54 protein-coding genes (1 of these 54 cut by a window edge) are annotated in these 56215 nt (G+C 71.4%); 27 read left to right on the top strand and 27 right to left on the bottom strand.

The window, feature by feature from the left end; all coding sequences use genetic code 11:
* The 3 genes from CCN33_RS07895 to CCN33_RS07885 form a co-directional block, all read right to left on the bottom strand.
* On the bottom strand, window positions 1–387 hold the beginning of the coding sequence (locus CCN33_RS07895) for a sugar ABC transporter permease (RefSeq protein WP_086692615.1). Its footprint begins 534 nt before the window's first position; only the first 387 of its 921 coding nucleotides appear in the window; it begins with the start codon at window positions 385–387; its stop codon lies off the left edge, out of view.
* Window positions 388–406: 19 nt separating this feature from the next.
* Window positions 407–1411 (bottom strand): carbohydrate ABC transporter permease, encoded by a 1005-nt coding sequence (locus CCN33_RS07890; RefSeq protein WP_086692613.1) that lies wholly within the window; start codon window positions 1409–1411, stop codon window positions 407–409.
* Between the two features lie 104 nt (window positions 1412–1515).
* A complete protein-coding gene (locus CCN33_RS07885; protein WP_086692611.1) occupies window positions 1516–2790 on the bottom strand; it encodes an extracellular solute-binding protein in 1275 nt (424 codons plus the stop codon).
* A gap of 459 nt (window positions 2791–3249) precedes the next feature.
* Here CCN33_RS07885 and CCN33_RS07880 point away from each other — a divergent pair, with 459 nt between their 5' ends.
* Window positions 3250–4284 (top strand): LacI family DNA-binding transcriptional regulator, encoded by a 1035-nt coding sequence (locus CCN33_RS07880; protein WP_086692625.1) that lies wholly within the window; start codon window positions 3250–3252, stop codon window positions 4282–4284.
* 98 nt (window positions 4285–4382) lie between these two features.
* Window positions 4383–5240, top strand: coding sequence for a phosphatase PAP2 family protein (locus tag CCN33_RS07875; protein ID WP_086692609.1), 858 nt, complete (start codon window positions 4383–4385; stop codon window positions 5238–5240).
* On the opposite strand, the gene CCN33_RS07870 is transcribed toward CCN33_RS07875, so the two are convergent.
* The 3 genes from CCN33_RS07870 to CCN33_RS07860 form a co-directional block, all read right to left on the bottom strand.
* Window positions 5228–8221 (bottom strand): bifunctional [glutamine synthetase] adenylyltransferase/[glutamine synthetase]-adenylyl-L-tyrosine phosphorylase, encoded by a 2994-nt coding sequence (locus CCN33_RS07870; RefSeq protein ID WP_086692607.1) that lies wholly within the window; start codon window positions 8219–8221, stop codon window positions 5228–5230. The two genes, CCN33_RS07875 and CCN33_RS07870, sit on opposite strands and share 13 nt — an antisense overlap.
* Window positions 8222–8565: 344 nt before the next feature.
* Window positions 8566–9003, bottom strand: coding sequence for a PIN domain-containing protein (locus CCN33_RS07865; RefSeq protein ID WP_086692605.1), 438 nt, complete (start codon window positions 9001–9003; stop codon window positions 8566–8568).
* Window positions 9000–9269: a ribbon-helix-helix domain-containing protein gene (locus CCN33_RS07860; protein ID WP_086692623.1), complete on the bottom strand. Its 270-nt coding sequence runs from the start codon at window positions 9267–9269 to the stop codon at window positions 9000–9002. The genes CCN33_RS07865 and CCN33_RS07860 overlap by 4 nt, the downstream gene beginning before the upstream one ends.
* A 50-nt stretch (window positions 9270–9319) precedes the next feature.
* On the opposite strand from CCN33_RS07860, the gene CCN33_RS07855 reads away from it, so the two are divergent.
* The 4 genes from CCN33_RS07855 (at window position 9320) to CCN33_RS07845 (ending at window position 13057) form a co-directional block, all read left to right on the top strand.
* Window positions 9320–9745 (top strand): VOC family protein, encoded by a 426-nt coding sequence (locus CCN33_RS07855; RefSeq protein ID WP_086692603.1) that lies wholly within the window; start codon window positions 9320–9322, stop codon window positions 9743–9745.
* A 603-nt stretch (window positions 9746–10348) separates the two neighbouring features.
* On the top strand, window positions 10349–11608 hold the full coding sequence (locus CCN33_RS07850; protein WP_086692601.1) for a nucleotide sugar dehydrogenase: 1260 nt from the start codon (window positions 10349–10351) through the stop codon (window positions 11606–11608).
* Between the two features lie 26 nt (window positions 11609–11634).
* A complete protein-coding gene (locus CCN33_RS31905; protein WP_167387792.1) occupies window positions 11635–11793 on the top strand; it encodes a hypothetical protein in 159 nt (52 codons plus the stop codon).
* Window positions 11783–13057 (top strand): glycosyltransferase family 2 protein, encoded by a 1275-nt coding sequence (locus CCN33_RS07845; protein ID WP_086692599.1) that lies wholly within the window; start codon window positions 11783–11785, stop codon window positions 13055–13057. Before CCN33_RS31905 ends, CCN33_RS07845 begins: the two co-directional genes overlap by 11 nt.
* A 244-nt stretch (window positions 13058–13301) precedes the next feature.
* On the opposite strand, the gene CCN33_RS07840 is transcribed toward CCN33_RS07845, so the two are convergent.
* Window positions 13302–14663, bottom strand: coding sequence for a glutamine synthetase family protein (locus CCN33_RS07840; RefSeq protein ID WP_031179817.1), 1362 nt, complete (start codon window positions 14661–14663; stop codon window positions 13302–13304).
* Between the two features lie 263 nt (window positions 14664–14926).
* Between CCN33_RS07840 and CCN33_RS07835 the strand changes: the two genes are divergently transcribed.
* Window positions 14927–16090, top strand: a complete 1164-nt coding sequence (locus CCN33_RS07835) for a globin domain-containing protein (RefSeq protein WP_086692597.1) — start codon at window positions 14927–14929, stop codon at window positions 16088–16090.
* On the opposite strand, the gene CCN33_RS07830 is transcribed toward CCN33_RS07835, so the two are convergent.
* Window positions 16051–16527 carry an RrF2 family transcriptional regulator gene (locus CCN33_RS07830; protein WP_086692595.1) on the bottom strand — a complete coding sequence of 159 codons (477 nt, stop codon included), beginning with the start codon at window positions 16525–16527 and terminating at the stop codon, window positions 16051–16053. The two genes, CCN33_RS07835 and CCN33_RS07830, sit on opposite strands and share 40 nt — an antisense overlap.
* 126 nt (window positions 16528–16653) lie before the next feature.
* Here CCN33_RS07830 and CCN33_RS07825 point away from each other — a divergent pair, with 126 nt between their 5' ends.
* The 4 genes from CCN33_RS07825 (at window position 16654) to CCN33_RS07810 (ending at window position 21964) form a co-directional block, all read left to right on the top strand.
* Window positions 16654–17334, top strand: coding sequence for a DUF3105 domain-containing protein (locus CCN33_RS07825; protein WP_086692593.1), 681 nt, complete (start codon window positions 16654–16656; stop codon window positions 17332–17334).
* Window positions 17331–17963, top strand: a complete 633-nt coding sequence (locus CCN33_RS07820) for a DUF305 domain-containing protein (RefSeq protein ID WP_086692591.1) — start codon at window positions 17331–17333, stop codon at window positions 17961–17963. The genes CCN33_RS07825 and CCN33_RS07820 overlap by 4 nt, the downstream gene beginning before the upstream one ends.
* 198 nt (window positions 17964–18161) lie before the next feature.
* Window positions 18162–20126, top strand: coding sequence for a S53 family peptidase (locus CCN33_RS07815; RefSeq protein WP_086692589.1), 1965 nt, complete (start codon window positions 18162–18164; stop codon window positions 20124–20126).
* 83 nt (window positions 20127–20209) lie between these two features.
* Window positions 20210–21964 (top strand): NAD+ synthase, encoded by a 1755-nt coding sequence (locus CCN33_RS07810; protein WP_167387791.1) that lies wholly within the window; start codon window positions 20210–20212, stop codon window positions 21962–21964.
* Here the strand turns inward: CCN33_RS07810 and CCN33_RS07805 are convergent, their stop codons facing one another.
* Both CCN33_RS07805 and yczR read right to left on the bottom strand, forming a co-directional pair.
* Window positions 21965–22489: a putative immunity protein gene (locus CCN33_RS07805; protein WP_086692586.1), complete on the bottom strand. Its 525-nt coding sequence runs from the start codon at window positions 22487–22489 to the stop codon at window positions 21965–21967.
* A 98-nt stretch (window positions 22490–22587) separates the two neighbouring features.
* Window positions 22588–23979 (bottom strand): MocR-like transcription factor YczR, encoded by a 1392-nt coding sequence (yczR, locus tag CCN33_RS07800; RefSeq protein WP_086692584.1) that lies wholly within the window; start codon window positions 23977–23979, stop codon window positions 22588–22590.
* A gap of 60 nt (window positions 23980–24039) precedes the next feature.
* Between yczR and yczE the strand changes: the two genes are divergently transcribed.
* Window positions 24040–24750, top strand: coding sequence for a membrane protein YczE (yczE, locus tag CCN33_RS07795; RefSeq protein ID WP_244173722.1), 711 nt, complete (start codon window positions 24040–24042; stop codon window positions 24748–24750).
* Between the two features lie 16 nt (window positions 24751–24766).
* Entirely contained in the window at window positions 24767–25510 is a 744-nt protein-coding gene (locus tag CCN33_RS07790; RefSeq protein ID WP_086692582.1) for a metallophosphoesterase, read from the top strand.
* Window positions 25511–25658: 148 nt separating this feature from the next.
* Here the strand turns inward: CCN33_RS07790 and panB are convergent, their stop codons facing one another.
* Window positions 25659–26522, bottom strand: coding sequence for a 3-methyl-2-oxobutanoate hydroxymethyltransferase (panB, locus tag CCN33_RS07785; RefSeq protein WP_086692579.1), 864 nt, complete (start codon window positions 26520–26522; stop codon window positions 25659–25661).
* 190 nt (window positions 26523–26712) lie between these two features.
* On the opposite strand from panB, the gene CCN33_RS07780 reads away from it, so the two are divergent.
* The 4 genes from CCN33_RS07780 to CCN33_RS07765 all read left to right on the top strand — a co-directional run bounded on the left by CCN33_RS07780 (window position 26713) and on the right by CCN33_RS07765 (window position 31550).
* Window positions 26713–28296 carry an MFS transporter gene (locus CCN33_RS07780; RefSeq protein WP_208621679.1) on the top strand — a complete coding sequence of 528 codons (1584 nt, stop codon included), beginning with the start codon at window positions 26713–26715 and terminating at the stop codon, window positions 28294–28296.
* Window positions 28297–28366: 70 nt separating this feature from the next.
* Window positions 28367–28996: a TetR/AcrR family transcriptional regulator gene (locus CCN33_RS07775; protein WP_208621678.1), complete on the top strand. Its 630-nt coding sequence runs from the start codon at window positions 28367–28369 to the stop codon at window positions 28994–28996.
* Between the two features lie 187 nt (window positions 28997–29183).
* Window positions 29184–30236, top strand: a complete 1053-nt coding sequence (locus CCN33_RS07770) for an endonuclease/exonuclease/phosphatase family protein (RefSeq protein ID WP_086692575.1) — start codon at window positions 29184–29186, stop codon at window positions 30234–30236.
* Window positions 30237–30335: 99 nt separating this feature from the next.
* On the top strand, window positions 30336–31550 hold the full coding sequence (locus CCN33_RS07765; RefSeq protein WP_086692573.1) for an MFS transporter: 1215 nt from the start codon (window positions 30336–30338) through the stop codon (window positions 31548–31550).
* A 75-nt stretch (window positions 31551–31625) separates the two neighbouring features.
* Here the strand turns inward: CCN33_RS07765 and CCN33_RS07760 are convergent, their stop codons facing one another.
* The 6 genes from CCN33_RS07760 to CCN33_RS07735 form a co-directional block, all read right to left on the bottom strand.
* Window positions 31626–32789 carry a methyltransferase domain-containing protein gene (locus CCN33_RS07760; protein ID WP_086692571.1) on the bottom strand — a complete coding sequence of 388 codons (1164 nt, stop codon included), beginning with the start codon at window positions 32787–32789 and terminating at the stop codon, window positions 31626–31628.
* A gap of 221 nt (window positions 32790–33010) precedes the next feature.
* Complete coding sequence (locus CCN33_RS07755) at window positions 33011–33526, bottom strand: hypothetical protein (RefSeq protein ID WP_086692569.1); 516 nt, start codon at window positions 33524–33526, stop codon at window positions 33011–33013.
* Entirely contained in the window at window positions 33523–33735 is a 213-nt protein-coding gene (locus CCN33_RS07750; protein ID WP_086692567.1) for a hypothetical protein, read from the bottom strand. Before CCN33_RS07750 ends, CCN33_RS07755 begins: the two co-directional genes overlap by 4 nt.
* A 168-nt stretch (window positions 33736–33903) precedes the next feature.
* A complete protein-coding gene (locus CCN33_RS07745; RefSeq protein WP_086692565.1) occupies window positions 33904–35022 on the bottom strand; it encodes a helix-turn-helix domain-containing protein in 1119 nt (372 codons plus the stop codon).
* A 162-nt stretch (window positions 35023–35184) separates the two neighbouring features.
* On the bottom strand, window positions 35185–35820 hold the full coding sequence (locus CCN33_RS07740; protein WP_392226891.1) for an HAD family hydrolase: 636 nt from the start codon (window positions 35818–35820) through the stop codon (window positions 35185–35187).
* Window positions 35821–35886: 66 nt separating this feature from the next.
* Window positions 35887–36462, bottom strand: a complete 576-nt coding sequence (locus CCN33_RS07735; protein ID WP_244173721.1) for a YdeI/OmpD-associated family protein — start codon at window positions 36460–36462, stop codon at window positions 35887–35889.
* Window positions 36463–36639: 177 nt separating this feature from the next.
* Here CCN33_RS07735 and CCN33_RS07730 point away from each other — a divergent pair, with 177 nt between their 5' ends.
* Window positions 36640–37095, top strand: a complete 456-nt coding sequence (locus CCN33_RS07730; protein ID WP_086692559.1) for a GNAT family N-acetyltransferase — start codon at window positions 36640–36642, stop codon at window positions 37093–37095.
* A 19-nt stretch (window positions 37096–37114) separates the two neighbouring features.
* Here CCN33_RS07730 and CCN33_RS07725 read toward each other — a convergent pair whose 3' ends face one another.
* Entirely contained in the window at window positions 37115–37657 is a 543-nt protein-coding gene (locus tag CCN33_RS07725; RefSeq protein WP_086692617.1) for a GNAT family N-acetyltransferase, read from the bottom strand.
* A 122-nt stretch (window positions 37658–37779) separates the two neighbouring features.
* Here CCN33_RS07725 and CCN33_RS07720 point away from each other — a divergent pair, with 122 nt between their 5' ends.
* Window positions 37780–38805, top strand: a complete 1026-nt coding sequence (locus CCN33_RS07720; RefSeq protein WP_167387790.1) for an ATP-binding cassette domain-containing protein — start codon at window positions 37780–37782, stop codon at window positions 38803–38805.
* Window positions 38802–39623, top strand: coding sequence for an ABC transporter permease (locus CCN33_RS07715; RefSeq protein WP_086692556.1), 822 nt, complete (start codon window positions 38802–38804; stop codon window positions 39621–39623). Before CCN33_RS07720 ends, CCN33_RS07715 begins: the two co-directional genes overlap by 4 nt.
* Window positions 39624–39649: 26 nt before the next feature.
* Here CCN33_RS07715 and CCN33_RS07710 read toward each other — a convergent pair whose 3' ends face one another.
* Complete coding sequence (locus CCN33_RS07710; protein ID WP_086692554.1) at window positions 39650–42943, bottom strand: AfsR/SARP family transcriptional regulator; 3294 nt, start codon at window positions 42941–42943, stop codon at window positions 39650–39652.
* Between the two features lie 151 nt (window positions 42944–43094).
* Between CCN33_RS07710 and CCN33_RS07705 the strand changes: the two genes are divergently transcribed.
* Window positions 43095–43895 carry a site-2 protease family protein gene (locus tag CCN33_RS07705; protein WP_086692552.1) on the top strand — a complete coding sequence of 267 codons (801 nt, stop codon included), beginning with the start codon at window positions 43095–43097 and terminating at the stop codon, window positions 43893–43895.
* Here CCN33_RS07705 and CCN33_RS07700 read toward each other — a convergent pair.
* Both CCN33_RS07700 and npdG read right to left on the bottom strand, forming a co-directional pair.
* Window positions 43885–44079 (bottom strand): hypothetical protein, encoded by a 195-nt coding sequence (locus CCN33_RS07700; RefSeq protein ID WP_086692550.1) that lies wholly within the window; start codon window positions 44077–44079, stop codon window positions 43885–43887. The two genes, CCN33_RS07705 and CCN33_RS07700, sit on opposite strands and share 11 nt — an antisense overlap.
* 65 nt (window positions 44080–44144) lie before the next feature.
* A complete protein-coding gene (gene npdG / locus CCN33_RS07695) occupies window positions 44145–44882 on the bottom strand; it encodes an NADPH-dependent F420 reductase (protein ID WP_086692549.1) in 738 nt (245 codons plus the stop codon).
* 128 nt (window positions 44883–45010) lie between these two features.
* Here npdG and CCN33_RS07690 point away from each other — a divergent pair, with 128 nt between their 5' ends.
* Window positions 45011–45607 (top strand): hypothetical protein, encoded by a 597-nt coding sequence (locus CCN33_RS07690; RefSeq protein ID WP_086692546.1) that lies wholly within the window; start codon window positions 45011–45013, stop codon window positions 45605–45607.
* A 63-nt stretch (window positions 45608–45670) separates the two neighbouring features.
* Here CCN33_RS07690 and CCN33_RS07685 read toward each other — a convergent pair whose 3' ends face one another.
* A complete protein-coding gene (locus CCN33_RS07685; RefSeq protein ID WP_086692544.1) occupies window positions 45671–45901 on the bottom strand; it encodes a hypothetical protein in 231 nt (76 codons plus the stop codon).
* 58 nt (window positions 45902–45959) lie between these two features.
* Here CCN33_RS07685 and map point away from each other — a divergent pair, with 58 nt between their 5' ends.
* Window positions 45960–46817: a type I methionyl aminopeptidase gene (gene map, locus CCN33_RS07680; RefSeq protein ID WP_086692542.1), complete on the top strand. Its 858-nt coding sequence runs from the start codon at window positions 45960–45962 to the stop codon at window positions 46815–46817.
* 22 nt (window positions 46818–46839) lie between these two features.
* On the opposite strand, the gene CCN33_RS07675 is transcribed toward map, so the two are convergent.
* Window positions 46840–47529 (bottom strand): PhzF family phenazine biosynthesis protein, encoded by a 690-nt coding sequence (locus tag CCN33_RS07675; protein ID WP_086692541.1) that lies wholly within the window; start codon window positions 47527–47529, stop codon window positions 46840–46842.
* A 212-nt stretch (window positions 47530–47741) separates the two neighbouring features.
* Between CCN33_RS07675 and efeO the strand changes: the two genes are divergently transcribed.
* The 4 genes from efeO (at window position 47742) to CCN33_RS07655 (ending at window position 52038) form a co-directional block, all read left to right on the top strand.
* Window positions 47742–48878 carry an iron uptake system protein EfeO gene (gene efeO / locus CCN33_RS07670; protein WP_086692539.1) on the top strand — a complete coding sequence of 379 codons (1137 nt, stop codon included), beginning with the start codon at window positions 47742–47744 and terminating at the stop codon, window positions 48876–48878.
* 17 nt (window positions 48879–48895) lie between these two features.
* Window positions 48896–50149 (top strand): iron uptake transporter deferrochelatase/peroxidase subunit, encoded by a 1254-nt coding sequence (gene efeB / locus CCN33_RS07665; protein ID WP_086692536.1) that lies wholly within the window; start codon window positions 48896–48898, stop codon window positions 50147–50149.
* A gap of 3 nt (window positions 50150–50152) precedes the next feature.
* Window positions 50153–50995, top strand: coding sequence for an iron uptake transporter permease EfeU (gene efeU, locus CCN33_RS07660; protein ID WP_086692534.1), 843 nt, complete (start codon window positions 50153–50155; stop codon window positions 50993–50995).
* Window positions 50996–51072: 77 nt separating this feature from the next.
* Window positions 51073–52038 carry an SCO2278 family lipoprotein gene (locus CCN33_RS07655; RefSeq protein ID WP_086692532.1) on the top strand — a complete coding sequence of 322 codons (966 nt, stop codon included), beginning with the start codon at window positions 51073–51075 and terminating at the stop codon, window positions 52036–52038.
* A gap of 27 nt (window positions 52039–52065) precedes the next feature.
* On the opposite strand, the gene CCN33_RS07650 is transcribed toward CCN33_RS07655, so the two are convergent.
* The 4 genes from CCN33_RS07650 to CCN33_RS07635 form a co-directional block, all read right to left on the bottom strand.
* A complete protein-coding gene (locus CCN33_RS07650) occupies window positions 52066–52809 on the bottom strand; it encodes a bifunctional DNA primase/polymerase (protein WP_086692530.1) in 744 nt (247 codons plus the stop codon).
* Between the two features lie 237 nt (window positions 52810–53046).
* A complete protein-coding gene (locus CCN33_RS07645) occupies window positions 53047–54042 on the bottom strand; it encodes a small ribosomal subunit Rsm22 family protein (protein WP_086692528.1) in 996 nt (331 codons plus the stop codon).
* Window positions 54043–54088: 46 nt separating this feature from the next.
* Window positions 54089–55264 (bottom strand): serine hydrolase domain-containing protein, encoded by a 1176-nt coding sequence (locus CCN33_RS07640; protein ID WP_086692526.1) that lies wholly within the window; start codon window positions 55262–55264, stop codon window positions 54089–54091.
* The coding region (locus CCN33_RS07635) for a multidrug effflux MFS transporter (RefSeq protein WP_107483910.1) at window positions 55216–56215 on the bottom strand (1000 nt) is incomplete at its 5' end. The genes CCN33_RS07640 and CCN33_RS07635, both read right to left, overlap by 49 nt.

The raw sequence follows: 56215 nt of genomic DNA, 5'->3' as shown, positions 1-56215 counted from the left end.
GCGCATCCGGGAGACGGCGTAGCCGGTGGTGGCGGCGACGAAGACGCCGATGAAGGTGGTGCCGAGCGCCACGATCATCGTCGACTTGAACCAGTCGAAGAAGCCGGTGTGCTGGAGCACGAAGGCGTAGTTGGCGAACCCCGCCCGGCCGAAGATGCGGCCCGGGTGCAGGTAGTCGTCCTTCTCCGGGCCGAGGGACAGGAAGAAGAGCCAGGCCACCGGGACCAGCGCGATCAGGCTGGCCAGGACCAGGCCGCCGTGCAGCAGGACGGTGCCCAGGGGGCCGCGCTCGCCGCGCCGGCGGGTCGCGCGGGGCCGGGCGGCGGCCGGTGCGGCGGCGGTGAGCGGGCGTCCCGGCGCGGTCTCGGGGGGTGTCGTGGTGCTCATGGCGGCGGCTCCTGCGGCGTCAGACGGCGAGCTGGTCATTGCGCTTCAGCCAGCGGAAGTAGAAGGAGGTGAACACGGTCAGGATCGACAGCAGCAGTACGCCGTACGCGGCGGACTGGGCGAAGTCGCGCGGCTGCTGTCCGAAGCCGAGGAAGTAGGCCCACGTGACCAGGATCTGGGCGTCCGGGGCGCCGGTCGGGCCGAACAGCAGGAAGATGATGGCGAACTGGTTGAAGGTCCAGATCACGCCGAGCAGGACCACGGTGGAGCTGACCGAGCGCAGTCCGGGCAGGGTGACGTGCCGGAAGCGCTGCCAGGCGCTCGCGCCGTCCATCTCGGCTGCCTCGTAGAGCGAGGAGTCGATGGACTGGAGCCCGCCGAGGAGCGAGAGCATCATGAACGGCACCCCGCACCAGGTGTTGACCATGATGGCGGCGAACCGCTGCCAGAAGGTGTCCTCCAGCCACTGCGGCTGGGGCAGGTGCAGGGCGCCGAGGATCTGGTTGAGCACACCGGAGTCGGCCAGCATGATCCGCCAGGAGAAGACGGTGACGAAGGTGGGCACCGCCCAGGGCAGCACGAGCAGCAGCCGGTAGACGGTGCGGCCGCGCAGCTTCTGGTCGAGCATCATCGCGAGGCCGAGCCCGATGACGTAGTGCAGGGTGACGCAGGCGACGGTCCAGAACACGGTCCACAGGAAGTGCGACCAGAAGCGGTCGTAGGCCGTGGGGCCGAAGAGGATGTCCTGGTAGTTGTCGAGCCCGATGAACTTGTAGGTGGCGTCGATGTGGTTGACACCGATGGTGCGCGCCGAGTTGAGGCTGTTGGCGTCGGTCAGGGTCAGGTAGACGCCCCGCACCAGCGGGTAGCCCACGAGGATGCCGAGCACGACGACCACGGGCGCGATCATCGCGTACGCGTACCAGTACCTCTGGTAGCCGTTCTTCAGGCGCTGCCCGAGACCGGGCCGGGGCGGCCGCTCACCGCTGCGCCGGCCGGTCGCGCGGTCGATGGCGACTGTCATGGTGCGACACCTTCTACAAGTTCGGGGGCGGGCTGGTCACAGGCCGGTGGCCGCCGGGTTCCCTCCATCCCCCACGGCGGGGGGAACCCGGCGGCCACACGGGCTCACTTGCTGAAGTCGGGCACCAGCTTGGCGATGGCCAGCTCGGCGTTGCTCAGGCCCTTGTCCAGCGGCTCCTTGCCCCCGGCCACCTTGGGCAGCTCGGTGTCCAGCGGGCCCCACAGGGAGCTGTACTCCGGCAGCGCCGGGCGGGGCTGGGCGGCGGGGAGCACGCCCTGGTAGCCGGCGATGCCGGGGTCGGCCTTGACCTGGGAGGTGTAGGCGTCGCCGCGGGTCGGCAGCGTGGAGTTCTTCAGCGCGATGGTCTCCTGGGACTTGGCCGAGGTCATGAACTTCACGAACTTCAGGGCCGCGTCCTGGTGGGCCTTGTCCGAGCCGGCGTAGACCGAGAGGTTGTGGCCGCCGGTCGGGGCGCCCGCCTTGCCGGCCGAGCCGGCCGGGACGGTGGCGATGCCGAGGTTGGACTTGTCCTTGAAGGCCGAGCCCTTGTAGAAGTTCGTGATCTCCCAGGGGCCCTGGATGATCGAGGCGACCTTGCCGTTGACGAACGCGTCCTGGATGTGGGCGTAGGCGTCCGCGGTGGTGTCCGCCTTGTGCAGGCCCTTGCCGGAGAACGTGCTCTGCCAGGTGCCGTACGCCTTCTTCGCCGGGGCGGAGGCGACGGTGATCTTCTTGCCCGCGGCGTCGACGGTGTCGGTGCCCTCCCCGTAGAGGAAGCACTGGGCGTAGTACGCCTGGGTGGAGCCCCAGTAGCCGTCGACCTTCGCCTTGTCCTTGACCTTCGCGGCGTCGGCCTTCAGCTCGTCCCAGGTCTTGGGGGCCTCGGTGATGCCGGCCTTCTTGAACAGGGCCTTGTTGTAGACGAACGCGAGGGTGTCGGTGACCAGCGGCACGCCGTAGGTCTTGCCCTCGTACTGGGCCTGCTTGATCAGGTTGGGCTCGAACTTGTCCTGCTCGGCGAGGGCGTCGGTGCCGTCCAGCGGCAGGAAGAAGCCCTTCTTGGCGAAGGCCGGGGTCCAGCCGACCTCGGACCGCAGGATGTCCGGCGCGCCCTTGGAGCCGGCGGCGGTGTCGAACTTGTTCTGCGCCTGGTCGAAGGGCACGTTGACGTACTTGACCTTGATGTTCTTGTTGGCGGCCTGGAACTGCTCGACCAGGGCCTTGTACGTCGGCGCCTCATTGGTGGCGTTGGAGGTGTCCCACCAGGTGAGGGTCACCGGGCCGTCCGACTTGCTGTCGCTGTCGTCGCTCCCGCCGCACGCCGTCGCCGTGAGGGCGAGGGACGCCACGAGCGCGGAGGCCGCTATGCCACGCCGCATGAGTTCTCCTTGAGGGTGAAAAGCCCGAGATTGCAGGTGCGGCCCCGTCTGCCGCCACCCGCGTCGTGCCGACTGCGCCATTGCCGCGGCCGGGCGACTCGGAACGTAACAGCGTTGTAAGCGCCGCGAAAGACCTTGCAGAAAAAAAGTGCAAGAAGACGGCCGGGTTACCGTGTCGTGACCTGCCCCAGACCTTGTCGAAATACTGGTCTACCGCCGGTAGGCGGGTTGACGGACACTTGTGCAAGACTCTGCAAGCTCTTGCCGCGGGGGGCCGCCGCCGGGATCATCCCCTTGCGGCCGTGCGCCGGGCGGACCGTCCGGCGGGCACGAGCGACGACATACCCATGAGGGGCGAGGAGCGCGATGACGCGGCAATCCACGGCGGGCCGTTCGGCCGCCCGCGTACGGCGTCCCGCCGGTGCGCCGGGCGCGGTGCGGCCGGTACAGTCCACAGGCGTGACCACACGGCTTGCGGACATCGCTGCGCAGGCGGGGGTGAGCGAAGCGACCGTCAGCCGGGTCCTCAACGGGAAGCCGGGCGTCGTCGCCACCACCCGCCAGTCCGTCCTGGCCGCGCTGGACGTGCTCGGCTACGAGCGTCCGGTGCGGCTCCGCCAGCGCAGCGAGGGCCTGGTGGGCCTGATCATCCCCGAGCTGGAGAACCCGATCTTCCCGGCGCTGGCACAGGTCATCGGGCAGGCGCTGACCGGGCAGGGCTACACCCCGGTGCTGGCCACCCAGACCCCGGGCGGCTCCACCGAGGACGAGCTGACCGAGATGCTGGTGGACCGGGGGGTGGCCGGGATCATCTACGTCTCCGGGCTGCACGCCGACACCACCGCGGACATGCAGCGCTACGAGCGACTGCGCGCCCAGGGCGTGCCGTTCGTGCTGGTGGACGGGTTCTCGCCGAAGGTGCAGGCACCTTTCATCTCCCCCGACGACCGGGCGGCGACCTCGCTCGCGGTCACGCACCTGGTGTCGCTGGGCCACACCCGGATCGGTCTGGCGCTCGGCCCGAAGCGGTTCGTGCCCGTGCAGCGCAAGATCGAGGGCTTCGTCCGCGCGATGCAGGACCAGCTCGGGCTGGGCGCCGACCTGGTCGCCGAGGAGCTGGTGCAGCACTCGCTGTACACGCTGGAGGGCGGGCAGGCGGCGGCCGCCGCGCTCATCGGGCGACAGTGCACGGCCATCGTGTGCGCCAGCGACATGATGGCGCTCGGCGCGATACGGGCCGCCCGGCAGCTCGGCCTCGACGTGCCGCGCGACGTGTCGGTGGTCGGCTTCGACGACTCGCCGCTGATCGCGTTCACCGACCCGCCGCTGACCACCGTGCGCAAGCCCGTCCCGGCCATGGGCCAGGCCGCGGTGCGCACGCTGCTGGAGGAGATCGGCGGGACGCCCGCCCCGCACAGCGAGTTCGTCTTCATGCCGGAGCTGGTCGTGCGCGGCTCCACCGCCTCGGCTCCGGGCGAGCGTTCGCGGGGCTGAGCCCCCGCCCCGCCAGGCGTTTTCGCGCAGAACATGCGTGGTGGTACCGGCCTTGGGATGATCTGTCGAGCGTCCCTAGTCTGGCAGACTTGGTAGCTATGAGTGACTCGACCGTGACAGGACCGGGCGGCCACCGCGACGAGGTGGCCGTACCGCGGACCGTCACGGGCCGGGGCACCGGCGGGGCGCGGGCCCTGCGCGACCGGGTCCGCCGTCCCCGGCGCCCCCGGCTCTGGTTCGAGATCCTGCTGATCGGCGCGAGTTACTGGACGTACTCGCTCATCCGCAACGCCGTCCCGGAGCAGAGGCGCGAGGCGCTGCGCAACGCCGACGCGGTGTGGTGGCTGGAGCACCGGCTGGGCATCGCCGTCGAGGCGTCCGTCAACCACGCCGCCGACTCGGTGGGTTGGCTGATCATCGGCATGAACTACTACTACGCCACGCTGCACTTCGTGATCACCATCGGGGTGCTGGTCTGGCTCTACCGGTGGCATCCCGGCCGCTACGCCCCCGTCCGGCTGGTGCTGTTCGCCACCACGGGCGTGGCCCTCGCCGGGTACTACCTCTTCCCGCTCGCCCCGCCCCGGCTGATGCGCGGCGGCCACTTCATCGACACCGTGATGGTCCACCACACCTGGGGCTCCATGGCCTCCGGCGACCTCAAGCACATGTCCAACCAGTACGCCGCGATGCCGTCCATGCACATCGGGTGGTCGCTGTGGTGCGGGCTGACCGTGTTCGCGCTGGCCTCCGTGCCGTGGGCACGGGTGCTGGGGCTGGCGTACCCGGCGCTGACGCTGCTGGTCATCGTGTCCACGGCCAACCACTTCTGGCTGGACGCGGTCGGCGGGATGCTGTGCCTCGCCTTCGGGGTGGGGGTGGCCCGGCTCTGGTACGGGCGGTGGCCGCAGGTGCCCGGAGCCGTGCTCGGTGCCGGGGCGCGTCAGCCGGCGTAGAACAGCTCGTCCACGACCGACCGGGCCCGGCGGGCCGTACGGCGGTACGCGTCCAGCATGTCGCCGGCCCGGCCCTCGCCGTAGCCCAGGTAGCGGCCCACCGCGGCGAGCTCGCGGGGCTCGGTGGGGAAGGTGTCGCCCGCCCGCCCGCGGACCAGCATCACCGCGTTGCGGACCCGGCTGGCCAGCACCCACGCCTCGTCCAGCACGGCCGCGTCCTCCGCGCCGATCAGGCCGGCCTCGCGGGCCGCCGCCAGTGCCTCGCGCGTCCTCGGGGTGCGCAGGGCAGGCACCTCCCAGGCGTGGCGGAGCTGGAGCAGCTGGACCGTCCACTCCACGTCCGACAGACCGCCGGGGCCCAGCTTGGTGTGCAGCTTGGGGTCTGCGCCGCGCGGCAGCCGCTCGGACTCCATCCGGGCCTTCAGCCGGCGGATCTCACGCACCGCGTCCTCGTCCAGGCCGCGGGCGGGGTAGCGCAGCGGGTCGATCAGCGCCATGAAGCGGCGGCCCAGGTCCTCGTCGCCCGCCACCGGCTCCGCCCGCAGCAGCGCCTGCGACTCCCAGCCCAGCGACCACCTGCGGTAGTACGCCTCGTACGACTTCAGGGTGCGGACCAGCGGGCCGGACTTGCCCTCCGGGCGCAGGTCGGCGTCGATCAGCAGGGGCGGGTCGGCGCTGGGGAGCTGGAGCAGGCGGCGCATCTCGGCCACGACCTTGTTGGCGGCCTTCGCGGCCTCGTGCTCGTCCACGCCCTCTCTCGGTTCGTGCACGAACAGCACGTCCGCGTCGGAGCCATAGCCGAGTTCGTGGCCGCCGAATCTGCCCATGCCGATGATCGCGAACCTGGTCGGGAGGGTGTCGCCCCACGTCTCGCGGACGACCGCGCGGAGGGTGCCGGCGAGGGTGGCGGCGGTGAGGTCCGAGATCGCGCTGCCCGTGCGGTCCAGGAGGACGCCCTCGTCGGACTCCGCCGGGGTGGTCTCCGTGCCATAGGAGCCGACGATGTCCGCCGCTGCGGTGCGGAAGAGTTCCCGGCGCCTCACGCCTCGGGCGGCCGCTACGCCCTGTTCCGCGTTCTCCGCGCGGTTCACCGCCGCGGTGATCTCCTGTTCCAGCTGGGCCCTGCCCCGCGGTTCCAGGCCTCCCGCGTCTCCGTCGCCGAGGAGGGCCACGGCTTCGGGGGCCCTCAGGAGGAGGTCGGGGGCCAGGCGGCCCGCCGAGAGGACCCTCGCCAGGTTCTCCGCGGCCGCGCCCTCGTCCCGGAGGAGGCGGAGGTACCAGGGGGTCTTGCCCAGCGCGTCCGAGACCTTGCGGAAGTTCAGGAGGCCGGCGTCGGGGTCGGCCGAGTCCGCGAACCAGCCGAGGAGGACGGGGAGGAGGGTGCGCTGGATGGCCGCCTTGCGGGTCACACCGGAGGCCAGCGCTTCCAGGTGGCGGAGGGCCGCTGCGGGGTCCGCGTAGCCGAGCGCGACCAGGCGCTCTCTCGCCGCTTCCGCGCTCAGCCTTGTTTCGCCGGGGGCCAGTTGGGCCACCGCGTCCAGGAGGGGGCGGTAGAAGATCTTCTCGTGGAGGCGGCGGACCACTCCGGTGTGGCGCTTCCATTCGCGGCGCAGGCCCGCGACCGGGTCCGTACGCAGGCCCAGTGAGCGGCCCAGGCGGCGCAGGTCTTCCTCCGCCTCGGGGACCAGGTGGGTGCGGCGGAGCTGGAACAGCTGGATGCGGTGTTCCAGTTCACGGAGGAAGCGGTACGCCTCGTCGAGGCGGGCGGCGTCCTCCCGGCCCACGTAGCCGCCCTTCGCCAGGGCTTGCAGCGCCTTCAGGGTGGTGCCGCTGCGGAGAGCCTGGTCTGTGCGGCCGTGCACCAGCTGGAGCAGCTGGACGGCGAATTCCACGTCCCGCAGGCCGCCCGGGCCGAGCTTCAGCTCTCTGTCGATCTCCGACGGGGGAATGTTCTCCACCACCCTGCGGCGCATCTTCTGCACGTCGGAGACGAAGTTCTCCCGGTCGGCCGCTTGCCAGACCATCGGGGTCAGGGCGTCCGTGTACGCCTCGCCGAGTTCCTTGTCCCCCGCCACCGCGCGGGCCTTCAGGAGGGCCTGGAACTCCCAGGTCTTCGCCCAGCGTTGGTAGTAGGCGAGATGGCTGCTCAGGGTGCGGACGAGGGGGCCGTTGCGGCCCTCCGGGCGGAGGTTCGCGTCCACCGGCCAGATCGATCCCTCGACGGTGGTTTCCGAGCAGATGCGCATCATGTGGGAGGCGAGTCTCGTGGCCGCCTTCAGTGCCTTCGTCTCGTCCGTGCCCTGGGTGGGCTCCGCCACGAAGATCACGTCCACGTCGGAGACGTAGTTCAGTTCGTGGCCGCCGCACTTGCCCATGGCGATCACTGCCAGGCGGCAGGCCTGTGCGTCCTCGGGGGCCGCGGCCTGGGCCATGGCCAGGGCCGCGCGGAGGGTTGCCGTCGCCAGGTCCGCCAGTTCCGCCGCCGTCTGGGTCACGTCCGTGGTGCCGCAGACGTCCCTCGCGGCGATGGAGAGCAGGCAGCGGCGGTACGCCACTCTCAGTTCCACCGGGTCCATAGCTTCCGCGAGGCCGCGTTCGAACTCGGTTACTCCTGGGTGGAGGTCCCTTGGCTCGTAGGTGACCAGTTCCTGCCAGTCGTGGGGGTGGCGGCTCAGGTGGTCCGCGAGGGCCGCCGACGCGCCCAGTACGCCCAGGAGGCGGTCGCGGAGGGGCTTCGCCGCGATCAGGGTGTCCAGGAGTTCCCGGCGGTCCGTGGGGGCCGGCTGGGCCTCCAGCAGTCTCACCAGGCCGCGCAGGGCGAGGTCCGGGTCCGCTGTCGCGCCCAGCGCCTCCAGGAGGACCGGGTCCGCCTTCACCGGGGCCAGCTCGGGGCTGTCCAGCAGGCGTTCCGCTCCCGAGGGGTCCGTGAAGCCGTGCCGAAGCAGTCTGGTGAACGTACTGCTCCTGCGCCCCGGCGTCATCCGCGGCCTCCCCTCGGGATCGAGACGGTCCTGGCCAGAGCCTAACCGTGCCACCGGCCGGACCTCGTGTGGCATCGGCCTCGCGTCGCCCGGGGGCCCCACCCTGGCGTCGTGCGGCCTCGGTCCCGCGTCGACCGTGGCGTGCCCCCGCGTCGTGCCGCGTCGCCCGTGCTTCGCCCCCGCCTCGTCCGGGGTCGGGGCCGCGCCGGGGGGTGTCCGTCCTCGGTCCGGCGACTTCTGTTTCTTCGATTCGCTGCACTTGCCTCATCGCCGGCCGCTGCGGGCGGACACCCCCCGCCACGTCCCCTTGCCGCCGTTCGCGGGTGCGGTTTCGTGGGGTGTGCTCAGAGGTCGTCCGGCAGGACTCGGAAGTGTGTGTGCCTGCCGTTCAGGGGGCGTACGGTCCTGAAATCGCGCAGGTCTCTGGTGAGGATGGCGTCCGTCGCGTACTCGGCCGCCAAGGCCACGTTCATCGCGTCCACCAGGTCCAGGTCCAGTGACTGGTGGCGGGCTCGTACCGTCAGTGCTGCGTCCAGGGTTTCCGGGGTGGGGTTCGCCAGGATCAGGCGCATCTCGCTCACCCTGCTGGTGAGGCTGCGCAGGATCGAGTCCGCCGCTCCGCGACCCGCTCTGGCGGTGGCCACCTGGTGGACCTCGGTGAGGGCCATCGGGGTCGCCACCAGGAAGCCGCACTGGTCGGCCGCCTTCTTGGCCGCTGTATGGGCCGGGTCCGAGCGGTTGTAGAGGGCGAGGATGCCCGAGGTGTCGGCGATGGCGATCACGCAGCGGTGTTCCTGTTCCGGTGCTCGCGTGCCTCGTATCCCTCGGTCACCGCTCTGCCGATCTCGTCCCGGTCCATGGGCTCACCGAGGTCGAAGGTCTCCTCGTCCGCCACGAACGGCTCGTCCCAGACTCGGTGCGCCAGTGCGATGCGGTGAATGCCCTCGCGGATTATCTCCGCCTCCGAGAGGCCCAACCGGGCCGCAGCCTCCTTGATCAGCGCCAAGTCACTGTCGTCCGCGTAGACGTTCGTGCGTTTCAGGGCCATGGGGGCATGGTACAGCTCCTGTACCACAGGCTCCGGGAGAGAGGGCTTACATGGAAGACGACGTGAGCGGGGCGCTGGCGCGGGGGTCTGTGGCCACTCGGCTGCCTGCCCAGGATCTGGAGCGGGCTCGGCGGTTCTACTCCGAGAAACTGGGGCTGGAGCCCTTCGACGAGCGGCCCGGGGGGCTGCTCTACCGGTGCGGGGATTCGTCCTTCGTGGTGTTCCAGTCCACCGGGGCCTCACCCGGCACCTTTACCCAGATGGGCTTCCAGGTCGATGACCTCGACACCGTCGTCATCGAGCTGCGGGCGAAAGGCGTCGTCTTCGAGGATGTCGACTCCCCCGGCTTCCACACCCATGACGGCATCGCCGAGATCGAGGGCAACTACCCGAGCACGGGGGCGCGGGGTGAGCGGGGGGCCTGGTTCCGGGACAGCGAGGGGAACTTGCTGGGGGTCGGGGAGTTGGTGCGGTGAGGCGCTCCTCACCGGTCTTATCGTTGCCGAACGCAACCGTTTTTGTGGTGCGCGAGGTAGCAAGGTCCTGCTGACAACTGGGGGGTCACTGGGGTCGTTGCGCCTCTCGCTAATTGTGAAGATTTGTTGATCACTGCTTGGCTCTACGCAGCCTCGCAGGTCACGCACGCGCCGCACATCGCAGAGCCACTTGACGTGCACGTATGAACTGCGAGCCACATCAAAAGCGCCTCAGGACTGGGGACTTGACACCTCTCCCGCGTCGGCGTCTACGGCCTACCCCGAGATCTCGAATCAGTAAAACGGGCTTTCCATCTCGCATGGACTGTTGAACTCTTAAGGTCCACGAATGAGGGGGGTTCGTGAAGATCGCCGCACCTCTTTGACGCGTCCGGGCAGGGGGCCCGGTCTCTCATCGAGTCGGCGGTTCGGCGCCGTGAACGGCCGCTGCAATCCGAGGGGGTTTGCAGCAAAGGATTCACGGTGCGATGTGCAGTGCCCGACGCCGCGCCCGTCTGCTTCAGGAACAGACGGGCGTATTTCAGGGGCGCCGTTTTCCGGCCCGCCACGTCCGCGGGCCGGCTCAAGGGTGAGGAAATCGCCATGGACATCTGCGTTCTGGGACAGGGGTATGTCGGCCTGCCGCTGGCCCTGAGGGCCGCGGAGGCAGGTCATAGCGTCATCGGTTATGAGCCCGATCCGCGCCGGTGTGCTCAGCTCGCCGCCGGGTCGTCCTACATCGAGGACATCGACTCCGGCAGACTCGGGCGCCTGCTGCGTTCCGGTGCCTACAAGCCCACCAGCGACCCGACGGACCTCAAGGGCTTCGACGTCGCAGTGATCACCGTGCCGACTCCACTGACCGACCGCACTCCGGACCTGAGTTGTGTCCGCGACGCCGCCCGGGAACTCGCCCGGTGCCTGGAGGCGGGAGGGACCGTGGTACTGGAATCCACCACACACCCGGGCACCACACGCAACGTGCTGATTCCGCTGCTTGAGGAGGGTTCCGGCCTGGTCGCCGGGCAGGACTTCCACGTCGGCTTCAGCCCCGAGCGGATCGATCCGGGCAACGCGGTGTGGCGCCTGGAAAACACACCGAAGATCGTCGCCGGGCTTACCGAGGCGTGCCTGGAGCGCGTGAAGGCGTTCTACGACGCGGTCACCGAGGTGACTGTACCCGCGTCCGGGCTGGAGGAGGCCGAGCTGGCGAAGGTGTTCGAGAACACCTACCGCCACGTCAACATCGCCCTGGTCAACGAGCTCTCCCGAATCGCCCACACCCTCGGCGTGGACGTGTGGCACACGCTCGAGCTCGCGGCGTCCAAGCCGTTCGGCTTCACGAAGTTCCAGCCCGGGCCAGGTGTCGGCGGCCACTGCCTGCCCATCGACCCGGTCTATCTGAGCCACCATGTGAAGACGCAGCACGGCGAGTCGTTTCGCCTCATCGAGCTGGCCCAGGACATCAACGACAGCCAGCCCGAGTACGTGGTGCGCCGGCTCCAGGACGCCCTCGGCCGGCGCTTCTCCCGCAGCGTCCACGGAGCCCGGATCCTCGCCCTCGGCGTCGCGTACAAGCCCGGCACCGCCGACTCCCGCCAGTCTCCGGCGGTCGATGTGGTCGACCGGCTGCGGGCCATGGGCGCGCTCGTAACCGTGATCGACCCCTATCTGCCCGCCGACAGCGACCGGGACATCCCCTTCGCCGCCGCGCGCGCCGGTACGAGCGTCGCCGACTTCGACGCCGTCGTACTGCTGACCCCGCACGAGGAGTTCGACCTGATGCGGGTGGCCGACGAGGCGGCCTACGTCCTGGACACCCGTGGCGTCATGGCCAGCGCACCGCACATCGAACGCCTCTAGGACCCGAGAGAAGACAAGGCATCCACATGTATGACAAGGGCACCCTCGCCAGAACGGGCAGCGCCGTGGCGCTGTTCGGCGGAACAGCCGCCTTCCAGTGGACCATCGCCATGATCGTCGGCCTGGTCATCCTCGGCGCGGTGCTGTACCGCGTCGCCAACAGAGGGAACCGGTATGAGGCGTAGCAGGCTCGTCGCCTGCGTCCTGGGCGCGGTGGGGGTGGCTGTCTGGGCAGCCACCTACCACCTCGCCCTGGGCGAGAGCGACCGCAAGTTCTTGACGGCCTTGTACCTCTTCGACGCCGCGCTCATCGTCTTCTACATCTCGTCGCTGGAGGTGAATACGCAGTGGCGCAACCGGCGTCCGGCCAAGGGCCGCATCGTCGCCCTGGTTCCGGCCTATGAGGAGGAGCCCCAACTGCTGCGTGCCGCACTCGAGTCGCTGTTACGGCAGACCTGTCCCGTGGACGAGATCCATGTCATGGACGACGGCTCCTCGCAACATCCGGTTGAGCCTTTCGACCACCCCAGAATCCACTGGCACCACCAGGCCAACGGTGGGAAGCGTTATGCCCAGGCAGGCATTCTGAGCCGACTCAACTCTGCCGAATGGGACTTCGTCCTGACTGTCGACTCCGACTCGGTTCCGGCCGAGGACGCGGTCGAGCACCTGATGCGGGCCATGAGCAAGCCCAAGGTCATGGCCGCCACCGGGCTGATCCTCACGCGGAACTTCCGGGACAACTGGCTGACCCGGATCTCCGACGTCAACATCGGCACCAGCTGCCTGATGATCCGCTCCTCCCGCTCCGTCCTCGGTGCGGTGGAGACGACGTCCGGGGCGCTCGCTCTGTACCGCGCTCCCGTGGTCTTCGGCAACCTGGCCGACTACGTGAGGTCGGGCACCAACGGCGACGACCGCCGTCTGACCATGTACGCCCTGCTGCGCGGGGACGTGGTGGTCGTCAACGACGCGCTCGTGCACTCCGCCATGCCCGACACCGTGCGGGGCCTGTTCAAGCAGCGTCTGCGCTGGGGCAAGTCCTCCTGGCAGGCACTCCCCTTCGCCGCGATCAACCTCGAGTGGCGGAAGCTCCTGTTCCCGCTGCTCGCCGTCACCCAGTGGATCATGCTTCCGGTACTGCTGGTCATGACCCTGAGCGGCGTCTTCTTCCGCGCCCAGGGGCCCTACGTCTGGATCGCCTTCGGCTCCTACCTCGCCATCCGTTACGCCGAGACGGCCCAATACCTCATCCGCCGTCCCCACATGAGCCGGACCACGAAGATGATCACCTGGCTGTGGGCCACGCCCGTGGAACTCCTGGTCAAGGTCCTCGTCATCTACCCGGCGAAGTACTGGGCCGTCCTCAAACTCCGCGAACGCGGCTGGCACACCCGAGGCAACGCGCACGCCGGAACCCGCCCGAATCCGGTCGCCACCAGGGCCTGACCGACGAGGTCGCCGGCCGCACTCAGAGCGTCGACCCTGAGAGGTCGTTTGGCAGCACCCGGAAAGGGAGGTGCCTGCGCGTCCTTCCGATCACGCTCTCGACATGGGTGGCCTCGGACCAGCTCTTACTTGCTGCCGCGACGGCCCAGAGGCGGCCCGGGAGCAGGTGACATGCGGAGGGGCCGGCGGTCACTGACCGCCGGCCCCTCACGTCGAATCACCGGTGTGCCGCCTCGGCCTGCCTCTACAGCACCGGCAGGTTCTTCCGCAGTTCGAACGCCGTCACCTCGGACCGGTACTCCTCCCACTCCGACTTCTTGTTGCGGAGGAAGAAGTCGAAGACGTGTTCGCCCAGGGTTTCGGCCACCAGGTCGCTGCGTTCCATCAGGGTGAGGGCCTCGCCCAGGTTCTGCGGGAGGGGTTCGATGCCCATGGCGCGGCGTTCCGCGTCGGAGAGGGCCCAGACGTCGTCCTCGGCGCCCGGGGGGAGTTCGTAGCCCTCCTCGATGCCCTTGAGGCCGGCGGCCAGGAGGACGGCGTAGGCGAGGTAGGGGTTGGCGCCCGAGTCCAGGGAGCGGACCTCCACGCGGGCCGAGCCGGTCTTGCCGGGCTTGTACATGGGGACCCGGACCAGGGCCGAGCGGTTGTTGTGGCCCCAGCAGATGTACGAGGGGGCCTCGCCGCCCGCCCCCGCCGTGCGCTCCGAGCCGCCCCAGATGCGCTTGTAGGAGTTGACCCACTGGTTGGTGACCGCCGAGATCTCCGCCGCGTGCCGCAGCAGGCCCGCGATGAAGGAGCGGCCGACCTTGGAGAGCTGGTACTCCGAGCCGGACTCGTAGAACGCGTTGCGGTCGCCCTCGAAGAGGGAGAGGTGGGTGTGCATGCCCGAGCCGGGGAACTCCGAGAACGGCTTCGGCATGAAGGTCGCCTGCACCCCCTGCTCCAGCGCGACCTGCTTCATGACCAGGCGGAACGTCATGATGTTGTCCGCCGTGGACAGCGCGTCGGCGTACCGCAGGTCGATCTCCTGCTGGCCGGGGCCGCCCTCGTGGTGGGAGAACTCCACCGAGATGCCCATCGACTCCAGCATGGTGATCGCCTGGCGGCGGAAGTCCATGCCCACGTTCTGCGGGGTGTGGTCGAAGTACCCGGAGTTGTCCGCCGGGGTCGGCCGGCTGCCGTCCGTCGGCTTGTTCTTCAGCAGGAAGAACTCGATCTCCGGGTGGGTGTAGAAGGTGAAGCCCAGGTCGGAGGTGCGGGCCAGCGCCCGCTTGAGGACGTAGCGCGGGTCGGCGAAGGACGGGGAGCCGTCCGGCATCAGGATGTCGCAGAACATGCGGGCCGTACCGGGGGCCTCGGCGCGCCAGGGCAGGACCTGGAACGTGGACGGGTCCGGCTTGGCGATCATGTCGGACTCGTAGACGCGGGCGAAGCCCTCGATGGCCGAGCCGTCGAAGCCGATGCCCTCGTCGAACGCCTGCTCAAGCTCCGCGGGGGCCACGGCGACGGACTTGAGGAAGCCCAGCACGTCCGTGAACCACAGGCGTACGAACCGGATGTCGCGCTCCTCCAAGGTCCGGAGCACGAACTCCTGCTGCTTGTCCATCTTCCGCTTCCCCATCCTTGCTGGTCAGGCCGCCTGTCCGTGGTGCGACGGGAGGCGGTCGGCACCTGAGCATCCCACCACATCGGCGTTTCGCGCGCGTTGCGGACCTTGATCAGCCGGACGTCTGCGGGCTGAACGTCCCGCGCACACCAGGTGCACCTCTCCCATGCCCATCTTGCATGCTCACGGCCCCCTCCGTAACAGGTGGCCGGGAGGCCGCGCTTTAATTGGTATCTGAGATACCAATTAAAGGAGGAGCCCCGATGCTGTCCCCGTCTTCCGCCGCGACCGTCCGCGCCACCCTGCCCGCCGTGGGCGCGGCCATCGGCGAGATCACCGAGCGGTTCTACGCCCGCCTCTTCGCCGCCCACCCCGAGCTGCTGCGGAACCTGTTCAACCGGGGCAACCAGGCGTCGGGCGCCCAGAAGCAGGCCCTCGCCGGTTCCATCGCCGCCTTCGCCACCATGCTGCTGGAGCACCCGGACCAGCGGCCCGACGCGATGCTCGGCCGGATCGCGCACAAGCACGCCTCCCTGGGCATCGCCCCCGAGCAGTACCAGGTCGTCCACGAGCACCTCTTCGCCGCCATCGTCGAGGTGCTCGGCGATGCCGTCACCCCCGAGGTCGCGGCCGCCTGGGACGAGGTCTACTGGCTGATGGCCCGCACCCTGACCGGCCTGGAGCGCGGGCTGTACGAGGAGCGCGGCGGGAGTGGTACCCGGGAGTGGGAGGTCGTGGAGCGCGTCCCGGAGACGGCGGACGTGGTCACGCTGCGGCTGCGCCCGGTGGACGGCGGGCCGGTGTCAGGCTTCCGCGCGGGGCAGTACGTGTCCGTGGGCGTCGACCTGCCCGACGGCGCGCACCAGATCCGGCAGTACAGCATCTCCGGCGCCCCCGGTGCCGGGCTGCGGCAGATCAGCGTCAAGCGCGTCGAGGGTGAGGTCTCCGCCTTCCTGCACGCGCACGCGGCCGTCGGTGACCGGCTCACCCTGTCCGAGCCGTACGGCGACCTCGTGCTCGACGGTGACGACAGCCGCCCGCTGCTGCTCGCCTCGGCCGGTATCGGGGTGACCCCGATGGTGGCGATGCTGGCCTCGCTCGCGGCGGACGGCCACACCGGCCCGGTCACCGTGGTGCACGGCGACCGCTCCCCCGCCCACCACGCCCTGCGCGCCGACCATCAGCTGTACGCCGGCAAGCTGGCCGACTGCGCCTGCCACTTCTTCTACGAGCGCGACGCGGCCGACGGCGCCCGCGCCGGCCTGGTGGACCTGGCCGGGATTCCGGTGCCCTCCGGCACCCGCGCCTACCTGTGCGGGCCGCTGCCCTTCATGCGGGCGGTGCGGGCGCAGCTCATCGCGAAGGGTGTGACCCCGGCAGACATCCACTACGAGGTGTTCGGGCCGGACCTCTGGCTCGCGAGCTGAGCGGGCGGGCCGCCGACCATGCCCAGCAGCAGGGGGCCGGTGGGGTCGGCGACCATGTCTCCCACCGTGACCGGGTCCAGGGCGGCGTAGAACGCCTCCTGGGCCCGGCGCAGGGCACCGCGCAGGCGGCAGGCGGAGTTCAGGGGGCAGGGGGTGGGGCCCTCGCAGTCCACCACGTCGCCGTCGCCCTCGAAGACCCGGACGACCGCGCCGACGGAAGCGGTAGAGCCCTTGCCGGTCAGGGCCAGTCCCCCGCCCCGGCCGCGGCGGGCCTCCAGAAGTCCGAGGTGCTGGAGTTCGGCCACGACCTTGGCGGTGTGGGTGTAGGGCAGCCCCATGTCCTCGGCCACCTGCCGGGTCGTGGGGCTGGCGTCGCCGCTCACCGCGAGCCGCATCAGGACGCGCAGGGCGAGATCGGTGGAGCGCAACAGCCGCATACCGGAAGCGTAGGTAATGCGCATCCCCGGTTCAAATTATCCGGTTGTCGTACCTGCCTGCCCCCGGCCCGTTCTCCCCATTACGATCAGCGGGCCTCACGACCGCTCCGCGGAAGGACACGCCCCATGGGTACCGACCAGCACACCCCCGCCTCCGCGCGCGCCGCGCGCATAGAGGAGATGCGGCGCGCCGAGCGTGCCCGCGCCCGCCGCAACCGGGTGCTGGCCGTCGCCGCGAGCGTCGTGGTCGTCGCGGGGCTGGTCGCGGGCGGGGTGGCGCTGGTGCGCTCCCAGTCGGACTCGGGCAAGGACAAGGACACCGCCGCGAGCGGGGACGCCAAGGGCGGCTCCGGGCACTTCACCACGGGCGCGGACGGGGTGCGCACCTGGTCAGGCAAGCTGTCGCGCACCCATGTCGGCACCAAGGTGACGTACCCGATGCACCCGCCGGTCGGCGGGAACCACAACCCGGTGTGGCTCAACTGCAACGGTGACGTCTACAAGGAGCCGGTGCGGGACGAGAACGCGGTGCACGCGCTGGAGCACGGCGCGGTCTGGGTGACGTACACGGACCACGCGAAGAAGGCGGATGTGGACGCGCTCGCGGCCAAGGTGAAGCGGACGCCGTACTCGCTGATGAGCCCGTACGCGGACCAGGACGCGCCGCTGATCCTTTCGGCGTGGGGGCACCAGGTGAGCGTGAAGAGCGCGTCCGACCCCGAGGTGGACAAGTTCTTCGCCGCCTATGTGCAGGGCAAGCAGACCCCGGAGCCGGGCGCCTCCTGCACCGGCGGGGTCATGAAGTGAGGCGCGGGTACGCCGGGTTGGCGGCCGGTGCCGCCGTCCTGGCCGTCGTCGCGGCGGGGGCCGGGGGGTACGCGGCCGGCGGGGAGCGCGACTCCGTCGCCGTACGGGTGCCGGGCGCGGAGTCGGCGGACGCGGGGTTCGCGCGGGACATGGCCGTGCACCACCAGCAGGCCGTGGAGATGTCGTACCTGGTGCGCGACCGCACCGGCGACGAGGAGGTGCGGCGGCTCGCGTACGACATCGCGCAGACCCAGGCCAACCAGCGCGGGATGCTGCTGGGCTGGCTGGATCTGTGGGGGCTGCCGAAGGTGTCCGCCGAGCCGCCGATGACGTGGATGGGCATGGGTGACATGCCGCCGGGGCAGGACGGCGCGCTGATGCCGGGCATGGCCACCAACTCCGACCTGCGCAAGCTGGGTTCCCTCAAGGGGCGCGCGGCGGAGGTGCTCTACCTCCAGCTGATGACGGAGCACCACAGGGGCGGGGTGCACATGGCCGAGGGGTGTGTGGCCCGGTGTGCGGCGGGGCCGGAGCAGCGGCTCGCGCGGGGGATGGTGGACGCCCAGCGGTCCGAGATCCGGCTGATGGCGGACATGCTCAAGAAGCGGGGCGCACACGCCCGTTCGTGAGAAATCCGAATCAAGTCAGCTCTTTTCATGGTTACTTGAGCTTCTCTTGACCTTTTGCTTCCCCTGACATGAACGGTTCATCGGTCAGAGTGGCCCCCATCGTGCGATCTCCACGCCGGTCGACACCGCCGCTTCACCGGCGCACATCCGCGACGTACCGACCACGACATGCATGCGAAACGCATCGCAGGGGGTTCTATGAGATCCAACCGCGCCAAGACGCGCGCCGGTGTGAGCATGGCGGCGACGCTGCCGATGATCGCCGGGGCGCTGGCGCTCGGCATACCCGCGGCCCACGCGGACGGGCCGGCGCGCAACGCGCTGACCGGCACCCGGCCGCTGTGGGCCACGGCGAAGGCGGACAAGGGCGCCGCGGCCGACAGCGCCCGCGTCAACGCCCGCGTCTACCTGGCCGGCCGGGACGCGGCCGGACTGGCGGCCTACGCCAGGGCCGTCTCCGACCCGGCCTCGCCGCTGTACGGCAAGCACCTCAGCGCCAAGCAGGCGCAGGCCCGCTTCGGGGCCACCAAGGCCCAGGTGACCGCCGTCAAGTCCTGGCTGAAGTCGGCCGGCCTGACGGTCACCGGGGTCACCGCGCACTATGTCGCCGTCTCCGGTGACGTGGCCGCCGCCGAGAAGGCGTTCGGCACCCAGCTCCACAACTACGCCAAGGGCAAGCGGACTTACCGCGCCCCGGCGAAGACCGCCTCGGCGCCCGCCTCGCTCAAGGGCGCCGTGCTCACGGTGACCGGCCTGGACACCGCGCCGCACAAGTCGAAGCACGACGACCAGCTGCCGCCTCCGGACGCGGTGTTCAAGAACGCCGGTCCGTTCTCGAGCTACTTCGGCTCGAACACCGCGAGCAGCCTGCCGGACGCGTACGGCCACAAGATCCCGTACGCGATCCAGGGTTACACCGGCAAGCAGCTCCGCGCGGCCTACGGCGCGGGTCAGTACACCGGCAAGCACGTGCGCGTCGCCATCACGGACGCCTACGCCTCGCCGACCATCGCCTTCGACGCCGGCTCCTACGCCAAGAAGCACGGCGACGCGGCGTGGAAGACCGGCCAGCTCCACCAGGTGCTGCCGAAGAAGTACACGCACACCGGGGCCGACGAGTGCGGGGCGGCCGGCTGGTACGGCGAGGAGACCCTCGACGTCGAGGCCGTGCACGCGGTCGCGCCGAACGCGGACGTCACCTATGTGGGCGCCGCGTCCTGCCTCGACGACGACCTGCTCGACTCGCTGAGCAAGGTGGTCGACAGCCACCTGGCCGACATCGTCTCCAACTCGTGGGGCGACATCGAGGCCAACCAGACGCCGGACCTGGCCGCCGCGTACGACCAGGTGTTCCAGTTCGGCGCGGTGGAGGGCATCGGCTTCTACTTCTCCTCCGGCGACGACGGTGACGAGGTGGCCAACACCGCCACGGACACCACGCCGGGCGTGAAGCAGGTCGACACCCCCGCCAACTCGGCCTGGGTGACGGCGGTCGGCGGTACCTCGCTGGCGGTCGGCAAGGGCGACACGTATCAGTGGGAGACCGGCTGGGGCACCGAGAAGGCCCTCCTGTCGGCCGACGGCAAGAGCTGGGACGCCTTCCCCGGCGCCTTCACCTCGGGCGCGGGCGGCGGCACCAGCAGGACCGTGCCGCAGCCGTACTACCAGCAGGGCATCGTGCCGAAGAAGCTGGCCACGGCCAACAACAAGGCCGGCAACCGCGTCGTCCCGGACATCGCGGCCATCGCCGACCCGAACACCGGCTTCCTGGTCGGCCAGACCCAGACCTTCCCGGACGGGACCCAGCGCTACAGCGAGTACCGCATCGGCGGCACCTCCCTGGCCGCGCCGGTGATCGCGGCCGTGCAGGCGCTGGCGCAGGAGGCGCGCGGCGGCAAGGCGATCGGCTTCGCCAACCCGTCGATCTACCAGCGGTACGGCAAGAAGGGCGTCTTCCACGACGTCACCGACAACCCGACGGGCTCCGGCCTGGCGGTGGCCCGTACCGACTTCGTGAACGGTCTGGACGCCTCCGGCGGCCTGACCACCTCGGTCCGCAGCCTCGGCAAGGACAGCTCGCTGCACGCGGTCAAGGGCTACGACGACGTGACCGGCGTGGGCTCGCCCGCGAACGGCTACGTGCAGTCGTACAAGGGTCACTGATCCGCGGTAGCCGGTGACGGGGGCGTGGGGTGCCGGACACCTCACGCCCCCCATCGCGTCGGAGTGACGATTACACTGGCGGGGTGCCTCAACTTCGTCTCGCCCTGAATCAGATCGATGCCCGGGTCGGCGACATCGCCGGCAACACCGAGTCCGTCGTCCACCGGACCCGTCGGTCGGCCGAGGCGGGAGCGCATCTGGTCGCGTTCCCGGAAATGGTGCTGACCGGGTATCCCGTGGAGGACCTCGCCCTGCGCTCGTCCTTCGTCGAAGCCTCCCGCGCCGCCGTGCGCACGCTGGCCGCCCGGCTGGCCGGGGAGGGACTCGGCGAGGTGCCGGTGGTCGTCGGCTACCTCGACCGCTCGGCGACCGCGCAGCCGAAGTACGGCCAGCCGGCCGGTGCCCCGCAGAACGCGGCGGCGGTGCTGTACCGGGGCGAGGTGGCCCTCACCTTCGCCAAGCACCACCTGCCGAACTACGGCGTCTTCGACGAGTTCCGCTACTTCGTGCCCGGCGACACCATGCCGGTGATCCGGGTGCGCGGGGTGGACGTGGCGCTCGCCATCTGCGAGGACCTCTGGCAGGACGGCGGCCGCGTCCCCGCCGCCCGTTCGGCCCACGCCGGCCTGCTGCTCTCGGTGAACGCCTCGCCGTACGAGCGCGACAAGGACGACACCCGCCTGGAGCTGGTGAGCAAGCGGGCCCAGGAGGCCGGCTGCACCACCGCCTATCTGGCCATGATCGGCGGCCAGGACGAGCTGGTCTTCGACGGCGACTCCATCGTGGTCGGCGCGGACGGCGCGGTGATCGCGCGGGCACCGCAGTTCGAGGAGACCTGCCTGCTGCTGGACCTGGACCTGCCCGCCGCCGACCCGGACGCGCCGACGGGTGTCGTGGACGACGGTCTGCGCATCGACCGTGTGGTCCTCTCCCCCGAGCCCGTGCCGCCCTACGAGCCGGAGCACCTCGGCGGCTACGCCCAGCGGCTGGACGACGAGGCGGAGATGTACGGCGCGCTGGTGACGGGCCTGCGGGCGTACGTCACCAAGAACGGCTTCCGCACGGTGCTGATCGGACTGTCCGGGGGCATCGACTCGGCGCTGGTGGCGGCGATCGCGTGCGACGCGGTGGGCGCGGAGAACGTGTACGGGATCTCGATGCCGTCCAAGTACTCCTCCGAGCACTCCCGGAGCGACGCGGCCGAGCTGGCCCGGCGCACCGGGCTGCACTTCCGTACGGTCTCGATCGAGCCGATGTTCGACGCGTACATGGGCGCGCTGGGCCTGACCGGGCTCGCGGAGGAGAACCTGCAGTCCCGGCTGCGGGGCACGCTGCTGATGGCGGTGTCCAACCAGGAGGGCCATCTCGTGCTGGCTCCGGGCAACAAGTCCGAGCTGGCGGTGGGGTACTCCACCCTGTACGGCGACTCGGTGGGCGCGTACGGCCCGATCAAGGACGTCTACAAGTCCTCGGTGTTCCGGCTCGCCCGCTACCGCAACCGCGCGGCCGAAGAACGCGGCGAGACCCCGCCGATCCCGTCGAACTCCATCAGCAAGCCCCCCAGCGCCGAGCTGAGCCCCGGCCAGGTGGACACCGACTCCCTGCCGGACTACCCCGTCCTCGACGCGATCCTCGACCTCTACGTCGACCACGACCAGGGGGCGGACGCGATCGTGGCGGCGGGCTTCGACCGTGACCTCGTCGTGCGCATCCTCCGCATGGTCGACACGGCGGAGTACAAGCGGCGGCAGTACCCGCCGGGCACGAAGATCTCCCCGAAGGGATTCGGAAAGGACCGTCGGCTGCCGATCACGAACGCGTGGCGGGAGCGGGCGTAGTCACTCGGGGCGGGCGCGCAGGCCGGCGTCGAGGGCGCGGATCAACTCGCCCACCCGTCCACCGCCCTGCGGGGCGGCCGGGTAGCGATGGAGCACGTCGACGACAAGGGGTGTCGCCCGCCGCACCGTCCGCTCGAGGTGTCCGACCGCGCTCTCCCCGGCGACCAGCTCGGCCGCCAGCGCCGCGTGGGCCCCGGCCCCGAGGATGTGCTTGACCTGCGTGGCGTTGGCCAACGGATGCAGATAGGCGGCCCCGGCCGCGGCCATCGCCGCCCGCGCGGCCTCCCGTGCGGCGTCGGAGGGCGCCACCTGGGCCGCCTTGAGCGCCGCCCACGCCGTGTCGCGCAGCGCCTTCCCCCGCTCCCCGCCCCGCGCGAACGCCCAGGCGGCGCCGATGGCTTCCCGAGGCCGCGGGTCTTCGGGTTGATCAGCCTCGAAGATGCCGAGCACGGTCTCGGCGGAGGCCGCGGCGAAGGCGGTGACAGCCCGCAGATCGTCCTTGCTCAGTTCGACGGCAGCACTCATCGGCCCCTCTTCTCCTCCAGGTGGTCCCGGACGGCCGACATGGAACTCGGATCGGCGTGACCGCAGTTGCGGGTACGGGCCTGCCGCGGTGCCGGCGCTCAGGCGACAGGTGCGGGGGTGTGCGTGCCGGTGGCGCCTCGGGCGAGGGCTCGCCGTGCCAGTGCCAGTCTGCCGATCGCCTCTGTCAGCCGGTCGGGCGGGAGGGTGTAGGGCAGCCGGACGTTGCGTTCGAACGCGCCGCCGATCCCGAAGCGTGGTCCGGCCGCGATGGTCACTCCGTGGTCCGGGGCGACCGCTGCCAGCCGTGAGCTGACGGGCTCGGGGAAGGTCGCCCACAGGGTCACGCCGCCGTCGGGCCTGGGGGCCCGGACGTCGGGCAGGTTCTCGGCGAGTGCTGCGCACAGCGCGTCGCGCTGGGATCGCAGTTGCCGGAGGGTGTCCGGGCGCCGGGTCTGGTGTTCGTTCAGGAGTGCGGCCGTGGCGAGCTGTTCGACGACGGGGGTGCCGAGGTCCGTGGCGTGCCGGGTCTGCTGGACGCGTTCGAGGAGAGACGGGGCCGCCCGGATCCAGCCGATGCGCAGGCCGCCCCAGATGCTCTTGGAGACCGAGCCGACGCTGACAGCGGTCGGCATGTGCAGCGCGAAGGGTTCCGGGCTTGCTCCCTCCAGGACCAGGTCGGTCATGGTCTCGTCGACGACCGTGGGGCAGGCGAGCCCGAGCCCGGCGCGGACGCTCGTGGGCATGCACAGGCCGGTCGGATTGTGGAAGTCCGGGATCAGGTAGGCCAGGTTCGCGCTGCGGGCCGCTTCCCGGAGCTGTGCCGTGTCCCAGCCCGAAGGCCCCACGGCGACCGCCAGAAGCCGGGCACGCGCCTCGGTGAACGTACTGATCGCGTGCGGATAGGTCGGATGGTCGATCAGAACCCTGTCGCGCGGCGACAGAAGGGTACGCGCGAGAAGGGCGAGCGCGTGCTGCGCGCCATTGGTGATCAGGATGTGGTCGGGGTCCGTGGGCAGGGAGCGCCGCCGATACCAGCCGGCCACCGCCTCACGCAGCTCCGCGATGCCGTACCGGTCGTAGCCGTGCCGCTCGAAGTGCCTGGGCAGTTGTTCGAGCGCGGTCGCGAACGCGGTGTGGAGGATCTCGACGGGCGCGGGCGGAGCGGCGAAGGACAGGTCGATGGCCGCCGGACCCGCGGCGTTCCCGGGCTCGGGCGGCGGGTCGTCGGGCAGCCGCACCGTCGCCCTGGCCCGGGCCCGGGTGGCGGCATATCTCTGATCGACCAGGGTGCGGTAGGCGGCGCCGACGGTGGTTCTGCTGGTGGACAGCGCCGTGGCCAGGTCACGCTCACTCGGCAGGGCCGACCCGAGAGGGAGACGTCCGTCCAGGACCAGGAGCCGCAGCCTGTCGGAGAGGCGCTGGTGCGCGGGACCAGGTCCCTCCCGCCACGTCCCGAGCATGCGTGCCACCGCGTGGGCGCTTACCTTCACCTCGCCAGCATAAGCAATCTGGCTATGGATTCGAGGTCCAGATGCTCACAGGCTTGCCGCATGGCACATCCTGCTTCCACCGCGCACGTCTCCGTACGGGCGCGCCCCGACCCGCCCGTCCTGACCCGGCTGAACGCGCTCGCCCAGTTCAGAGCGGGCCGCACGACACGTCGCGTCCTCCAGCTTCTCGTGGGCCTGGCGGGGTACGGGGCCGCCGTGATGACGCTCGTCCGCTCCGGGCTGGGCGCAGCCGGCTGGAACGTGCTCACCGAGGGCACCGCCACGGCCCTCGGTGTCTCGTTCGGGTGGGCGACGAACCTCATCTCCCTGTCGGTACTCCTGGCCTGGATTCCGCTGCGGGAACTCCCCGGTCTCGGCACCCTTCTCAACGTCGCCGTCGTCGGCTTCGCCGCGGATGCCACCGCGGCCGTCCTCCCGCCCCCGCAGGGGACGCTCACCGCGATCGCCTACCTCGTCCTCGGCCTCGTCGCTCTGGCCCTCTTCGACGCGCTGTACCTCGGTGCGCAGTTCGGGTCCGGGCCCCGCGACGGCATCATGACCGGGCTGGTCCGGCTCACCCGCCTGCCCGTCGCCGCGGTGCGCACCGGTATCGACGTCGCTGTGGCCGGCGCCGGCTGGCTCATGGGCGGAACCGTCGGGGCCGGGACGGTGCTCGTCACCCTGTGCATGGGGCCCCTCGTCGGCCTCTTCCTCCCCCGTGTGGCGGTTCGCCTCCCCGTCGGCGAGGCAGAGGACCGGCACACCCGATGAACGCGAAAGGACGAAGATGACGGTGCTACTCGCCCAGATCAGTGATCTGCACCTGGACGGCAGTGAGAGGGCCACCCGGCGCGCCGAGCGCGTCATGGAACACCTGCGGGCGCTGCCCCACCCGGTCGACGCGGTCCTGGTCACCGGGGACATAGCCGATCACGGCGAGGAGGCCGAGTACGAGGAGGCAGCCCGCATCCTGGCGGCTCCCTTCCCGGTACTCACCCTTCCCGGGAACCACGACGTGCGCGCGGCCTACCGCAAGGCTCTGCTCGGCGAGGCGCCCGACCACGCCCCCGTCAACCGGCTGCACGACGTCTCCGGGACCGCCGTGCTGATGTGCGACTCCAGCATCCCCGGCCGCGACGAGGGACGTCTCGACGCGGTGACGCTCGACTGGCTGGACACCACTCTCGCCGGCCTGCCACGGGACACCCCGGCACTGATCGCCTTCCATCACCCACCGGTCGGACTCCACCACCCGCTGGTCGACTCCATGCTGCTGGAACGGCCCGGGCCACTGGCCACCCTGCTCGCGGCGCACCCGCGGGTCGTCGCCGTCCTGACCGGGCACGCCCACACGGCAGCCGCCTCGGTCTTCGCCGGCCGTCCCCTGATCGTCGGCCCCGCGGTCACCTGGACCCTGAGGATGCCCTGGGAGGGCGACGACCCGGCGGACCGGGACCAGCCACCCGGCATCGCCTTCCACGTCCTGGACGACGACCGGCGCCTGACCACCCACTATCGCGTCGTGCTCTGAGCGGGGACGGGACCGTGAGCTGATCAGGGCGGTGGCCCGGTGTTCGCCGGACCTGCACCGGGCCGGGCCCGCCGCCCCGAGAAACCACAGGGCAGCCCGCCGGTAGGGGGAAGGTCCGGCGGGCTGCCCGTTGGTGGTGCGGCAGTGGTCAGTGGACGGAGTGCTCGTCGAGGGGGAACGTTCCGCCGACGACGTCCTCCGCGAAGGACTTGGCCGCGTCGCCCATGACCTCGCGGAGCGCCGCGTACTTCTTGACGAACTTCGGGACCCGGCCCGAGGTCAGGCCGAGCATGTCGGTCCAGACGAGGACCTGCGCGTCGGTGTCCGGGCCCGCGCCGATGCCGACGGTCGGGATGTGGAGGACCCGCGTCACCTCGGCCGCCAGCTCCGCCGGGACCAGCTCCAGTACGACGGCGAACGCGCCCGCGTCCTGGACCGCCTTCGCGTCGCGCAGGAGCTGCTGGGCCGCCTCCTCGCCGCGCCCCTGGACCCGGTAGCCCATGGCGTTGACGGACTGCGGGGTGAGGCCGATGTGGGCCATCACCGGGATGCCGGACTCGACCAGCAGCCGGATCTGTTCGTGCGACCGCTCGCCGCCCTCCAGCTTGACCGCGCCCACCCCGGCCTCCTTGACCAGCCGGGTCGCCGAGCGCAGCGCCTGCACCGGGCCCTCCTGGTAGGAGCCGAACGGGAGGTCGCCGACGACGAGGGCGCGGCTGGTGCCGCGTACGACGGCGGCGGAGAGCATGGTCATCTCGTCGAGCGTGACCGGCACGGTCGTCTCGTAGCCGAGGTGGCAGTTGCCCGCCGAGTCGCCCACGAGGAGGACCGGGATGCCGGACTCGTCGAAGACGGAGGCGGTCATGGCGTCGTAGGCGGTGAGCATGGGCCACTTCTCGCCCCGCTCCTTGGCGAGGGCGATGTCGCGGACCGTGATGCGGCGGGTGCCCTTTCCTCCGTACAGCGTCTTGCCGTCGGAGGGCTTCGTCTGGGCAGCCGAGAGCTGCGTCATGGCAACGGCTCCTTCAGTTCATCTCGAGGCGCCCTTTCGGCGTCCCCGGATCGTCTCCATGGTGGCACCTCGTGCCGGAGGTGGCCAGGGGGACCCCGGGACTCCGGTCCGGGAGGGCCCGCGCAATGCCTCGGCAAAGGAATTCAGATACGAGACGGTGCCGTATTGGAATGGGCATACGATCGGGCACATGACAACCTCCCCTGCCCCCCGGATACCGGAAGCCGTGCACCGGCGCCGCTGGGCGATCCTCGGCGTGCTGATGCTGAGCCTGCTCATCGTGGTGCTCGACAACTCGATCCTGAACGTCGCCATCAAGACCATCGCCACCCCGGCGCCCACCGGTCTCGGCGCCACGCAGAGCGAGATCGAGTGGGCGATCAACTCGTACACCCTGGTCTTCGCCGGCCTGCTCTTCACCGCCGGGCTCATCGGTGACCGGCTCGGCCGCAAGAAGGTGCTGCTCGGCGGGCTGGTGGTGTTCGGCATCGGTTCGGCGCTGGCCGCCGAGTCCGGCTCGCCGGGCCAGCTGATCACCTACCGCGCCGTGATGGCCCTCGGTGCCGCCTTCGTCATGCCCGCGACCCTGGCCGTGCTGATGAACGTCTTCGAGCGCTCGGAGCAGCCCAAGGCCATCGGCATCTGGGCGGGCGGGGTCGGCCTCGCCATCGCCATCGGCCCGATCACCGGCGGCGCGCTGCTGGACCACTTCTGGTGGGGCTCGGTCTTCCTGATCAACGTGCCCATCGTGCTGGTCGCCCTCGCCCTGATGGTCTGGCTGGTCCCCGACTCCCGCGACCCGAAGCCCGGCCGCCTGGACCCCGTCGGCGTGGTGCTCTCCGTGCTCGGCCTGGTGCTGCTGGTCTACGGCATCATCAAGGGCGGCGAGCTGGCCGACTTCACCGACGCCAAGGTGCTGGCCACCATCATCGCCGGTGTCGTCGTGCTGATCGGCTTCGTGGTCCACGAGAAGCGCAGCGACCACCCCTCGCTGGACGTGACCTACTTCCGCAACAAGGTCTTCTCGGCCGCCATGGCCGCCATCGCGCTGGTCTTCTTCGCGCTGATGGGTGTCACGTTCTTCGGCGTCTTCTACACCCAGAGCGTGCGCGGCTACTCCCCGCTGGAGTCCGGCCTGCTGATGCTGCCGCTGGCCGCCGCCCAGATGATCTTCGCGCCGCGCGCCCGGCTGCTGGTCGACCGGTTCGGCAACCGGGCCACCACCACCGCGGGCATGCTGCTGATCGCCGCCACCCTGGCCGCGTTCGCGGGCTTCGAGGCCGACACGCCGATCTGGCTGCTGGAGGTCGTGTTCTTCCTCATGGGCACCGGCATGGCGCACATCATGACCCCGACCTCGGTCGTCATCATGCAGGCCCTGCCCCGCGAGAAGGCGGGCTCGGCCTCCGCGCTCAGCAACACCTTCCGCCAGGTCGGCGGCGCCCTCGGCATCGCCGTGCTCGGCTCGGTGCTCGCCACCTCCTACCGGGGCGGCATCGAGGGCAGCCTCGGCGCGCTGCCGCCCGGCCTGCGCGACACCGCGGGCGAGTCCATCGAGGCCACCCTCGGCATCGCGGAGAAGCTCGGCCCGCGCGGCCAGGCCCTGGTCACGCCCGCCTACGACGCCTTCCTGCACGCCATGCACGTCACCGCCCTGTGGGGTACGGGCGTGGCGCTGATCGGGGCCGTCGTCGTCGCCGTGTTCCTGCCGGGCAGGACCCCGGCCGCCGAGGCCGGCGAGCGCGAGCCGGAACTGATCAGCACCGGCGACTGAGTACCGGTACCCGGCGGGGGGAGGCTGCCGCTGCGGGAGAATCTTCCGCAGCACACCGAGAGGACGAGACGTGAGCCTTGCCGCAGACCGGCCCGCGCAGCCCGCCCCCGCCCGGGGCAGGCCCCGCAGCGAGGCCGTGGAGCGCGCCATCATCGAGGGCGTGATGAAGCTCCTGGAGGACGGCGTACCGCTGGCCGACCTCTCCATCGAGCGGGTCGCCCGTACCGCCGGGGTCGGCAAGGCCACCATCTACCGCCGGTGGAGCGGCAAGGAGGAGCTGTTCGTCGACGTCCTGCGCACCGCCGAACCCCCCGACCCGGAACTGCCCGGCACCTCCATGCGCGACGACCTCGTCGTCCTGCTGGAGACCCTGCGCCGCCGGGGGCTGGCCAGCCGGTCCTCGGCGATCATGCACAACGTCTACGTGCAGGCGAAGTGCAGCCCCCGCATCTGGGCCGCCTACGAGGCGAGCGTCATAGCGCCCCGCCGGGCCCTCGCGCTGGACGTGCTGCGCCGGGGCCAGCGCGACGGCGAGCTCCGTACCGACATCGACCCGGAACTGGCCAACGACATGTTCGTCGGCGCCATGCTCGTCCGCACCGTCCTGCGCCCCGACGCCGACCTCCCCGAGGGGCTCGCGGAGGAGATCGTCGACACGCTGCTCGCCGGCCTACGGCCCGTCAGGTCCCCGGCGCGGTAGCCCGGATGTGCGTGTTTCGTCACAGAAACCCTCCGTGCAGGGGCTTCTCGGAACTGATGGCGCCGCCTCGCACGTCCTCGTCTTCCGAACGGCCGTCATGGGACGGCGGAACGGAACCCGGCATCCCCTAGGGTCGTACACACACACGGGGGGATGACGGAGTGCACGGCAGGCAGTGAGGCACGGTATGGCGCAGCAGGCGTACATGACGGAGACGGACAACGGCGGCTCGGGGCCCGAGCGACCAGTGTCGCGGCTTCGGCGCCTGGCGCACCGCCTGTTCGGCGGCTGGCGCGGCGATCCCCGCATCTGGCGCCGGGGGCTGGTCACCGCCGCGCTCGCGCTGCTGCTGGCGCTGGTGATGGTGGTCCACTCGCGCATCCCGAACCGGCTCGGCAACCTGGGCAGCCTGATCGAGACCTTCCTGCCCTGGCTGGGCCTGGCGATCCCGGTGCTGCTGGTGCTCGGCCTCGTCCGCCGCTCCGCCACCGCGCTGATCGCGGTGCTGCTCCCGGCGATCGTCTGGCTGAACCTGTTCGGCGGGCTGCTGCTCTCCGACAAGTCGGGCACCGGCGGCGACCTGGTCGTGGCCACCCACAACGTGAACGCCGACAACCCGGACCCGGCCGCCACCGCCCGCGACGTCTCCGCCTCCGGCGCCGACATGGTCGCGCTGGAGGAACTGCCCGCCTCCGCCGTGCCGGTGTACTCCACCGCGCTCAGGGCCACGTACCCCTACCACTCGGTGGTCGGCACGGTCGGGCTGTGGAGCAAGTACCCGATGAGCCAGGTCGAGCCGGTCGACATCAAGCTCGGCTGGAAGCGGGCGATGCGCGCCACGGTCTCCACGCCGCACGGCCTGGTCGCGGTGTACGTCGCCCACCTGCCCTCGGTGCGGGTGAAGCTGGAGGCCGGGTTCACCGCCCGGCAGCGCGACAGGAGCGCCGACGCGCTCGGCGAGGCCATCGCGGACGAGACCCTCACCCGCGTCGTGCTGCTCGGCGATCTGAACGGCACGATGAACGACCGCTCGCTCAACGCCGTGACCTCCCAGCTCCGCTCCACGCAGGGCGCGGCGGGCAGCGGATTCGGCTTCAGCTGGCCGGCCGCGTTCCCGATGGCGCGGATCGACCAGATCATGGTCAAGGGCGTCGAGCCGGAGAGCTCCTGGACCCTGCCGCGCACCAACAGCGACCATCTCCCGGTGGCGGCTCGTGTGAAGCTCGACATGCCGTCGTAACCCGCAGGAATACTGGCCTTGAAAGAGTTTGTTCCGTACGGGAACATAGAAGATTCCCCCTGAGCCCTGTACGGCACTTTCGTTCTGAGAGGTCCCCTCATGCCCCTGGCCCTGCTCGCCCTTGCCGTGGGCGCCTTCGGCATCGGTACCACCGAGTTCGTGATGATGGGCCTGCTGCCCGACGTCGCGGACGACCTGCACATATCCATCCCGACCGCCGGGCACCTGGTCTCGGCGTACGCGCTCGGCGTGGTCATCGGCGCTCCGCTGCTGGCCGCGGTCACCGCCCGGATGTCCCGCCGCACGGTGCTGATCGGCCTGATGGCCGTGTTCGTCGCGGGCAACGCGCTCTCCGCGTTCGCCCCCGGTTACGAGTCCCTGCTCGCCGCCCGTTTCCTGAGCGGCCTGCCGCACGGCGCCTTCTTCGGCGTCGGCGCGGTCGTCGCCACCGGCATGGTCGCGCCGGAGCGCAAGGCACGCTCGGTCTCCCTGATGTTCCTCGGGCTGACCGTCGCCAACGTGGCGGGCGTGCCCGTGGCCACCCTGATGGGCCAGCACATGGGCTGGCGGGCCACCTTCCTCGGGGTCAGCGCCATCGGTCTGGCCGCGATAGCCGCGCTCGCCCTGCTCATACCGCGCGACCACACCCACGCCACCTCGGCGGGGCTGCGCCACGAGCTGGCCGCGCTGAAGTCCCTGCCGGTCTGGCTGGCGCTCGGTACGACGGTCGCGGGCTTCGGCGCGCTCTTCGCCGCGTACAGCTACGTCACCCCGATGCTGACCGACTCCGCCGGGTTCGCCCCCGCCAGTGTGACGCTGCTGCTCGCGCTGTTCGGCGTCGGCGCCACCGCGGGCAACCTGCTGGGCGGGCGCCTCGCCGACCACGCGATGCGGGGCACGCTGTTCGGCGGCCTGGCCGCGCTCGGCGTCGTCCTCGCGCTCTTCCCGCTGCTGATGCGCGCCGAGTGGAGCGCGGCGCTCGGGGTGGCCCTGCTCGGCATGGCCGCCTTCGTCACCGGCTCCCCCCTCCAGCTCATGGTCATGGAGAAGGCCGCCGCGGCCCCCTCCCTCGCCTCCTCCGCCAACCAGGCCGCCTTCAACCTGGCGAACGCCGGCGGCGCGTGGATCGGCGGGCTGGCCCTGGCGGCGGGCTTCGGCGCGACCTCGCCCGCGCTGGCGGGTGCGCTGCTCGCCGTCCTCGGCCTGGGTGTCGCGGGCGTCGCGTACGGGGTGGACCGGCGACGGGCGTCCGCGCCTGCGGGCCGGCTCGTGGCGGCGCACGTTCCTGAGGCGCAGGAGACGGTGCACCGCTGAGGTCCGCCCGCCGGCGGCCTGAGACCCCGTTCATCCCTGTCCGCAGGGGATGGACGGGGTCTCTCGCGTGCCTGGTCAGACCGGCCACGCGTCCTCGGGGTCGTCCAGCCACGCGAGCTGACCGCCGTCCGCGCGGACGGTGAGACCGAACCGCTCGATGCCCGGTCGTCCGGCATCCCTCCACCAGTCGATGGCCTGCGAGACCTCGTCCCAGAGCGGCCGTGGCCCGGCCTGCCACACGTCAGCATCATGGCCGTCGCGCAGCATGACGCAGGCCCATGAGCGGTCCGTGAGCCCGTAGAACCAGACCGGCCGCGACCCGTCCCGCTTCGCCGCCACGGCCTGGTGACAGCGGGGCACCCTCAGCCCGAGGACGAACGCGGCCGCATCGAAACGACCTGCGCCGAGCAGATCGGCCTCGGTCACCTCCGTCTTGGTGTGCTCGGCGGAGTCCACGCCGTTCGGGACGTACGCCTCGTGGCCGGGGAAGAGGAGCCGCTGAGCGCGTAGCTTCATGAACTCCGCCGGGCCGACGAACTCCCCGCTCGCCTCGCCATCGGCGACTTCGAGCCGGACGATCGCGTCCGCGTTGCTGTAGTGCGTCCCCCAGGGTGCGACGATCAGGCCGCCCTCGCGGGTCTGCTCCATCCACGCCGGCGGCAGCTTCCGGACCCCTGCGGTGACGATGACGCGGTCGAACGGCGCCCCGGACGGATCGCCGAGCGCGCCGTCCCGCGTGACCACCGTCCCCAGTAGACCCGCCGCCGCCAGCCGTTCGCGGGCGGCGTTCGCGACCTGCGGGTCGATCTCGATGCTCGTGACATTTCCCGCGCCGAGCCGGGCCGCGAGCAGGCCCGCGTTCCATCCGGTGCCGGTCCCGATCTCCAGCACGCGGTCGCCGGGACGTACGTCCAGCGCGGCCAGCATCCGGAAGACGACCGTGGGCATCGAGGCGGAAGAGGTCGGCACTCCACCAGGGCCGCCGCCCTTCCCGTCGTCCCACTGGGTAACGACGGGAACGTCCGCACAGGCGTATCTCTCCCAGGTCTCCGGCTCGGTATGCCGGTCCACCCGCGTGCTCTCACCGCTGGCCATGTCATGCGCCCAGAAGACCTCGGGCAGGAAGCCCGAGCGGGGCACCGCGGAGAGAGCGGACGACCAGTCCGGGGTCGTGGCCCCGGACGCCGTGAGGGAACGGGCCAGCGCGGCCCGCTCCCCCGACACATCGGCGGGTGCCATCAGCCCGCGAACCTAGGGCCACCGTCGGGCGACGGCGGGGTCGGCGGCACGGGCCAGGGCTGCCCAGGCAGCTTGTCGCCGCCTTCTCCTCCGCCGGCGACCAGCAGGTACGTCATGGGAGATCTCCTTCGTCTCGACATCGTGGGGCCGTCCCGGCGGACACCGGAAGGGGTGAGGCCGTTCTGCCGAACTCGGCACAACGGAGTTCAGAGGCGCGCCAGTCACAGCGCGCGGAGCGTGACCTCCCCGCGTTGCCACATCGCAGGACAGACGTCACCGGCGTGCAGGAAGCTGTAGTACGGCGCGTTCGACACGGGTCCGCTCCAGCGGTACGGCATGACCAGCGGCTCGGCGAGGCGTACGGCCTGCCGACAGCGCAGGCATGTCACCTCGTCCGTACCCACGGCGTGATCGTGGGCCGCGGTGTACGCCTCCGCAATGGGCAGGCTGTCCGCGCCCCGCCGGACGGCACAGGCGGAGCAGGACTCGACGTGGACGGCCCAGTCCAGGTAGGCGGCGACCTTGGCACGACGCTTCGTCCAGCACGTCCCGCAGGCGCGGCAGCCCAGTCCGGGGACCGGGTCCAGCGCCTCCAAGTCATGCGCGCCCTGGCACCAGAGGCACGCGTCACCGGCCCGTTGGGCGCCGGTCATGTCCGACAGGCTGGGCGCTTCGACCATCAGCACGGTCTGCCCGAGCCATTCCGGGACCGGGGTGAAGTCGGACTCAGCACTCATCGAGCCGCTCCCGGCATCCGGTGCACCGGGCACTGGCAGGGCGCCATCGAGCCGCTCATCAGCTCCGTCGGCCGTCGGTCCATGTCGTGCGGGATGGAGACCGTGGCGCGGGGTGCAGTGACCATGCCTCCCCGCGTGACCGTGTAGACCTTGATCGTCAACTTGGGGTGTGGTGTACGTGCGCGGGCCGGGACGGCACCGTTCTCCATGTTTGCGCTCCCTTCCAGATTCACGGGGCGCGGGAGCGGGCTTACGCTGCCGTAGCGTGCGTACTGCCCGCAGTTGGCGTTTCTCATCTGCCGCGTCTCGCGCTTGGAACAGATGGTGGAGGCCGGAGCAGCCCACAAGTACCCCACCGAGGGGTATCGGGGAGACCGTCAAGAAGCGGCGCACCACTCGGCGAAGCTGGTGAGCGATTCGGCATCCGCGCGCTTCAGCCGGCGGAGCACCGCAGCGTCCTGGCGTACCCACGGGTGTTCACGAGTGTGCTGCGGGGCGATGTCCCGGGCGGTCCGCAGAGAAGCGAAGGCGTGGTCGGCCAGACCGGACCACAATTGCGCACGGCCCAGTTCGATGTGGAACCCGCTCCGCCGTTCGGCGGGAAGGTCTGTCGGCGGTCTCCACTCACGGGCGACGTCCAAGGCGCGGGTCAGGTGGTCACCGCCGAGGCTCACCGCCACGGACACTTCGTGGGCACGTACCGAGTCCGGACCGAAGGCGGTACCGCAGTAGATCCCCTCGGGCAGCCGGTCAGCCAGTGAACGCGCCTCCGCCAGATGCAGTTGGGCTGCCGAGGCGTCGGCCGCGCGCCCCGCGATGACGGCGGCCCGCATGTGCAGGGCGCCACGCACCGCTGCCTGCCTGGTGCTGCCCGGCGGCGGCGCCGTGTCGATCGCGTTCTCAAGGGCGCGCAGGCCGGACGTGTGCGCACGGGCGGCGAAGTAGGTCTCCGTACGTACATACGCGAGGGTGGCGGTCATGAGCGGGTCCTCCGCCTCGACCGTGGCCCAGCGCATGAGGTCGATCAGGCGGGCACTCAGATCGTGAGCGCCGAACTTGTAGGCCATGGCATCGGCGGAGCGGTAGGCCCGCACGAGCAGCCGCGCCAGCTCGGTACGGTCGGCCCCGGATGCCCGGTGGTATGCGCGGGCCAGTTCGGCGAGCAGGTCGGGCAGGCACCGCGCGATGCGCGTGTACTGCGCGGCCACACGCCAGCGGGCCGCCTCGCTCACCGCGACGCGCAGAGCACTCAGCGGGCGCGCCGGGCCGTCCTCCGGCAGGTCGTACGTGGCGATGGCGGCCGACAAGGCGGGCAGCGCGGCGCGCACGGACGTGCGGGTCGGCTCGGGGTCGAACCGCAGCACGGCCACGGCCACTCCCATGGCGTCGGCAAGCGCTTCCAGCATGTCCGCGCCGGGATTGCGCTCCCCTCGCTCCAGCTTGCGCACCGTACCCAGGGAAGCGCCGGCCGCATCGGCAAGCTGTTGCTGGGTCATCCGTGCCACCCGGCGTTGATAGGCGATCCGTTCACCCACACCGGAACGGGCAAGTGCGTCCACATTTACTCCAGTTCGACTGATCCGAACCGAACGGTACTCGCGTGGAGGTACCCGAGCAGGCGAACGGTCACACTCGACCGGCGGGGACGTCTCGTCGCCTCAGGGGCCAATCACGTCAAGCAGGTCCATCAGGCTGTCGATCCGCCAGTCGGCCGCCGCGGCCGCGTCCTGGTCGGCCCACAAGTGGCCCCATGGGCCCCGGCGCAGGTGGGCGGTTCGGAGGCCGGCTGTGGATGCCGGGCCGATGTCGTTCGCCGGGTGGTCGCCGACGTAAAGGGTTCGTTCGGCGGGGGCCTGGGCGACTTCGAGGACCCGGTGGAAGAACTCGGGCTGGGGCTTCGCCACCCCCCAGTCTTCCGATGTCGCGATGATGTCGGCCGGGAGATCCAGGTCACGCAGCAGTTGCCCGGCGCGGGTGGTCTGATTACCGGCGATGACGACGCGTACTCCTGCTCGGCGGAGCGCTGTCAGCGCCGGGCGGACATCGTCGTAGAGGTCCATCTCATCGAGGTGCTCGCCGAGGCCGGCCGCCTCGCGCGCGGCGTACTCGGCCGCCAGGTCGATGCCGGGACGCAGGAGCCGCAGGGCATCCGCGTTGTCCCGCCCCTGGGCGACCACGGCTCCGACGAGCGCGGACAGGGTATGGCGCGGCACGCCGAGCCAGTCGGCCCAGGACGCCCAGTACCGGTCGTCACGGACGAGCGTCTCGCCGACATCGAACACCACGGTCTCCATCACGTGGGCACCCTAGGGGACGGTCTTCGGTCTGGCGTACCCCCTCAAGCGAGCGGTGGCACTCGGTTAAGGATGCGGCTTCTCGCCCCTCGCCAGCATCGCCACGTACTTCTCGATCCGGCGGGCCCGGGTCTCGGGCTTCTTGGCGTCCTGGACCCGGTACAGGATCGCGTAGCGGTTCTGCCGGTCCAGAGTCTCGAAGAACTCCGCAGCGGCCGGTTCGGCGGTGAGGGCCGCCATGAGGTCCTCCGGCACCGTGGCGGTCCTCACGCCGTCGTAGGCCGCCTCCCAGCGGCCGTCCGCCTTCGCGCGGTCGACCTGGGCCTGTCCCGGCGGACGCATCCGGCCCTGCGCGATCAGGGCGGCCACCTTCTCCCGGTTGACCTTGGACCACTTGCTGCGCGGGGTGCGCGGGGTGAACCGCTGGAGCCACCACTGCTCGTCCACCTTGGCCTTCTGGCCGTCGATCCAGCCGTAGCAGAGCGCCACGTCGAGCGCCTTGGCGTAGTCCAGCGCGACGATTCCGGGGCCCTTCTTGCGCAGCTTGAGCCAGATGCCGGGCGAGACGGCGTGGTTCTCGCCGAGCCATGCCTCGAACGCCTCGGCGGATTCGAACGCGACGATCTCCAGATCCTGAGTCACCCCAGCAGCGAACCACACCCGTCTGATCGTCGTGACGTGTTCGGGCGCGGCCGGCGCTCGGCAGGGCGGTCGAGGACACCGCCGTGGGCCGCGGATGGACCGGCGTGGAGGGACGCGCGCGCTCCGCCTGCCGCTGGTGGCCCCTCACTGGTGGAGGTGCCTGCCATCATCGCTGTCATGGAGATACACATCGCACCAGCCGGGGTGGCTGACTTTCACCAGGTACTGACGGATCACGTCCGTTACTGGGGCGAACGCGATCTCCGGTCGCTGCACCTCCTGGCGCTGGTGCAGGAGTTCGGTTCGACCTGCCTGGTCGCCCGCGCCCAGGATGGAATCCGGGCGTACATCTTCGGGTTCGTCACGCCGGACGGCACCGGTTACGTGCATCTGGTCGCCACCCGGGACGACGCCCGCGGCACCGGTCTCGGGCGTCGTCTCTACACGGCGTTCGCCGAAGCGGCGGAAGATCAGGGTGCACAGCGGTTGAAGGCGATCACGTCGACCGGGAACAGCGGCTCGATCGCCTTCCATCGCAGCCTCGGCTTCACCGCGAAGGTCGTCGACGACTACAACGGCCCCGGCCTGGCCATGGCCGTCTTCCACCGGGATCTGCCGCTCGACGTCTCGTGATCCTGGCCGAGGACGGCCGTCAACGGGTGGGCGCGACGTACTGCTCCGACGACAACGCGAATACCCGCACCCGCCGATCGCAGGTGGGATGGACAGTCGCCCGGACCGGCCGCATCCCCAGTTTGGTCATGATCCGCTCAGAGGCGTCGTTGCCCACTTGAGCGATGCTGACGAGCCGTTCGAGCCCTCGCTCCTCAAACCCGAACCGCACCGCGGCCACAGCGGCCTCGGTGGCGAGGCCCTGCCCCCAGTGGGAACGTCCCAGCCGCCAGCCGACCTCGACCGCCGGCAGGATCTCCGGCAGGAAGCGGGGCACCGACAGGCCGGTGAACCCGGCCAGCTCGCCGGTGGACCGGATCTCCACGGCGAACAGACCGAAGCCCTCCGACTCCCACTCGCTCTCCCAGGCCCGGATCCCGAAGCGGGTCTGCTCCCCGTCACGGACGCTGCCGTCACGGATCCACCGCATGACCACGGGGTCGGCGTTCACGGCAGCCATCGGCGCGACGTCTTCCTCGCGCCAGCGACGCAGGATCAAGCGGGGAGTCTTGAGCGTGACCATCCAGCCATCCTGGATCACGAAGGGGCTCTCTGACACCCTCCCCGCCCCGCGGGACAGGGTGTCGGCGGCGCTGTCGGCCGTCTGTCGGCGGATTGTCGGTGCCCCCTGGCACAGTCCTCCCCATGACGCGAATCGATGAGAACCCCGGCGGTGGCCGTTCCGCCGTGTCCGTGCGGGGGATGGTCAAGCACTACGGCGAGACCAAGGCGCTGGACGGGGTGGATCTGGAGGTCCGGGAGGGGACCGTGATGGGGGTGCTCGGGCCGAACGGCGCCGGGAAGACCACCCTCGTACGGATTCTGTCGACCCTGATCACCCCTGACGCCGGCGAGGCGCTCGTGGCCGGGTACGACGTGGTGCGGCAGCCGCGGCAGTTGCGCCGGGTGATCGGGCTGACCGGGCAGTACGCCTCGGTGGACGAGAAGCTGCCCGGCTGGGAGAACCTGTACATGATCGGCCGGCTGCTGGACCTGTCCCGCAAGGACGCCCGCGCCCGCGCCGACGAGCTGCTGGAGCGTTTCTCCCTGACCGAGGCCGCCAAGCGCCCCGCCTCCACGTACTCCGGCGGCATGCGGCGCCGCCTGGACCTGGCCGCCTCCATGATCGGCCGCCCGCAGGTGCTGTTCCTGGACGAGCCGACCACCGGCCTCGACCCCCGGACCCGCAACGAGGTCTGGGACGAGGTCAAGGCGATGGTCGGCGAGGGCGTGACCGTGCTGCTCACCACCCAGTACATGGAGGAGGCCGAGCAGCTCGCCTCCGAGCTGACGGTGGTGGACCGGGGCAAGGTCATCGCCGGCGGCCGGATCGAGGAGCTGAAGGCGAAGGTCGGCGGCCGCACCCTGCGTGTACGTCCCATCGACCCGCTCCAGCTGGAGCCGCTCGCCACCACGCTGGACGAGCTGGGCATCACCGGTCTGGCCACCACCACCGTGGACCACCCGACCGGCACCCTGCTGGTGCCGATCCTCAGCGACGAGCAGCTCACCGCCGTCGTCGGCGCGGTCACCGCGCGCGGCATCACCATTTCCTCCATCGTCACCGAACTCCCCAGCCTGGACGAGGTGTTCCTCTCGCTCACCGGCCACCGCGCCAGTGCCCCGCAGGACGCCACGCCCGCCGATTCCCGCGAAGAGGTCGCCGTATGAGCGCCACCACGACCGTCCCGCCCGTAGCGCCGGCGGATTCCCGCATCACCCTGCGCGGTCATCTGCGGCACACCGGCGCCCTCGTCCGCCGCAACCTGCTGTGGATCAAGCAGGACCCGGAGTCGATGTTCGACGCGCTGCTGATGCCCGTCGTCTTCACCCTGCTGTTCGTGTTCGTCTTCGGCGGCTCCATCGGCCAGGCCCTCGGCGGCGGCCAGGACCAGTACGTGCAGTACGTCATCCCCGGCATGCTGGCGATGATGAGCATGACGATGTCGCAGGGCGTCGGCACCGGCTTCAGCCAGGACTTCAACAGCGGGGTCATGGACCGGTTCCGCTCGCTGCCCATCGGCCGTGGCTCGGTGCTGTTCGCCAAGCTCGCGGTGGAGCTGGGCCGGATGCTCTTCGCCACGGCCGTGCTGATGGTCGTCGCCGTGCTGGTCGGCTTCGACATCACGAGCTGGCCGGGCCTGTTCGCCACCGTGGGACTGGCCACACTGTTCGCGTCCTCGATCATGTGGGTCTTCCTCACCCTGGGCGTGGTGATGAAGAGCGCGCAGTCCGTGCAGGCGATGGGCTTCCTGGTGCTGTTCCCGCTCCAGTTCGGCTCGTCCATCTTCGCGCCGACCAAGTCGATGCCCGGCTGGCTCCAGGCGTTCACCGACTACAACCCGCTGTCCACGCTCGCCGACGCGGCGCGCGGTCTGATGGTCGGCGGCCCGGTCGCCCACGACCTGTGGGTCACGGTCGGCTGGTCGGTGGCGATCACCGCGGTGATGGCACCGGTCGCCATCCACAAGTTCCGCACCAAGACCTGACATTCACAGGTGCGCGGGGCACCGCGTCACACCAGGGCGGTGGCCTCCACGAGGGAGAGGCCACCGCCTTCGGCGTACGCGGCGCGGAACGCCGTCTCGCCGAGCACTTCACGGATTCGGGCCGCGGTACGGTCGTACGCCCGCTGCTCCACCTGCGGCCGCAGATGCCCCTCCGGCATCAGCGCCGACGAGGCGCCCAGGCAGCGGGCGGCGTCCAGGGCGCGGGAACCGTCGGGGACGAGGGCCAGGGCGAGCGCCGCGACGGTCAGGCAGACGGTCGGCATCTGCGGGACGACCACCTCGCACAGCGAGTCGCCGGCCAGGTCCAGCGCCCGGCGCACACCCTCCAGCGCGCGCTCGGAGTGCCCTTCCTCGGCGTCCAGCCAGGCTTCCTGGGCCAGGATCATGGTGTCGAAGACGATGAACCGGGAGAGCACGAACTCCTCGCGCAGCAGGGTGAGCTGGGTACGTGCCTCGGCGGTGCGCCCGGTGACCAGGAGCCAGGACGCCAGATGCAGCCGGGCGACCGGCATGGCCTCGCTGTGTCTGCCGTCCAGTTCGTGCACGACCTCCTGCAGCAGCCGTTCGCCCCGCTCCTCGTCCCCCGCCTCCAGCAGCACGTTGCCGAGGCGGGCGCCGAGGACGGCCATCTGGGCGCGGGCCCCGAGGTGTTCGGCGTGCGCCTTGGCGCCCTCGTAGTCGGCGGCGGCCTGGCGGTACATGCCCTTGCGCTCATGGGCCTCGCCGCGCGCGGACAGCGCCTCGGCCAGCCCCCAGTCGTCACCGAGGCGCCGGTAGATCTCCAGCGCCTCGTCCGCGTCGCGGGTGGCGTCGCCCGCCCAGGTGGCCCGGTTGGCCAGCAGGTTGGCGCGGGTCTGGAGGGCGCCCGCCAGCTCCCACTCGTAGCCGGGCGTCTCCCGGCAGGTGCGCACGGTGGCGTCGGTGATCTCGGGCAGCCGGCTCACGCCGTGGACGAGCATCTCGGCGAACCACCAGAGCATGCCGGGCGAGCGGCAGGTCTGCGGCAGGCCGGGGCGGTAGACCTCGGTGACGACGGTCAGCTTGTCCCGCGCCGCCGGGCTCTGCCACGCCTCCATGTCGGTGTCCATGCAGGCCAGATGGGCCAGGTGCAGCCCGCGCCGGGCCTCGGCGAGGTCCTCGCCGGTGAGCGGGGGCGGGGTCTCGGTGCTGCGCCGCCACACCGGCTCGGCGGGCGCGGCCGGTTCCGCGAAGGGGTCGGGGCCGAGCGCCATGACCTCCTCGCACCAGGCCCGTACCTCCATGCGCTGGTCGCGCATCTGCCAGTACCAGAGCAGGGACAGCACCATGCACAGCCCCTCCTGCTCGTCGCGCAGGGCGACGGCGTGCCGGAGGGCGGTGCGCAGGTTCTCGTACTCCACCTGGATGCGGTCGATCGCCTCGCGCTGGTGACGGCCGCGCAGCAACGGGTCGGTGGTGCGGGCCAGTTCGCGGTAGTAGGTGAGGTGGGCGCGTTCGGCGGCGGCGCGCTCCCCGCTCTCGTCCAGCCGTTCGGCGGCGTACTCGGCGACGGTCTCCAGCAGCCGGTAACGCATGCCGGAACCGACGGAAGGGGCCGCCACCACCAGGGACTTGTCGACCAGGGAGCCGAGCGTGTCCAGCGCGACGGGCCCGCAGACGGCCTCGGCGGCGGCCAGGTCGCAGCCGCCCGCGAACACCGACAGCTTGCCCAAAACCTCGCGTTCGCCGGCGTCGAGCAGGTCCCAGGACCAGTCGACCACCGCGCGCAGGGTCTGCTGGCGGGGCAGGACGGTGCGGCTGCCGGAGGTGAGCAGCCGGAACCGGTCGTCCAGCCGGTCCGCGATCTGTCGGGGCGTCAGCATGCGCAGCCGGGCGGCCGCCAGCTCGATGGCCAGCGGCAGGCCGTCCAGGCGGTGGCAGATCTCGGCGCAGGCCTCGGGGTCGTCGGCCACCGTGAAGCCGGGGCGGGCGGCCGCGCCGCGGTGGCCGAGCAGCCGCAGGGCGACCGGCTCGGGCAGCGGCTCGACCGGGCGCAGCAACTCCCCCGGTACGCCGAGGGGTTCACGGCTGGTGGCCAGGACGGTGAGGTACGGGCAGTCGGCCAGCAGGCGCTCGGCGAGCCGGGCGGCGGCGTCCACGACGTGCTCGCAGTTGTCCAGGATGATCAGCATCCGGCGCCGCCCGCAGTGCTCCACCAGCCGCGCGACGGGGTCGCCCCAGCGGTCGGAGGCGGCGCGCACGCTGTCGACGCCCGCGCCGTGCAGCACGGTCTCGCGGGCGCCGATGGCGGTGAGCACGGCCTGTGGTACGGCGTCGGGGTCGTCCACGGGCGCCAGTTCGGCGAGCCAGGCCCCGTCGGGCACGGTGTCCCGGACCGCCTCGGCGGCCTCGATGGAGAGCCGGGTCTTGCCCGCCCCGCCGGGCCCGAGCAGCGTGACCAGCCGGGAGCCGGAGAGGTCGGCGCCGATGGCATCGATGTCGGACTCCCGGCCGACGAACGAGGTCAGCCGGGCGGGCAGGTTGCCCGGCGCGGGCCGGTGCGCGGCAGAAGCGGCGGGAGTGACGAGGGCGGGCGCCACCGGTTCGGGCCCGGTGTCGGCCAGCAGCTCGGCGTGCAGCGCGCGCAGCTCGGCGCCGGGGTCGGAGCCCAGCCGGTCGGCGAGGAGCTGCCGTACGTCCTCGTAGGCGGCCAGGGCCCGGGCGGTGCGGCCGGTGTCGCGCAGGGCGCGCAGCCGCAGGGCCTGGAGGGGCTCGTCCAGGGGGTGCTCGTCGCACAGCGCGGCCAGCTCGGGCAGGGAGGACTCGGCGTGCCCGAGGGCGAGCGCGGCGGTGTGCCGGGCGCGCAGCGCGTCCAGCCGGCGGGTCTCCCAGCGGGCGGCGTCGGCGGTCCGGTCGGGCAGGTCGGCGAGGACGGGACCGCGCCACAGGGCGAGGGCGTCGTCGAGCAGGGCGGCGGCCTTGGCGGGGTCGGCGTCGTCGAGGGCGCGGCGGCCGTCGCCGGTGAGCCGGTCGAAGCGGGCGAGGTCCACGTCGTCCGGGGCGGCGGTGAGCCGGTACCCGCCGTCGACGGAGGCGACCGCGTCCGCCCCGAGGGCCCGGCGCAGCCGCCCGACGAGCGCCTGGAGGGCACCCGGCGCGTCGGCGGGCGGGGCGGCCCCCCACACCTCGTCGACCAGCACCCCGGCCGGTACGGTCCGCCCCGCGCGCAGCGCGAGCACCGTCAGCAGGGCGCGCAGCCGCGCCCCGCCGACGGGGACGGAGGTGCCGTCCGGACGGAGGGCCTGGGTGGTGCCGAGAAGCCGATAGCGCACGGGGTCCATTGTCCCTGGGGACGCACCCGCGGCGCCTCCGGGTTTCACCGGCGCACGTACCGCCGTGGCGGGCGGCCCGGAACCCGGAGGCGGGGCCGGGACGTTCCCCCCGCATCACCGGTACGGTCGACCCTCAGCACCCACCGTAGGCAGGAGCCCCATGACCACCGCCCTCTCGCGTGCCGGCGACCGCCGGATCAGTCCCGTGTTCGCCGGCATCGTGGCCATCGCGGCGGTGACGGGCTGGGCGACCTGGACGGGGTTCGCGGCGCAGCCCGGGCTCGCGGTGTTCCTGTTCGTGACGGCCGCCTGGATCGTCTCGCTGTGCCTGCACGAGTACGCGCACGCCCGTACCGCCCTGCACAGCGGGGACATCTCGATCGGCGCCAAGGGTTATCTGACGCTGAACCCGCTGAAGTACACGCACGCCCTGCTGAGCGTCGTGCTGCCGGTGCTGTTCGTGATCATGGGCGGGATCGGTCTGCCGGGCGGCGCGGTCTTCATCGAGCGGGGCCGGATCAGGGGCCGCTGGCGGCACAGCCTGATCTCGGCGGCCGGTCCGCTGACCAACGTGCTGTTCGCGGCGGTGTGCACGGCGCCGTTCTGGCTGCACGCGCTGGACGGCGTCCCGCGCGACTTCCGGTACGCGCTGGCGTTCCTCGCGCTGCTCCAGGTCACGGCGGCGGTCCTGAACTTCCTGCCGGTGCCGGGCCTGGACGGCTACGGCGTGATCGAGCCCTGGCTGTCGAACGGGATCAAGCGGCAGGTGGAGCCGCTCGCGCCGTTCGGCCTGCTGATCGTGTTCGCGCTGCTGTGGGTGCCCTCGGTCAACCGGGCGTTCTTCGAGGTGATCTACACCCTGCTGAGCGCGCTGGGCGTGGACGGCGCCTTCTCGGACTGCGGCTACTACCTGTACCGCTTCTGGACCGAGACCCCGCAGGGGTGCTCGGTCATCCCGTAGCGGAGCCGGTGCCGGTGCCGGACTTGGCCCGGTCGCGCCGGATCGCCAGGAACGCCATGTTGGACGTCAGGCCCGCGAGCAGCACCCAGACGATCCCCAGCCAGCTCCCCTGGACGAAGGACACGACGGCGGCGGCCACGGCGAGCACGCAGACGGCGAGGGTGACGAGGGCGATGCGGGGCATGGGGTCGGCTCCTGTCGGGGGACACTGCTACGCCGACCAGTGTCCCCCATCGGGCCCCGCCGCCGTCACACGTCGGTGACGCGGAGCCCGGCGTGCGCCTTGTAGCGGCGGTTGGTGGAGATCAGGTTGGCGACCAGTCCCTCCACCTGGTGGGCGTTGCGCAGCCGCCCGGCGAAGACGCCCCGCATGCCGGGGATGCGGCCGGCGAGGGCCTGCACGATGTCGGTGTCGGCCCGCTTGTCGCCGAGGACCATCACGTCGGTGTCGATCTCGTCGAGCTCCGGGTCCTCCAGGAGGACGGCGGACAGGTGGTGGAAGGCGGCCGTGACACGGGAGTCCGGGAGCAGCGCCTCGGCCTGCTGGGCGGCGCTGCCCTCCTCGACGGTGAGCGCGTAGGCGCCCTGCTTGTCGAAGCCGAGCGGGTTGACGCAGTCCACCACGAGCTTGCCCGCGAGGTCCTCGCGGAGCGACTTCAGGGTGTCGGCGTGGCCGTCCCACGGCACGGCGACGATCACGACGTCGCTGCGGCGGGCGGTCTCGGCGTTGTCGGCGCCCTCGACGCCGTGGCCCAGCTCCTCGGCGGCCGCGTGCGCGCGGTCCGCGGAGCGGGAGCCGACGATCACCTTCTGGCCGGCCTTGGCGAGCCGGTAGGCCAGGCCCTTGCCCTGCGGTCCGGTGCCGCCGATCACGCCGACGGTCAGGCCGGAGACGTCGGGCAGGTCCCAGGGGTCCTTGGCGGGGGCCTTCGCGGGGTCCTTGGCGGAACCAGTACCGCTCTGCTGTGCGCTGTCGCTGGAGGTCATGGGCCGACTCTACGTCCGTGGCGGCGCCGCCACCCGGCGAGGGTGGGCCGTGTCAGGCGGTACCCGCAGGGGTGAACCGCGCGTGAACTGCGGTGCGGGAGTGACCGGTTGCGGCAGGATGCGGCCGCATGGACGCCGTACGGGTCGCGCTGCTGCGCGAAGTGCTCGCCGGAACCGAGTGGTTGGGCGCCACCCGGCGGTTCGCGGGGGTGCTGCGCGGCTCGGTGACGGCCCACGGCGGCGGCCTGCTGCTGGCGGGCACCGAGGAGTACGAGCCCTGGCACCTGGCCGCGCACCTGGTGGACGAGGCGGCCTGGTCCGGCACGCCCGAGCTGGCCCCCACCCTGGTCCGGCACCACGCCCGCCCCGGCGACCCGGCGCATCTGGCGGTGGGCCCCGGCCGGATCGCGGAGGCCCGGCGCGGCGAGACCCTGCTGGTGGTGGCGCCGGAGGAACCGGCCGAGCTGCTGGAGCGGGTGCACAGCGCGCGCCGGGCCGGGGTGACCGTACTGGCGCTGGGAGCGGGCGGGAGCGAGCTGGCGGCGATGGCGCACGAGACGCTGGCGGTGCCGGACGGTGCGGAGCTGGACCTGGACAGCGTGCAGCACCTGGTGAGCGCGGCGGCCGGGGAGAACGCGGGGCCGCCCAGGGCCCGCCGGGGGTTCCGGGACCGGCTCTCCCGGCTGGCGGAGACCCTGACGGCGCCCCCGGCGGCGCCCTGGTGAGCAACGCGAAGCCGCCCCCACCGGCGGTGGGAGCGGCTCGTGGGCACGTCCGAGAGAGGCGCGTCAGTCCTTGTCGGAGTCGTCGGCCGGGGTGTCCTGCCAGCGCGGGTCGTTCTCCCACTCGCGGTTGCGCTCCTGGGCGATCTCCATCGCGTGGCGCGCCTCGTCCGGGGAGGCGTAGGGACCCAGGCGGTCCTCGCCGGGACAGTCGGGGCCCTCCTCGACCTTCTTGTGGTCCAGGCAGTAGTACCACTCGCCCGGCTTGCCCTGGGCGCGCTTCTTGAACAGGGACATCAACGGCTCCTCTCGCCACCCACATGTTCCCCCATGCCCGCTGGTTAGACTCGCTGGCATGTCTGGCCAGTCGCTGCTCGTACCAGGGGAACTCTCCCCCACCCGCCCGGTGCCCGGGAACATCCGCCGCCCGGAGTACGTAGGAAAGCCCGCGCCCGCGCCGTACACCGGTCCGGAGGTGCAGACGCCCGAGACGATCGAGGCGATGCGGACCGCCGGCCGGATCGCCGCGCAGGCCATGGCGGAGGCGGCGAAGATCATCGCCCCCGGTGTCACCACGGACCAGCTCGACAAGGTCGCGCACGACTACATGTGCGACTACGGGGCCTACCCGTCGACGCTGGGCTACCGGGGCTTTCCCAAGTCGCTGTGCACCTCGGTCAACGAGGTCATCTGCCACGGCATCCCGGACTCGACGGTGCTCCGGGACGGCGACATCGTCAACCTGGACGTCACCGCGTACATCGGCGGAGTGCACGGCGACAACAACGCCACCTATCTGGTGGGCGACGTGGACGACGAGTCCCGCCTGCTGGTCGAGCGCACCCGCGAGGCGCTGAACCGGGCGATCAAGGCGGTCAAGCCCGGCCGGCAGATCAACATCATCGGCCGGGTCATCGAGTCCTACGCCAAGCGTTTCGGCTACGGCGTCGTGCGGGACTTCACCGGGCACGGCATCAACTCGTCCTTCCACTCCGGGCTGATCGTGCCGCACTACGACTCCCCGCACGCCACCACGGTCATCCAGCCCGGCATGACCTTCACCATCGAGCCGATGCTGACCCTCGGCACCCACGAGTACGACATGTGGGACGACGGCTGGACCGTGGTCACCAAGGACCGCAAGCGCACGGCCCAGTTCGAGCACACCCTCGTGGTGACGGACACCGGCGCGGACATCCTGACCCTCCCCTAGGGGGTGTCCGAGCCCCAGTGCGTCAGCGCTCCAGCACGACCCGGCCGCCGACCTCCACCCAGCCGTACGGCTGGGGGGCGGTGAGGATCTGGGAGCCGCGGCCCTGGGTGATGTTGAGGGCGCGGCCGAGCCGGTCGGTGAGCAGCAGCGCGGCCGCGCCGGTCGCCTCGTCCTCGCCGATCCCCCCGGTGCAGGCACCGCCTCCACCGGAGCGGCTGTCGCCGCGCTCATCGATGCGGCCGGGGAAGGCACGGGCCCGTACCCGTCCTGCCGCCTCGTCCTCCCACGCCCAGGCGTAGATCCACTCACCGGGTGGCGGCACCTCCAGGGCGTCGACCTCGGCGGCGCTCGCGTACTGGCGCAGGGTGCGCGGCGGGGCCCACTCCGCGCGGGCCTCGATCCAGGTGAACTCGCCGTCCAGCCGGGTCCCGACCTCCCCGGCGGGCGTGACCAGTTCGGGTACGTCGAGCAGCCAGGCGGTGCCGACGCAGGGGTGGCCCGCGAAGGGCAGCCGCGAGACGGGGGTATAGATGTCGATCACCCCGCGCTCGGGGTCGTCCACGAACACGGTCTCGCTGAAGCCGAGTTTGGCGGCGAGCGCCTGCCGGTCGTCCCGTGCGGACATGAGCGAGCCCTCGCGGACAACGCCCAGTTCGTTCCCGTAGCCGCCCGAGGGGCCGCAGAAGACCCGGAGCACGTCGTAGTCAGTCACCGGTGCATTGAAGCATCGCGGGCGCTTGACCTGCTCTTTGCCATTGCTTGAGATCGTTTTTTGGCCGTCGACATCAAGTCGTGTCTGTGATCTTTTCGTGCGGTTCGAATCCGGTACCGGGCGGGGACGGACGGACTAAGGGTCGGGTAAGTTAGGCAAGCCTCACCGAACGAGCGGGCGGGTTCACGCCGCCCTGACCGCCTGGAGCCCGTATGCGAGCCGCCCGTCCGATCGCGATCGCCGCCACCGCGGCCGCCGCGCTGACCGCCCTGTCGGCCTGTACCGCCAAGAGCGACGCCAAGGGCGGCGACGCCATCCAGGTCACCGCCGCGGACACCAAGTGCGACACCTCGGCGAAGTCGGTGCCGGCCGGCCAGGTCACCCTGAAGATCGAGAACAAGGGCTCGCGCGCCACCGAGGTCGAGATCGTCTTCCCCGACGACCGGATCGTCTCCGAGAAGGAGAACATCGGGCCGGGCACCAAGTACACGCTGACCGCCGAGGTGAAGGCGGGCTCCTACGAGATCGCCTGCCGTCCCGGCATGAAGGGCCACGGCGTCCGGCAGAAGCTCGAGGTGACCGGTTCCGGCAAGTCCGCGAAGCGGAACCCGGCACTGGACGCGGCGGTCGCCGGATACCGCGAGTACGCCCAGGAGCAGGCCGACGGGACGATCCCGCTCGCCGAGACCTTCGCCAAGGCGGTCCAGGCCGGCGACCTCGACGCCGCGAAGAAGGCGTACGCGCCCTCGCGGCTCGGCTGGGAGCGCACCGAGCCGGTCGCCGAGTCCTTCGGCGACATCGACCCCAAGGTCGACACCCGCGCGGACGGCCTGGAGGACGGCCAGAAGTGGACCGGCTGGCACCGGCTGGAGAAGTCCCTCTGGCAGGACAAGAAGATCGGCGCGGAGGACAAGAAGCTCGCCGCCGAGCTGGTCACCGACCTCAAGGACTGGCAGCACCGCGTCGGCAAGGCCGAGATCACCCCGACCTCCATGGCCAACGGCGCCAAGGAGCTGCTGGACGAGGTCGCCACCGGCAAGGTCACCGGCGAGGAGGACCGCTACGCGCACACCGACCTGGTCGACTTCAAGGGCAACGTCCAGGGCGCGCAGAAGGCGTACGAGCTGCTGAAGCCGGTCGCCGCCGAGAACGACTCCGCGCTCACCGGTGAACTGGACAAGCAGTTCGCGGCGCTGGACAAGCTGCTGGACCAGTACCGCCCCGCCAAGGACTCCTACGACTTCGTCTCCTACGACAAGGTCGGCAAGGACCAGCGCAAGGAACTGTCCGACGCGGTGAACGCCCTGGCAGAGCCGCTCTCCAAGCTCGCGGCCGCGGTCGTCAAGTAGGCACGGGAGTACGGGAGATGAACGAGAACGAGCGTGGCGGGCCCTCGCGGCGCGCGCTGATCGGCTGGGGCGGTGCCGGGCTCGCGCTCGGCGCCGCCGCGGCGGGCGGCGGTGTGGCACTGTCCGACGACGGCCCCAGCGCGGCGCCGGCGGGCTCGGGCGGCGCCGTGGAGTTCCACGGCCCCCACCAGGCGGGCATCGCCACCCCGGTGCAGGACCGGCTGCACTTCGCCGCGTTCGACGTGAAGACGGAGGACCGCGCGGAGTTCGTCCAGTTGCTCAAGGACTGGACGGCCGCGGCCCGGCTGATGACGGCCGGGAAGCCGGTCGGTGAGGGCGCGTACGGCGGGCTCGCCGAGGCCCCGCCGGACGACACCGGCGAGGCGCTGGGCCTGAGCCCCTCCCGGCTGACCCTCACCGTGGGCTTCGGGCCCTCGCTCTTCGAGCGGTTCGGCCTGGCCGACCGGCGCCCGGCCGCGCTGGCGGACCTGCCGAAGTTCCCCGGCGACAACCTGGACAGGTCCCGTACCGGGGGCGACCTCTGTGTGCAGGCGTGCGCGGACGATCCGCAGGTGGCGGTGCACGCCATCCGCAACCTGGCCCGCGTCGGCTTCGGCAAGGTCGCCGTGCGCTGGTCCCAGTTGGGGTTCGGCAAGACCTCCTCGACCACGCCGGACGCCCAGACTCCGCGCAACCTCATGGGCTTCAAGGACGGCACCCGCAACATCGCCGGCACCGAGACCGCCCGGCTGGACAAGCACGTCTGGGTGTCCGCGTCCGACGGTGACGCCAAGTCGGCCTGGATGACCGGGGGTTCCTATCTGGTCGCCCGGCGCATCCGGATGAACATCGAGACCTGGGACCGTGCTTCGCTCCAGGAGCAGGAGGACGTGTTCGGCCGGGACAAGGGCGAGGGCGCGCCGGTCGGGAAGGCGAAGGAGCACGACGCGCCGTTCCTGAAGGCGATGAAGCCCGACGCCCATGTGCGCCTGGCCCACCCCGACTCCAACGGCGGGATCACCATCCTGCGCCGGGGCTACTCCTTCACGGACGGCACGGACGGGCTCGGCCGCCTGGACGCGGGCCTGTTCTTCCTGGCCTACCAGCGTGACGTGCGCGAGGGGTTCATCCCGCTCCAGCGGCGGCTCTCCACGCACGACGCGCTCAACGAGTACATCCAGCACGTGGGTTCGGCGGTCTTCGCGGTCCCGCCCGGTGTCCGTGACTCCCACGACTGGTGGGGCCGGGCGCTGTTCTCCAAGGAGGCGTAGTCCGTGTTCTCCAACTACCTGATCGGTCTGCGCGAGGGTCTCGAGGCGTCGCTCGTCGTCTGCATCCTGATCGCCTACCTGGTCAAGACCGGCCGCCGCGAGGCGTTGAAGCCGATCTGGACCGGTATCGCCATCGCGGTCGCGCTCGCGCTGGGCTTCGGCTTCGCGCTCGAATTCGGCTCGCAGGAGCTGACCTTCCAGGCACAGGAGGCGCTGGGCGGCTCGCTGTCCATCCTCGCGGTGGGCCTGGTGACGTGGATGGTGTTCTGGATGCGGCGCACCGCCCGGCACCTCAAGTCGGAGCTGCACGGCCGGCTCGACGCCGCCCTCGCCATGGGTACGGGCGCGCTGGTCGCCACCGCGTTCCTCGCGGTGGGCCGGGAGGGGCTGGAGACCGCTCTGTTCGTCTGGGCGTCGGTGCACGCGGCGAGCGACGGCACTCCGCGCCCGCTGATCGGCGTCGCCCTCGGTATCGCCACGGCGGTGCTGCTGGGGTGGCTGTTCTACCGGGGCGCGCTGCGCATCAACCTGGCGAAGTTCTTCACCTGGACCGGCGGGATGCTGGTCGTGGTCGCGGCGGGTGTCCTCGCGTACGGCGTCCACGACCTCCAGGAGGCGGGCTGGGTGCCGGGGCTGACGAACCTGGCCTTCGACATCAGCGACACCATTCCGCCGGACAGCTGGTACGGGACGCTGCTGAAGGGTGTCCTCAACTTCCAGCCCGATCCCACGGTGTTCCAGCTCACGGTGTGGCTGCTGTACCTGGTGCCGGTGCTGACGTTGTTCCTGCTCCCCTCCCGCGTCCCCGTCCGTACGGCCGGGACCGCGGCGGGCGCGGCGAAGTAGGCGGCCCCTCGGAGGGCCGGGCGCTCCTCCCCTCCCGGTAGGGTTCGCCTCCGGGAAGGGGAAGGTGACGTCGCCTGATGAGCAGGGATCGCAGCGGTCGTGGTGCTCGCGGCCGGAACCGCAGGGTACGCATGGCGGCCTCGCTGGCCGCCTGCGCTCTGATGACCAGCGGGTGTGTCGTGGTGCACGGCGAGCGGGAGGTGCTGCCGGCGGCGAGCCGCGCGGAAGCCGGTCGCGCTCTGGCCCGGTTCACGGACGCGTACAACAAGGCCGACCGGGCCTACGACTCCTCTCTCGACGCCGGGTACGTCACCGGGGCGTTCGGCGCGATCGACTCCGCGCGGCTTAAGGCGGGGCACGCGAACAATCCGGGCGGGAACTCCCGGCACACTCCGCTGACCCTCACCGACGCCAGGTTCACCATTCCGGCGAAGGCCGGCTGGCCCCGGTGGTTCGTCGTGGACGCCAAGGGCAACAAGGGGGGTTCCGCGCGGTGGCTGATGGTGTTCGTGCGGGCCGGTCTCGGCGAGTCGTGGCGGGTGGCGTATCTGACGCTGGTCCCCGCCGGGCAGGTGCCGAAGTTCCGGGTGGGGGCGGACGGCTGGGCCGAGGCCGTACCGGCCCCTGACCTGAGTTCGCGGTACGCGGCCTATCTGCGGGACGGGGGCAGGGCGTTCGCCGACGGCCCGGGTACGAGCGGCTGGCGCGCGATCCGTGCGCAACAGGCCCGCAAGCCGGGGCTGGTACGTCAGTACATCGACGAACCGCTGACCCGCGACGCCTTCGCCCCCCTGGCCCTCCGCACGGCGGACGGCGGCACGCTCGTCTTCTTCGCCTCCCACCACTACGAAAAGCGCACGGCCGCCGCCGGAACGTCTGTCGCCGTGCCCAACCGCGATGTCCAGGCCCTCACCAAGGGCGAGGTCAAACAGTCCCTGACGCTCGAGTTCGTCGCCAACCAGGCAGCGGTGGACCCCGCGGGCGGGGGGCCGGTGTCGGTGGTGGGACGAGTGCAGGGGCTCACTGCCGCACAGGGCGAGTAGCGCCGGTCCGGCCGGAGACCGAGGTGTTCAGTGGCGGGACGGCCAGGGCGTGGCGGCGTGGTGGTCGGGTTCCGTGCCGGCGTGGCGGGCGCAGGCGTCCGTCAGGGATTCCAGCAGGGTGAGGGGCTCGGGGAGGGCGTGCTCCGGGCCTCGGACCCAGCGGACGCCACGCGTCGGGGCGCCGGGGAGGCGGGCCGGGGGGACCAGGACGTACGAGCCCCGGCAGTGCCAGCGGAGGCCGGGGTGTTCGTCCATCGTCTCGGGGTGGCAGTCCAGTTCACAGGGCCACCACTCGTCCTCGTCCTCGGGCGTGCCGCGGGTCTGGGTGAAGAAGAGCATGCGCCCGTCATCGCTCTCGGCGACCGGCCCGACCTCCACCCCCTCCCCGAGCAGCCGGTCGAGGGCGGCGCGCCCGGCGTCCAGCGGGACGTCGAGCACATCGTGGGTCATCCCCGTCGCGGTGATGAAGTTGGCCTCGGGCTGGTCACGCGCCCACCGCTCGATCTGCGCACGATCGGTGGTCGACTGGGTCTGCCAGGCGAAGGACACCGGATGCCGGGCGGGAGTGGGACAGCCGACGCGGTCACAGGAACACCCGTACCCCGGCGCGGGATACGCGGCAGGCGCCAACGGCAGTCCGGCCCCGGCAGTGGCGACCAGCAGCGCCTCACGGCCACCGTCGTCGGCGGTCTCTTCCTTGGGTCGCCGTCCACGCAGCCACTGGGAGATCCTGCCCTGCCGGCCGGACCGGCCGCCGAACGTCGCGCTCATCTGTCCCCTCGCCTCGCTGTGGTGCGGACAGCATGCCTCATCGTCCCATCATCCTCCGCCACGGGGAGGCCGAGCACGGATATGAAGGAACCTGGCGAGACATACCTCACAATGAAGGGGTATGCACGATTTTCCCCTTTCTTTGCCGGGGAAAGTCGTTCCGAGAGCTGGGGTCTTTCGTTTGGATCAGGCCGGATCAGGGACCCCGCGAGCCCGGCAAGATCCAAACGAGAGGCCCTAGCTGTCTCCCAGCGGCGGCGGCCAGGCGTCGCCCCACTCGGCGTCCCGGGCGGCCTTGTACAGATCTCCGTGCCGCTTGGTGACGGTCGTCCGCCGCAGTCGCTCGTCCGCCTCGCACAGATCGAGCAGCACCTGCCCCTTACGGATCTGCGGCCGCCGCACGACACGCGCGGGAGCCGGCTCGGCGGGGAGCCGGGTCGCGGCGACGTAGCTGAACTTCTCGTCCTCGTACGCCAGCGAACCGCCCTTGACCTGCCGGTGCAGCGAGGAGCGGCTGACCCGCGCCGCGAAGTGGCACCAGTCCGTACCCGGCACGATCGGGCACGCCGCGCTGTGCGGACACGGCGCGGCGACCCGGAATCCGGCCGCGATCAGCCGGTCGCGGGCCTCGATGATCCGCTCGTACCCCGCCGGGGTCCCGGCCTCCACGATGACGACGGACCGCGCGGCGGCGGCGGCCGCCTCGACGAGGGCCGCGCGGTCGGGCTCGGACAGCTCGTTGAGGACGTACGACACGGTGACCAGGTCGGTCTCCGGCACCTCCAGCGCCGCCCCGATGCGGGCCCGCCGCCACTGGGCACCGCGCAGCGCGGGGTGCGAACCGGCGATCTCCCGTCCGAGGGCGAGCGCGGGCTCGGCCCAGTCCAGCACGGTGACCGGGCGCTCCCCCTCCCAGGTGGCGGCCACGGCCCACGTCGCGGCGCCGGTCCCGCCCCCGATGTCCACGTGGCTGCCCGGCACCCACCGGGGCACCGCGTCCGCGAACGCCTCCAACGCCGCCCGCACCGCCTCGAACGTCGCCGGCATCCGGTACGCGGCGTAGGCGGCCACATCGGCCCGGTCCCGCAGAATCGGCGCGTTCGTCGGGGTGTCCCCCCGGTAATTGCTGATGAGCCGCTCGACGGCGGAAGCCGCCTGCCGGGGCGGCAACCCGTCCAGCACCCCGGCGAGGGTGGAACGGAGCGTATCGGCGGCGGAGGCGGGGGCGTTCACCCGACGATTCTCTCAGGTGCGCGCAGGCGCACGCGGGCCTATGGAACTAGGCGTCCCGTACCGCCTTCGCCAGGCGGGAGGCCAGGGCCGCCCGGGGGTGGCTGTCGGGGGGCCGGCGGACCGGGTGGACGGTGTTGGCCAGGAGGACGAGGAACGTGTCCGTCGACGGGTCCAGGACGAGGGACGTGCCCGTGAACCCCGTGTGGCCGGCCGCGCCGTGGCCCGAGAGGGTGCCCATGAACCAGGGCTCGTCGAGGGCGAACCCGAGGCCGGGTGGGGTGAGGAGGAGTTCGACGAAGTCGGGGCCGAGGATGCGGGCGGGCCCGTACGCGCCGCCCGCGAGGAGGGCGCGGCAGAAGACGGCCAGGTCGGGGCCGGTGGAGAAGAGGCCCGCGTGGCCCGCGACCCCGCCCAGCGCCCAGGCGTTCTCGTCGTGGACGACCCCCCGCAGCATCCCCCGGTCCGCCTTGGCCCAGGGCCGGCGCTGGTCCTCGGTGGCCGCGGCGTCGGGGCGGGGCCCGTACGAAGTCGCCGTCATGCCCAGCGGGCGGGTGATGCCGTCGGCGATCAGCACGTCCAGGGTCCGCCCCGTGATCCGCTCCAGCACGGACTGCAGGAGCAGCATGCCGAGATCGGAGTACAGGTACTCCCCCGGCTTCGACGTCGGCGGCTCCGCGCGGAGCCGGGCCAGGCGGGCGGTGAGGTCCCGGTACTCGTACAGCGGGAGTTCGGGCGCGAGTCCGGCGGTGTGGGTGAGCAACTGCCGTACGGTGACTCCGTGTTCGGCCGCCCCCGTGAACTCGGGCAGATACGCGCCCACACGGGCGTCGATCCCGAGGGTGCCCCGCTCTATCTGCTGGAGCGCCGCGACGGACGTGAACAGCTTGGTGAGCGAGGCGAGGTCGAAGGGGGTGTCCAGGGTGACCGGCACCCGCTGGGCGGGCGGCAGTTCGACACCGGTGGCGGACTTCGCGTCCCAGGCGGCGTACCGCACGGCCCACCCGGACGCCTCGGCGACCGCGATCACCGGCCCGCGCCCGGCCACCGCGACGGCCCCGGCCGCCCAGGGGTGCGCCCCGGCGGTGAGGGCGTGCAGGTCGTCGGTGAGGCGGGCCATCCCCGCGGGGTCCAGCCCGGCCCGCTCGGGGGTGCCGGGACGAAGTCTCGGTGCGCTCAGTGGTCCACTCCCTCCGGGCCCGCGGCCGCCCTCCAGGGACGGCACAGTCCCATGAAGCAGACGCCCGCGACCAGCGCGGCAGCCAACTGGACGACGGCCATCGGGACGGCGGTGCGCTCCCCGGCGATCCCGACGAGCGGGGAGGCGACCGCGCCGATCAGGAAGGAGGTCGTGCCGAGCAGCGCGGAGGCGGAACCGGCGGCGTGCCGGGTGCGCAGCAGGGCGAGCGCCTGGGTGTTGGGCATGGTGAAGCCCATCGCCGACATCAGCACGAACAGCGCGGCGGCGACGGGCGCCAGCCCGGTCTCGCCGAACACCCCGGTGGCCATGAGCAGCAGCGCGGTCGCGGCCAGCAGGATCACCGCGAGGCCGCAGGCGAGCACCCGGTCCAGCCGGACCCGGCCCACCAGCAGCTTGCCGTTGATCTGCCCCGCGAGGACCAGACCGACCGAGTTGAGCCCGAACAGCAGGCTGAAGGTCTGCGGGGAGGCGCCGTAGACCTCCTGGACGACGAACGGGGACGCCGAGACGTACGCGAACAGCGCGGCGAAGGCGAAGCCGCCCGCGAGGAGGTAACCGGTGAAGGGCAGGTCGGCGAGGAGGCCGCGCATGGTGCGCAGGGACTCCTTCACCCCGCCCCGGTGCCGTTCGGCGGGCGGCAGCGTCTCGGGCAGCCGCAGCCAGACCAGCGCGGCGAGCACGGCTCCGATGCCGGTGAGGACGACGAACACGCCCCGCCAGTCGGTCACCCGGAGGATCTGCCCGCCGATCAGGGGGGCGACAATCGGGGCGACCCCGGATATCAGCATCAGCGTGGAGAAGAAGCGGGCCATGGCGACGCCGTCGTACAGGTCCCGTACGACGGCCCGCGCGATGACGATCCCGGCCGCGCCCGCGAGGCCCTGCGCCAGCCGGAAGGCGACCAGCGTCTCGACGGTGGGCGCGAACGCGCACAGGGCGGTGGCGACGAGGTACACGGCGAGCCCGGTCAGCAGC

It is taken from the genome of Streptomyces recifensis (assembly GCF_002154615.1).
Taxonomy (GTDB): Bacteria; Actinomycetota; Actinomycetes; order Streptomycetales; family Streptomycetaceae; genus Streptomyces; species Streptomyces griseoluteus.
Note: the sequence above shows the minus strand (reverse complement) of the source record. Positions and strands in the feature narration are given on the sequence as shown.

Coding starts and splice junctions, on each gene's coding strand:
- CCN33_RS07780 (WP_208621679.1), top strand. CDS start 26,713: ATGACAACCTCCCCTGCCCCCCGGATACCGGAAGCCGTGCACCGGCGC.
- CCN33_RS07850 (WP_086692601.1), top strand. CDS start 10,349: ATGGACATCTGCGTTCTGGGACAGGGGTATGTCGGCCTGCCGCTGGCC.
- CCN33_RS07855 (WP_086692603.1), top strand. CDS start 9,320: ATGGAAGACGACGTGAGCGGGGCGCTGGCGCGGGGGTCTGTGGCCACT.
- CCN33_RS07770 (WP_086692575.1), top strand. CDS start 29,184: ATGGCGCAGCAGGCGTACATGACGGAGACGGACAACGGCGGCTCGGGG.
- CCN33_RS31905 (WP_167387792.1), top strand. CDS start 11,635: ATGTATGACAAGGGCACCCTCGCCAGAACGGGCAGCGCCGTGGCGCTG.
- CCN33_RS07805 (WP_086692586.1), bottom strand. CDS start 22,489: ATGAGTGCTGCCGTCGAACTGAGCAAGGACGATCTGCGGGCTGTCACC.
- panB (WP_086692579.1), bottom strand. CDS start 26,522: ATGACGCAGCTCTCGGCTGCCCAGACGAAGCCCTCCGACGGCAAGACG.
- CCN33_RS07720 (WP_167387790.1), top strand. CDS start 37,780: ATGACGCGAATCGATGAGAACCCCGGCGGTGGCCGTTCCGCCGTGTCC.
- CCN33_RS07790 (WP_086692582.1), top strand. CDS start 24,767: ATGACGGTGCTACTCGCCCAGATCAGTGATCTGCACCTGGACGGCAGT.
- CCN33_RS07760 (WP_086692571.1), bottom strand. CDS start 32,789: ATGGCACCCGCCGATGTGTCGGGGGAGCGGGCCGCGCTGGCCCGTTCC.
- CCN33_RS07725 (WP_086692617.1), bottom strand. CDS start 37,657: ATGGTCACGCTCAAGACTCCCCGCTTGATCCTGCGTCGCTGGCGCGAG.
- CCN33_RS07835 (WP_086692597.1), top strand. CDS start 14,927: ATGCTGTCCCCGTCTTCCGCCGCGACCGTCCGCGCCACCCTGCCCGCC.
- CCN33_RS07885 (WP_086692611.1), bottom strand. CDS start 2,790: ATGCGGCGTGGCATAGCGGCCTCCGCGCTCGTGGCGTCCCTCGCCCTC.
- CCN33_RS07765 (WP_086692573.1), top strand. CDS start 30,336: ATGCCCCTGGCCCTGCTCGCCCTTGCCGTGGGCGCCTTCGGCATCGGT.
- CCN33_RS07870 (WP_086692607.1), bottom strand. CDS start 8,221: ATGACGCCGGGGCGCAGGAGCAGTACGTTCACCAGACTGCTTCGGCAC.
- CCN33_RS07655 (WP_086692532.1), top strand. CDS start 51,073: ATGAGCAGGGATCGCAGCGGTCGTGGTGCTCGCGGCCGGAACCGCAGG.
- CCN33_RS07745 (WP_086692565.1), bottom strand. CDS start 35,022: ATGACCCAGCAACAGCTTGCCGATGCGGCCGGCGCTTCCCTGGGTACG.
- CCN33_RS07815 (WP_086692589.1), top strand. CDS start 18,162: ATGAGATCCAACCGCGCCAAGACGCGCGCCGGTGTGAGCATGGCGGCG.
- yczE (WP_244173722.1), top strand. CDS start 24,040: ATGGCACATCCTGCTTCCACCGCGCACGTCTCCGTACGGGCGCGCCCC.
- CCN33_RS07845 (WP_086692599.1), top strand. CDS start 11,783: ATGAGGCGTAGCAGGCTCGTCGCCTGCGTCCTGGGCGCGGTGGGGGTG.
- CCN33_RS07755 (WP_086692569.1), bottom strand. CDS start 33,526: ATGAGTGCTGAGTCCGACTTCACCCCGGTCCCGGAATGGCTCGGGCAG.
- CCN33_RS07740 (WP_392226891.1), bottom strand. CDS start 35,820: ATGGAGACCGTGGTGTTCGATGTCGGCGAGACGCTCGTCCGTGACGAC.
- CCN33_RS07750 (WP_086692567.1), bottom strand. CDS start 33,735: ATGGAGAACGGTGCCGTCCCGGCCCGCGCACGTACACCACACCCCAAG.
- CCN33_RS07700 (WP_086692550.1), bottom strand. CDS start 44,079: ATGCCCCGCATCGCCCTCGTCACCCTCGCCGTCTGCGTGCTCGCCGTG.
- CCN33_RS07685 (WP_086692544.1), bottom strand. CDS start 45,901: ATGTCCCTGTTCAAGAAGCGCGCCCAGGGCAAGCCGGGCGAGTGGTAC.
- CCN33_RS07690 (WP_086692546.1), top strand. CDS start 45,011: ATGGACGCCGTACGGGTCGCGCTGCTGCGCGAAGTGCTCGCCGGAACC.
- CCN33_RS07840 (WP_031179817.1), bottom strand. CDS start 14,663: ATGGACAAGCAGCAGGAGTTCGTGCTCCGGACCTTGGAGGAGCGCGAC.
- CCN33_RS07860 (WP_086692623.1), bottom strand. CDS start 9,269: ATGGCCCTGAAACGCACGAACGTCTACGCGGACGACAGTGACTTGGCG.
- CCN33_RS07705 (WP_086692552.1), top strand. CDS start 43,095: ATGACCACCGCCCTCTCGCGTGCCGGCGACCGCCGGATCAGTCCCGTG.
- CCN33_RS07715 (WP_086692556.1), top strand. CDS start 38,802: ATGAGCGCCACCACGACCGTCCCGCCCGTAGCGCCGGCGGATTCCCGC.
- CCN33_RS07875 (WP_086692609.1), top strand. CDS start 4,383: ATGAGTGACTCGACCGTGACAGGACCGGGCGGCCACCGCGACGAGGTG.
- CCN33_RS07650 (WP_086692530.1), bottom strand. CDS start 52,809: ATGAGCGCGACGTTCGGCGGCCGGTCCGGCCGGCAGGGCAGGATCTCC.
- CCN33_RS07710 (WP_086692554.1), bottom strand. CDS start 42,943: ATGGACCCCGTGCGCTATCGGCTTCTCGGCACCACCCAGGCCCTCCGT.
- CCN33_RS07890 (WP_086692613.1), bottom strand. CDS start 1,411: ATGACAGTCGCCATCGACCGCGCGACCGGCCGGCGCAGCGGTGAGCGG.
- CCN33_RS07825 (WP_086692593.1), top strand. CDS start 16,654: ATGGGTACCGACCAGCACACCCCCGCCTCCGCGCGCGCCGCGCGCATA.
- efeO (WP_086692539.1), top strand. CDS start 47,742: ATGCGAGCCGCCCGTCCGATCGCGATCGCCGCCACCGCGGCCGCCGCG.
- CCN33_RS07830 (WP_086692595.1), bottom strand. CDS start 16,527: ATGCGGCTGTTGCGCTCCACCGATCTCGCCCTGCGCGTCCTGATGCGG.
- CCN33_RS07730 (WP_086692559.1), top strand. CDS start 36,640: ATGGAGATACACATCGCACCAGCCGGGGTGGCTGACTTTCACCAGGTA.
- efeB (WP_086692536.1), top strand. CDS start 48,896: ATGAACGAGAACGAGCGTGGCGGGCCCTCGCGGCGCGCGCTGATCGGC.
- map (WP_086692542.1), top strand. CDS start 45,960: ATGTCTGGCCAGTCGCTGCTCGTACCAGGGGAACTCTCCCCCACCCGC.
- npdG (WP_086692549.1), bottom strand. CDS start 44,882: ATGACCTCCAGCGACAGCGCACAGCAGAGCGGTACTGGTTCCGCCAAG.